Raw genomic sequence first — 57671 nt, 5'->3', positions numbered from 1 at the left:
GGTGAAGAAAAGCCGCTATTTATGGGTTGTTTTGGCGTAGGCGTGTCCCGGTTAGCCCAAGCTGCCGTAGAGCAATCTTACGATAAAGATGGGATTATTTGGCCAGTTGCGATCGCACCCTACCACGCGATCGTCACAATTCCTAACATTAAGGATGCTCAACAAATCGAAATCGCCCAAAAACTTTACACAGAACTCAATCAAGCGGGAATTGAAACCCTACTAGATGACCGCGACGAACGGGCAGGAGTCAAATTTAAAGATGCTGACTTGATTGGCATACCTTATAGAATTGTAACCGGACGCGCGATCGCTAACGGCAAAGTTGAAGTTGTAGAAAGAGCCACCCGTAAATCTCAAGAAATAGTCATTGATGAAGTGACAACTACACTTAAACAGTGGATTAAGGAAGCAATAGAGGGGAGAGGGAAGTAGGGAGTAGAAAATTTTCCATCCAACTTAACTTTTCACCTCATCTAGAAAGTCCCACAAAAAACCTAACTCTCTTTCCACAATGGTAAGGCGGAAAATTCAAAATCTCTCTCCTATAAGGAGAGAGATTTTGAGAGAGGTTTTTCAAATACTACTGTAAAAAATCAGATTCCCCACTCCCTAAAATTTACATAATTTGGTAGGTGACGGATTAGAAATAAAAATTCTAAAATTGAAAGAGGGACTTGCAAAATTAAAAGGCATCAAAGTCTCTTCCAGATTGTGAGAAACTCTTCAGTTACAAGTATCGTCGTTAACCAGGCTGCTCCTCACATAACTACCATATCAGCCCTCAGTTAGGAAGGTTTTGAACATGAAAGACCAACAAGGATCTAATCGTATTTCTTCAGGCGTAATTGCAGCCGTCTCAGCAGTGGTTGTAGCGGTGGGTGGCGGTGTAGCTTGGTTTACCACACAATCCAACAATCCTCCTACACCGTCAAACCCCTCTGGCCGCATTGAACAGCCAGCACAGCCATCAACTAGGCAGCCAGCTAATGAGCAAACCCCCAACGTTTATTGGTTAAGACCAAAAGACAAAAATGTTGCTTTGGTTCCCCAGCCTGTTAAAGTAGCCTCTGTACTACCCAACCAGGCTTTAGAAGCAGCTTTCCAAAGTTTGTTAGCAGGCCCAACAGAAGGAACAGATTCTACAACCATCCCCAAAGGAACCAAACTGTTGGGGCTGAAGGCGGAAAAAGATGAAGTTCACGTTAATTTATCTGAAGATTTTACCAGTGGTGGTGGTAGCACTTCAATGATGGGCCGCGTTGGACAAGTTGTTTACACTGCAACAACTTTAAATCCCAAAGCCAAAGTATACATTGACGTGAACGGCAAACCGTTGGATGTTTTAGGCGGTGAGGGTGTAGAGTTACAACAACCGCTAACTCGCGAACAATTTCAGAAAGATTATCCGCTTTAGTCATTAATCATTAGTCATTAGTCATTGGTCGTTGGTAATTAATTTTTCACAAAGGACAAATGACGAAGGACAAATGACAAAGGATAAATAACCTAACGTTTGCTATTTAATACGCGAAAATTACGGGCTTGCTGCTCCAACCTTGTGGCGAGGCGATCGCAAACCCGATTACACAATTCAAAAATCATTTGATCTTCCACCCGGTAATAGGCGCAAGTTCCTTCACTGCGGCGGCTAAGGATACCTGCTTGCCACATTACCTTCAGGTGTTTTGACACATTTGCCTGAGAAGTCTGTGTTGCCTCTACCAACTCTTGCACGCATTTTTCTTCATCCCGTAACAAGTGTAGCAGCCGTAGGCGCATTGGCTCACTTAACAGGCTGAAGTATTCAGCTACTTGTTGCACCACTTCTGGTGGTAAAGGCAACGTTTGTTTCATCAGGGTTGACCCGCAAGGACTGAAAGTTTTAACAATGACTCACATCATATATACATTAATACTTAATCAGGGTTAATTCGCATCAAAGGTTGACCATATTCTACAGCGTCGCCATTTTGGAGGAGAATTTCCATCACCTGTCCAGAGACTTCGGCTTCGATTTCATTCATCAGCTTCATGGCTTCAATGATACAGACTGTTTGACCCTTGCGGACGCGATCGCCCACTTCCACAAATGCCGCTTCCCCAGGCGCAGGAGCGCGATAAAAGGTTCCTACCATTGGGGAAGGCACTTCTACTAATCTCTGGTCAATGGTTGAGGGAGGATTTACTGATAACTGCATTTGTGTGCTAGTTCCAGTATTCTCAAATACACGAGATGTGGACACCTCCGTTACCTGACTTCCGCTCATCTGGTTTACCCCAGATGAACTTGATGTCAAGCCTGAACCTACCACACCGCCTAAAGTCCCTTGACCTAACGACAACATCTGATTGCTAACGCTCACAGCCTTACGGACTGTTAGCTCAAAGTCATCGCTTTTGAGTATGACTTCTGCAATATCTGTTTGTGCGATAGTTGCCAGAAGTTGGCGGATTTCATTAAAGTCCAATGGCACAGTTTTTATTACCTCGACCTATCCGTAAATTAGCATTTTAAGTGTGGCAGGGAATTAATCCCTATGTAGGGATTTAAATCGAGAGCAAACATCTCCGTAGAGATGAAAGTTATTCCCTGCTGATATATTTATCTTCCTGGGTATCAACTTTGATGCGTTCTCCTTGAGAAATAAACAAAGGAACCATCACAACTGCACCAGTTTCTAAAGTTGCTGGTTTTGAGCCACCTGTGGCAGTGTCACCTTTTAAACCCGGATCTGTTTGGACAATTTCCAGAACCACAGACTTAGGCAATTCTACTCCCAGTACCTGTTCGCCCCACTTAATAACTTCAGCTTCCATACCTTCCTTCAGGTACTTGACGCGATCGCCAATTTGCTCGCGAGTCAATCTGCCTTCTTCGTAGGTTTCCATATCCATAAAGACAAACTCATCGCCTTCTTTATAGGTATGCTGCATCGTGCTTTTTTCTAGAGTGGCTTGCGGCACTGTTTCCCCTGCGCGGAACGTTTTTTCCATAACGCTCCCACTCTGGACATTTTTTAGCTTAGTTCGTACAAAAGCAGAACCTTTACCTGGCTTGACGTGTAGGAATTCAAGCACTCGCCATACAGACCCATCCAATACAATTGAAACACCGGGTCGAAAGTCGTTACTGGAGATCATGAAACTTTCAAATTTTGGAAGACAATCGGCATTTATTGTACCCTTCTAGGGTCGTCATTGGGCATTTGTCATTAGTTTAGTGTCATTGTCATTAGTCATTTTTCCTCTGCCCTAGACCTCTGCTCCACTCATCACCTAACGTGGGAAGATTATTTATGGGTTACGTCCAGTCAACAATTCACTGCTGCATTTGAGTTATCCCATGCTTAACTTATTAAAATCCTGGCTGAAGAACAGCCTAATGGCAATACTGCTGGTAACAATATTTTTAGGCATAACTACAGCTGGGTGGACTCCCTCCAGTAGCGCCGCACTGCCAGCCGGCAATGCAATTACCGACGGAAAGGCTTTGTTGCGGTATGCACTCCCGATAGATAACAAACCTGTGCGGCAACTACAAGGCAGTTTAGAGGACATCTCTGCCCAACTGCGGGCGAATCGACGTTGGGGTGCTATTTCCAAAGACATTAGCCAAGCATCCCGCATTCTCGATAAACCTTCCCAAATCTTAACAAGCGTTCCCGCAGAACGCCAACCCCAAGCCGAAGCTTGGATTACCGAGTTGAAATCCGGGGTGGGTAAATTACAAGAATTGGCGAACAGCAAAGATAAAGAACAAATACTGCAAGAGAGAGGTAAACTGCTAAATCTCGTTACTCAGCTAGAAGAGTCGATGGTGAAACAATTTCCCTTTGAAGTGCCTGCTGAGTACAGTAATCTGCCACAACTTAAAGGTCGTGCCACTGTAGAAATTAAAACCAACAAAGGCGATTTGACCCTTGTCGTAGATGGTTACAGCGCTCCTGTGACTGCTGGGAATTTTGTAGATTTGGTACAGAGGGGTTTTTATAATGGTTTAGAATTTACCCGTTCTGAAGAGTCTTACTTTCTCCAAACTGGAGATCCTGCTGGGAAAGATGTGGGCTTCATTGACCCAAAAACTGGCAAATATCGCGCTATTCCCTTAGAAGTCTTAGTTAAAGGTGATAAAGCACCTACTTATGGCATTACTCTAGAAGAAGCTGGTCGTTACGTTGATATGCCAGTTCTACCTTTTTCTGCCTTTGGTGCAGTAGTCATGGCTCGTCCTGAAAGTGAAGTAAATGGTGGTTCATCACAATTTTTCTTCTTTTTGTTTGAACCAGAACTAACCCCCGCCGGACGCAATCTATTGGATGGTCGTTATGCCGTTTTTGGCTATCTCACCGAAGGTAAAGAAGTTTTGGATAAACTGAAGGCTGGTGACAAAATTGAATCAGCAACTGTGGTTCAAGGAATAGAAAATCTGGTTCAGCCGCAAGCTGCATAAAAAGACACAGGGGGCAGGAGAAGAATAATTCTTGTACAGACGCGATTAATCGCGTCTCTCCTGATTCAGATTTCCGGCGGTGAATATCCGATCAACTGCGATTCCTAATTCGGGAAAAGTCCGTGATAGAATTTGCTGGTTGGCTGTAAAAACTGTTTCTTCGTAAAATCCATCTTCCAGTAGTAACACTGAAATTTTTGCTTGTAGTGGGTCTACAATCCAATATTCAGGAACTTCTAAGGCCGCATATTCAGATCGCTTATGGCGATAATCCCGTTTCACCGATTCTGGACTGACTACCTCGATAATTAGTAACGGGGGTGACTCAAATACTGCTGAGGCATTTAACAATTCTCTGGCTTGCTCAAGTGTCACCACACACAGATCAGTCAACCTAGATTTATTTCTACCCGTTCTCACCCCACTTTCCCGAAAACACAGCCAAGTAGAGTTACAACCTTTGATTTCTGCTTTCAGTGCAGTATCCAAAAAATCGACAATCAGAAAATGTTCAATACTTGGTGGGTTCATTAGCTCTAGCTTGCCATCCACCAGTTCATAATGAAAATCGCTACCATCATCATAGGTTAAGTACTCCTCAAATGTGATGCTGGTTACTGGTGTTGTTACCATTCCAACTGACTCCTAGACAATACCCTTATCTTAAACAGTAAAGTAAATCATCAGTTTTCTTCGTAATTTTGCAACACGGAAAACCGATTGTGAACAGTGATTTATCTTCTCAACAAGTAAAAGACATTGGCGAACAAGGTCTTTTAGAAAGATTACAGCGCTTCTGCCCACCAGAAATTATCGGCGATGATGCAGCAGTACTTGAGACTGCACCAGGGCAATCTTTAGTGGTAACTACAGATGTACTAGTTGATGGCGTGCATTTTAGCAACATCACCACTTCCCCAGAAGATGCTGGTTGGCGAGCTGCTGCTGCAAATTTATCAGATTTAGCAGCAATGGGTGCTTCTCCATTAGGAATCACTGTCGGGTTAGGACTACCTGGTGAACTTAGGGTGAGTTGGATAGAACGTTTGTACCAGGGAATGACAGAATGCCTGCAAAAATACAATACCCAAATTGTTGGTGGTGATGTGGTGCGATCGCCTGTTACTACTCTGGCAATCACCGCTTTTGGTCAAGTTAACCCTAGTCAAATTATTCGCCGTTCTGCTGCTGTCGTGGGGGATGCGATCGTCGTTACAGGCGTTCATGGAGCCTCCCACGCTGGCTTAGAACTGCTCTTGCATCCCGAATTAGGACAAAACCTCAACAACAAAGAAAAGACGGCTCTAATCCGCGCACACCAACGCCCACAGCCACGATTAGATGTCTTACCAATCCTCTGGAAAATTTTAGCATCCCAATGCCCCATGCCCATTGCTGGTATGGATAGCAGCGATGGTTTGGCAGATGCGATGATCCAAATTTGCCGCGCCAGTGGCGTTGGCGCTGTCTTAGAACGCGGACGAATTTCCTTGCCAACAACTTTTGATCGTTGGCTGGCACCAAACCAAGCACTAAAATATGCTCTATATGGTGGCGAAGACTTTGAATTAGTGCTGTGTTTACCACAAGAACTAGCATCAGCCTTAGTGCAACATCTTGGAGAAGGTGCTGCGATCGCAGGCAGGATTACAGCCGGATCGACAGTAATATTGCACGACGAGCAAAAAAAATTCCCTGACCAAGTTCTGAATCTTAGCCAGGGATTTCAACATTTTAGTCAATAGTGGTTTGTGGTTTGTCCTTTGTCCTTTGTCATTTGTCCTTTTTCTAATGACCAATGACTAATGACTAATGACCAATTAATTATTGCCACTTCTCAGCTACCAACTCTGCCAAATCCAAGACTCGTTGGCTATAACCCCACTCGTTGTCATACCACGCCATAACTTTTACTAAGTCATTGCCCATAACCAAAGTCAAGCTAGCATCAACAATCGAAGAAGCATCACTACCTTGATAATCGGAAGATACCAGTTCTAGTTGGCTGTAGTCCAAAATGCCTTTAAGTGGGCCTTCGGCAGCATCTTTGAGAGCTTGGTTAACTTCTTCAGTAATAGTACGCTTCTCAACCTGAACTACGAAATCTACCATTGAGACGTTCGGGGTTGGTACGCGTAAGGCAACGCCATTTAGTTTGCCTTTGAGGTCTGGGATAACCAGCGCCACTGCTTTTGCTGCACCAGTAGAAGTGGGTACAATGTTTATCGCTGCTGCCCTCGCCCGTCGCAAATCCCGGTGAGAAGCGTCTAGCAAGCGCTGATCGCCTGTATAGCTGTGGGTGGTGGTCATCGTACCTTTGATGATGCCAAACTTATCGTTCAACACCTTGGCGATTGGTGCCAAGCAGTTGGTAGTACAGCTAGCGTTACTGATAATGTTGTGTTTGTTGTGGTCATAGTCATGATGATTCACACCAACCACAAAAGTACCATCCTCGTTTTTACCAGGAGCGGTAATCAGAACTTTCTTGGCTCCAGCATTTACGTGCTTGAGCGCTCCTTCTTTGCTAGTAAATACCCCGGTTGCTTCGATAATTAGGTCAATTCCCCAATCTTTCCAGGGCAAGTTTTCGGGATTGCGATCGGACACGCACTTAATTGTCTTACCGTTAACGATGATAGAGTTATCATCGGCACTAATCTCAGCACCCTTGATCTTCCCTAGCATGGAGTCATATTTCAGCAAGTGAGCATTGGTTCTAGGGTCTGAAGTGTCATTAATAGCGACAAGATCGATCCGACTATTCTCTCTACCCACCCAGCAACGCGCAAAGTTACGTCCAATCCGCCCGAAACCGTTGATTGCAACTCTAATCACAGTGTCTTGCCCTCTGTATTTATGCTTATATGTTGATATCGTTGACCCCAATCATATCGCAAAGGGGGGGGGCACTTTTAACCATAAAGTGTTAGATCAATAAAAAAACACATAATTTATTCAGATTTGTAAGAGTAGAGATTGTTGTTAGTGATATATGATCTGACCAATTCCGGGACTAAATAACGAATTGACTGGCCTTCGCGGCAAAATTTGCGAATTAGACTTGACGAAACTCCTACTAAAGGTATATTCAAGAGTTGCCAGTGAATGAGCAAAGACTGCTCCTTGAGTTGTTGCTCCACTTGCTTGCAGATTAATTTGGTTTGAGTTATAGTCTCACCACCTAGCTGTCGGGGTGCGATTAACCAATCACACATTTGTGCTAATTCGTGTCCTCGGTACCAACTGGGTAAGGTTTGGAAAGTATCCAAGCCCACAATCCAGTACCAGTGAGTATTTGGGTAACAAGCAGATAAGTCAATCAGGGTGTTAATGGCATAAGAAGTCCCAGAGCGATTAGTCTCCACTAGTGAGACAGTAAACGCTGGGTTATCTTTTATAGCTAATTGCAGCATTTGCACGCGATGCTCAAACAAAGCTGCTTCTTTGTGAGGAGGATTTAGGGATGGCACCCAAATTACTTTTTCAAGGGATACTTGATGCAAAGCTGTCTCGGCTACGAGCAGGTGTCCCCAATGAATTGGATCGAATGTGCCACCAAAAATTGCTAGTTCCTGCATCCAGATAAGCCTGGTTTATATGCAATTGAAAAATAGTTTCATTACCAATGTACTATTGTACTCAATTCACGCCTAAACTTGATGCAATTTCAAATTAGTTTCACTAAACAATGTATTATGTAGCCAATTCCAGTAAGGTAGCCAAAAATATGTATTTGACATTACAAGAATTTCTTTCCCGATGCAGCCAAAATTTTCAGAATAATCTTAACAACAGTTCAGAAATAGCAAAAACCTCCAACCAAGGTAAAATCATTCTCAACCAGGAAAGCCAGAGCAGAAACATCTTTTGGGCATCAAACATGAACATGATACAGGAGTAGTTACGGTAAAAATCAAATTCCTGTTATGATACGCGTGTCATTTGTGATTATGGTGTGGTGTGGTGTAAAAGGAGTAATAAATGACTAATTCTGTAGATTTTAGTGGTAGACCATTTCATTTCATTGGCATCGGTGGCATAGGTATGTCTGCTCTGGCATACGTTCTTGCAAAGCGTCAATTTCCAGTATCAGGTTCGGATCTTCGTCCTAACCACATTACGCACAAGTTGGAATCTATCGGTGCTCATATTTTTGGTAAACAAGAGGCAAGCAATCTCGAATTCTTTCAACCTCAGGTATTAGCTAATCCAGTAGTATTAAATTCACCAGAACAATTACCTACTGATACTAAGTCAAAATTGCCTCAAGTCATTTGTTCAACAGCAATTAACACTAATAATTTAGAATACAAAGCAGCGCTGGAATTAGGTTGTCCAGTTTTACATCGTTCAGATGTACTAGCAGCTTTAATTGCCGATTACTACAGTATTGCAGTAGCAGGGACACACGGCAAAACTACAACCAGTAGTATGATTGGCTATATGCTTCTGGAAGCAGGCCTAGACCCAACGATTTTAGTCGGTGGCGAAGTCAATGCTTGGGAAGGTAATGCTCGATTGGGACAAAGCCAATATTTAGTAGCCGAAGCAGACGAATCAGATGGTTCTTTAGTAAAACACGCTCCTGAAATTGGCATCATCACCAATATTGAACTCGATCATCCTGACCACTACGATACATTAGAAGAAGTCATTGACACCTTCCAGACATTTGCTAAGGGTTGTAAAACTTTAATAGGTAGCATTGACTGTGCGACAGTGCGCGATCGCTTGCAACCCACAATTACCTACAGCTTACACTCAGATACCGACGCTGATTACACCGTCACCAATATTGATTATCGTGCTGATGGTACCACGGCTTTGGTTTGGGAAAAAGGCAAAGCTTTGGGCGTGTTGACATTGCGGTTGCTCAGTCGGCACAATCTCAGCAATGCCTTAGCCGCAGTAGCTGTTGGTCGTGCTTTGGGCTTAGAATTTGGAGCAATTGCCAAAGGTATCGCCACCTTTGAAGGAGCAAGACGACGCTTTGAGTTCCGAGGCGAAGTCAATGGCATTACCTTCATTGATGACTATGCTCATCATCCTAGCGAGATTCGCGTTACTCTCGCCGCAGCACGTTTACAGGCAAGACCAGGGCAAAGAGTGGTTGCCATCTTCCAACCCCATCGCTATAGTCGTACACTGACCTTTTTAAATGAATTTGCCGAGTCATTTACTCATGCTGATTTAGTTGTGTTGACTGATATTTACAGTGCAGGCGAACCTAATTTAGGGCAAATTAGTGGTGAACGTCTAACGGCGGAAATTGCTAAACAGCATTCGCAGGTAGTTTATCAACCAACTTTAGCCACAGTGTATGAGTACTTGCTAGAAACACTACGCCCAGGAGACTTGGCACTGTTTTTAGGGGCTGGAAATTTGAACCAGGTGATTCCTGAAATAATTACGACACTTTGTGAGCCGGCTCAAGCCACATCCTAAGTGGAGACTTTGTGAAGTTTTATTTCCAAGCAAAGCACCCCTCTAGCAACGGTTTCATCTGTGAATTCTATTACCGTATCTTTGCGGTAAATTAATGTAAAAATTTTACCAAAACAAAGTAAAGATGACCATTTCCCAGGCAGCTGGAAACGTCTGCACAGTTTCTGCTTTGAATACAAAGAAACAGCAAACAGCTAATTCGGTGGAGAGCGAAGTAATTTACTTACCCAGTACTGATTGTGCAATCAAGCCCCAGGCTTCTTTGTCAGCGTTTACTTCTTATAGAGTTGGGGGAGCAGCTGATTTATATGTTGCCCCCCGAAACTTAGAAGCACTGCAAGCAAGTCTTAAATACGCAAAAGAACGTAATTTAAAGGTGACAACACTGGGAGCAGGTTCTAACTTGCTAGTGAGCGATGGTGGTATATCAGGCTTAGTCATTGCTACTCGTCATCTCCGCTTCAACCACTTTGACCCCCAAACCGGTCAATTAACCGTTGCTGCTGGAGAATCAATTCCCAGCTTGGCATGGGCGGCAGCAGAATTAGGGTGGCAAGGATTGGAGTGGGCTGTTGGTATCCCCGGAACAGCCGGAGGTGCAGTGGTGATGAATGCAGGGGCACATAATAGCTGTATCGCAGATATGTTAGTTAGTGCCCAGGTACTTTCACCTGATGGGACGCTAGAAACTCTTACCCCCGATCAGTTAGGTTATAGCTACCGGACTTCATTATTGCAAGGTGGCGATCGCATAGTCACCCAAGCAACCTTACAACTCGCGCCAGGTGCAGACCCAGCAAAAGTTGTGGCAATTACCAAAGAACACAAAAAGCATCGGTTAAGCACTCAACCATACAACTTCCCCAGTTGTGGCAGTGTGTTTCGCAATCCTAAACCTTACAGTGCTGGCTGGTTAATTGAACAAACTGGTCTGAAAGGCTACCAAATTGGTGGAGCACAAGTAGCACTACTCCATGCTAATTTTATCGTTAATCGTGGTGGAGCAAAAGCTAGTGATATCTTCTGTCTCATTCGCCACATCCAACATCAAGTACAAGAACGTTGGTCTATTAATCTAGAGCCAGAAGTCAAAATGCTTGGAGAGTTTCAAGGTGCTTGTGGATAAAGAATGGGGAATGGGGAATGGGGAATTGGGAGATGAGGTTGAAGAATTAATAACCAATGTCCTATACTTTACTCCCTACTCCCAACCTATAACGCATTAATTATTGGTAAAAAAAGAGTCAAATTACTTACCGCATCTATAATTGAATTTGATTTGTTATTCAACGCACACGCGTACAAATAATTATGACAGGAAAAGGACAAGGATTCGGCTTTGGCTTAGGAAAAATGAAAGAATTAGCCGAAGCTTTTAAGAAAGCACAGCAAGTTCAAGAAGGCGCAAAGCGACTCCAAGAAGAATTGGAGCAAATGGAGATTCAAGGAGAATCTGGCGGTGGTCTGGTGAAGGTAATTGTCAGTGGGAACCAAGAACCCAAGCGAGTGGAAATTTCTCCAGATGCTTTAGCAGAAGGTGCAGAAGTACTTTCCGATCTCGTAACAGTGGCAATGAAAGAAGCCTACAACAAGTCCACAGCAACAATGCGGGAACGCATGGAAGAATTAACCAGTGGGTTGGAGTTACCTGGATTTTAGTCATTGGTCATTAGTCATTAGTCATTGGTCATTAGTCAAAAGACAAAGGACAAAGGACAAATGACTATTGACTATTGACAAAGTATATCTATGCCTTATAAGTTGCTGTTTGTCTGCTTAGGTAACATCTGCCGATCGCCATCGGCAGAAAATATCATGAATCATCTAATTGAGCAGGCTGGCTTGAGCGAACATATCCTCTGTGACTCTGCTGGTACATCTAGCTATCACGTTGGTAGCCCCCCTGACAAACGCATGAGTGCTGCGGCTGCTACTAAGTTGGGAATTAAACTGCGTGGTCGAGCACGCCAGTTTGAAAAGTCAGACTTTCAAGACTTTGATTTGATTTTGGCTATGGATCGAGAAAATTATGAGAACATCATCACTCTCGATCGAACTAAGCAATATCAGCATAAAGTGCGTTTGATGTGCGAGTTTTGCTCTCGACACACTCTAAAGGAAGTTCCAGATCCCTATTATGGTGGTCAAGAGGGATTTAATCAGGTTATTGATTTACTGATCGATGCTTGTGAAGGTCTGCTGACAAAAGTTAAAAGTGAAGAGTTATGAGTTAGGAGTGAGGAGTAATTCCTCACTCCTCACTTTTAACTCCTAACTTTTATTCCACTAAACCATGCTTCATCGCATAACGGACTAATTCCGCGCGGTTGCTGGTTGAGGTTTTTCTCAATAAACTGCTAACGTACTTTTCCACAGTTCGAGGACTCAGGTGTAGCTGATGACCCATTTCGGCATTAGAAAGACCATGAGTCAATAACTCTAAGACTTCCTGTTCTCTGTGAGTTAGGGCTGAGTGCAGATGGGATTTCTGAATTTGAGTGGACAGAGAATTATGGGCATCCCTCGCTTTTGTCAAGCCGGAGATGCCCAAACTGTCCTTATGAGAAAAACGATACTCTGATTGGATAATTTGCGATCGCTCCAAAAGATTGCGGATTGCTGCTGCTAACTCTTCCAGTTCAAAAGGCTTGGGTAAATATAAATCGCACCCTGACTGGTAGCCCAGAATTCTTTCTTGGGTCTTAATGCGTGCCGTTAATAAAATTACAGGCAATAAACGAAACACTGGTTGTTGACGCACTCGGCGCACCAGTTCATAGCCATTCATCCGTGGCATAACAATATCCGTGACAATCAAATCAGGATGATACTCATCCACCATAAACAAAGCCTCTTGACCGTCATTAGCCACGATCACTGAGTAGCCAGACAGTTCAAGATAGTCGCTAACAGACAGACGAGTGCCCAAATCATCATCCACTACAAGGATCGTCAAGGGCATGGATAATACACCCCTAGCATTTTTTTACTCAGAAATTTGCTTTTACGTACTCCGTTAATGAACACAGGCAATAATAGTGTTCTTATGTTTCATACTATGACAGGATTACCAGCTAATGACTGCTCTCAGGGTTTATTTATAAAGGAAATCTTAAATCATTAGGAAGGTTAACGAAGTGTAACCACCTTAGACTCCCTGTGCTTAGGAGGTATAGAGAGCTTTGTAATTTGTAACAACTCATCAATCAAGGAGAGTAAATGTTCATTAGCGTCATACCAATTATTTGTCAGGATTTATGCAAAAAGGGAGTGAAGGCAATTCATCTAAACGCAAAGAAGCAAGTTAAGCGGAGGCTTTCGTACAAGCGGCTTCCCACAGGGTATTGCCTCTACTTGATGTGTAAGTCCTATTTGTGAAACTGCACAAAATCAGGCTTGGTGAGACAAGTTGCTTAAGCAACTTGTTCTATGGAACCTCAGAGGTAATCGGTATCAGCTAACTTAAAGTTGCCAGAAAACCTTAATTGTGAACTTAGAAAAGCTAAATTAGTGATATACAGTTCACCATTTATAGCGGTTCTAAGATACACCGTATAATTCACAAGCCAATCCAAATAATTTTTTAGGTACATTTAAAGCACACAAAATTATCAATGAGCGACAAGAACGAAGGTTACAAAGTCATTTGCGACAACCGTCAAGCCCGTTATTTGTATGAAATTCTAGAAACTTACGAAGCTGGAATTGAGTTGACAGGAACAGAGGTGAAGTCGATTCGTGCGGGGAAAGTCAATCTCCAAGATGGCTATGCTTTGCTTCGCAATGGTGAAGCATGGTTGATCAATGTGCATATCTCGCCTTACAACGCTAGTGGACAATATTTTAATCATGAACCACGGCGTACACGCAAGCTTCTATTGCATCGTCAAGAACTCCGTAAGTTAATTGGCAAAGTCGAACAGCAGGGTTTAACTTTAATCCCTTTGAAAATGTATCTCAAACGAGGCTGGCTAAAAGTCAGTATAGCTCTTGGCAAAGGTAAAAAGCTCCACGATAAACGAGAAGACCTGAAACGACGCCAAGACCAGCGTGACATTCAACGGGCAATGAAAAGTTATTGAGGATTCAGTGTTGCTAAACTACCACAGCAAGAGTGAGAAACGTATTGCTGTGAAAGCTATGTTGTATGTCTACAGCGTGAGTTATGAAAATGTTTAGTTTATAGCCGCAGATTGATTTTGTTAAGGTTGAGAACCGATACAGTGGTGAGTGACTTCGGATAGCATCAGGAACTTTTACAACTTATGAAAAGTAATTTCATTACCGCTGTTGGCGCTGGCGTTCTCACCTTGAGTATGGGAATTTTACCTTTAACTCTATCTGCACAAGCTCAGACAACTAATGACACTGGAGCCACTACTACTGCTCCAACAACCACCACTGACGATCGCAATGATTTTGATTGGGGTTGGCTAGGATTGCTTGGTTTATTCGGCCTAGGCGGGTTGGCTGGTAAAAAGAACGATCGCGAACCTGTAGCTTATCGCGACCCTAATGCCCCAAGTGCTACTACCTACAGAGATTAGAAAATTCAAAAGTTGTCAGTTGTCCGGTAAAAAAACAACTGACAACTTATTTATGTTAATTTACTGCTGGTTCTGAGTCAGTTGAATTTGTATGGTTTTGAGCTAAAGGCGTCCAGTAGCTGGCAATTAAGGCAACGATCAGCCACCAGAGGGTATTGACTTCAGGACGATACCAGACAGTATCTACGGTACCGTGAGCTAGCATACCCAACAAAATAGCGATCGCTCCGATTAACCAAAATCCCTCTACACTTCTAATTTGTCGCAATCGTCGCACTTGCAAAAGTGCCGTATTAAATGTGACAATTAGTAGCCAGAGAAAGCAGGCTAAACCAACAAAGCCAGTTTCTACAGTCACTTCAAACAATATCGAATAGGCGCTCAAAGCAGTGTAACGAGGGCGTTGGTAGAGGGGATAAACTTTATTAAAAGAGTTGTGACCAGGCCCAATGCCGAAAATCGGGCGATCGCGAATCATTTCAAATACAGCATCCCACACATTTCGGCGAAAATTGTTACTGCTATCCTTACGGTCGGCAAAAATACTAAACACTCGCAGCCGCACTGGCTCTACAAATATCACTGCTAGCACCAATACGCCGATCAAACCTCCTAAAACAATCGGTATTGACCAAGTACGCCAAAAACGAGGCATTTCCACGCTTTTCCAATAAACTAGCAATGCCATCGCAGCTAACACTGCCACCACTAGTCCAATCCAACCGCCACGACTAAAAGTCAGAATCAGGCAGGAACTATTGACAATTAGCATCGTTAATGCAAGAGCTTTTTTAGGCCAGCTTTGCCATGCAAAAATTGCCACCAAGCTAAAAATTACTGCTGGTAAGAGATATCCAGCCAATAAGTTGGGATTGCCTAAATAACTGTAGACTCTTGTAGTCTTAGACATAGGAGATTCTGGATCAACCCAAGTTGCCAGTGCTGTGGCTCCAAAAAACCATTGCCGTAACCCATATACACTAACAATTAACGATACGTGCAGATAAAGGATGATAATCCAAGAACGGAGGCGAGGCGACCTTAATACCCTGGCACAAAGGGTAAATAGTAGCAAATACAAGGTCAAAGTTCCCAAGTCGTTAAGTGCCGCCTTTTTCACTGGTGATAATGCTGTTGCGACTGCGGCAACTCCCCAGTAGAGCAATACCAGCAAGTGAATGGGAGTGACTGATGAGACATTTGTTGATGTTACTTCATCAGATAAAGTCAACAACAGCCAAAATCCGACACAAGCCACCAGCAAAAAACCCACCAACGTGCTCGAAGCAAAAGGTGCTAAAGCATATATTAAGCTGAGTAAAGCCGCTGCGATCGCATCTCCCCATTGAAGCAAGACGCTAGTTTGCCGCCAAGAACTTAGCAGTCCCACCAGAGAGCGGTGTACATAACTGGTAGCAAGATATTCTTTGAGCGGTAAAGTTGATAGAGTAAATCGTTGCCAGACTAAATTCATAAAAAACATTGCGATCGATTAGCCTGCCGACGCAGAACTTGGAATCGATCATAATGCCTATAGCTATAAAAAGGTAATAACAGAGATTGCACATCGCGTGATGGCGCTCTTATTCCTAGCCATCAGCCAATAGGAAGTTAAGAATATTTCTTCATATACTTAGTACAGCTTGACGTAAAATGGTGGCGAATTGAGGGTTGAAATCTAAAGGCATAGGTAAGCGCAGAAGCACACAGAAAATTAATGAAATCTAGATAGAAAATACGTCTTTCCCAATCTCCAATCCCCAATCCCCACGATTAGACATCGCTAATTGCTTGTGAGGAAGTCGCTAGTTGCAATGGTAAAGAAAGCACATAACGATATCCTGATTCTGGTGAACCTTGAATCAAAATATGTCCGCCATGTAATTCTGCCAGTTGACAGCTTAGTAATAGACCTAAGCTTTCACGAGAAAGACTTCCATGTGATTTAGCTAAATTTATACCTGAACTAGTAGCAAAGAAATTTGAGTGAGAATCACTCAAGTTTTTGGAATTTTCCACTGCTACTGATGAAGTATCTAGTTGTTCTTGTGTTTCTGTATGAATATTGTAAGTTGCGACCTCACCTGTAAGCTCCAGCAGCGACAAAGAATTGAGACGGAAATAAGGATCGACCTCTGTTATGCCATCTCCTAACCAGGGATGGGAAACCCAAATAGTAATGTTGAGCGTATCTTCTTTGTAAGAAACATGAATGCGAACAATGCTACCTGTAGCTGAAAGTTGAATCACACTGAAAACCAGATGATAAAGCATTTGCCGCACCTTGTCTTTATCTAAAGGCCAAATGCGATTGCGTCCCGGTTCTATAGACAGGCGAATATCTTGCTCGCGGCGATTAGCTACTTCTTCTAGAGTATTGATAGCTTGTTGGCATAGCATTTCAATATCCACGGGAGCTAAATTTAGCACAGTTGAGTTTTCATCCATAGCTCCTAGTTCGGTAATTTCGTTTACTAGGGAAAGTAAATACCGACCACTGTGTTGGATAATTTCTAAATATTCTCTCTGCTTAGTCGTCAAAGGCCCATAAATCTCACGTCCTAAAACACTAGCCATACCGAGTACAGATGTTAAAGGCGTGCGTAACTCCTGAGTTAGCTGACTCAAAAGTTCTAGCTTCAGTTGCTTAGTAGAAACAGAGTCGCTATCTTGAGTGGATGCAGTAATTTTAATCTCAGTGTTACGTTCCTCATTCAGTGAAAATATTGGAACGTTCTTGGCAGCGTTTGATTCGAGTTTGCCTTGCAGGAGTCTATTACGTTCAAATTCACTCATGCTCCAACGAGCAATGATTTGTAAAAACTCAATATCTCGCGTTGTAAAATTGCGCGGGACTAAATCCATCACTGCTAATGCACCTAAACAATGTCCCTCAGCATCAATTAATGGCGCTCCTAAATAAGCACGAATACCATAATCTTGCACTAACTTGCTGCCAGCAAGTACTGGATCGGTAAGTTTATGCGTATCATTAATTACAAATACTTGAAAGCTGTCTACTACCTGAGTGCAAAATGATTCCCGGCGTAGTAGTTGGCGGCTTTGTGCCAAATGATTCATTAGTCCTAGTCTAGATAAGCCGATCGCCGATTTGAACCAATGGCGTTCTTGATCCACAAATCCCAATATCGAAATTGGTGCTTCCAAAAAGTGGGCAGCAGTCTGTGTGGCTTCTTCAAAAACCGGAATCGTTTCTGGTTGCCGCAAACCTAAATCGGACAAAGCTTTGAGGCGTTGCTGTTCTCTTGATTCATGAGAATCCCAACCATCCTTTAGGGCAAATAATTTGTTTTCAGGCTCTATCATTGCCACTGCTACCTTAATAATTTCTCTATCGTGTTAATTGATCCAAGTCCTATTTCTAGGTTATCAATTGCTATTTTTAAGCATTCCCTAATTTTGCCTCTGACAAACAAATTTAGGGCAAAATTTTTTTCTCCCTTGCATTAAGCCAAGATGTAGTGTCTGCTAGTTACTAGTTACTGGTGCTGAATGTTCTTTATTTAGCACTGATGTAGTCTTTATTGCTTAAGATTTTGCAATCAAGCTGCGTTAGATTTGAATTCAGCCAGGGTAAGCTAATGCTAAGGATACAATACAAAGGGGCTATCATTCTTTATGTATATAAGGGAAAATTTTGGCTGGAACATTCAAAGTAAATTTACTTAATAAAATAGATGTTGGTGTAATTAAATATAGACATTTTACTGATAACAACTAGCACCCAGAGATGATAATCCTAGTGCAGGATGACCTAAATAGGCCAACCATATCTCTACGGATTAGCAAACTACCAAATTATTGAAAAGCCCAGTTTATGAACTTTTTGAATTTTGAGAGAAGTTGAAGTGGCAGCTTCAGAGAAGTCTGATGGCAACTTCGGGCGTTCAAATTAAGAGGGCGTGATTTTGAAAACCATAACCGACTAAATAATTGATCTAAGCCTTTATCCAATAGATTAAATCTATGACATTTTCATGCCGAAAATTGTACAAGATTTTCTATTTTTTCCATGTGAGGAAACATTTTTAGAGGACGACTGGTAATGAATAAAATGACTATTAGAGTTCCTTTTGTAGACCTGAAGTTACAACATGAACCAATTCAAACACAATTGCAAGATGCAATCCAATCTGTATTGGAACGGGGAGATTTTATTTTAGGGCAAGCACTATCAGATTTTGAAGCAGCATTTGCGGCAGTATCTGGTACGGCTTACGGAGTTGGTGTAGCATCAGGAACAGATGCGATCGCTCTGGGATTACAAGCGTGTAATATTGGTGCTGGTGATGAGGTGATTTTACCCGCAAATACTTTTATCGCCACCTTAATTGGGGTAATACGTGCTGGCGCCAAGCCAATTTTGGTAGATTGCGATCGCCAAACTGCTTTAATTGATTTAAGAGAAGCAGCAAAGGTAATTACGCCTCAGACTAAAGCAATTATCCCTGTGCATCTCTATGGTCAGATGGTATCACCACGCGATCTAGTGAACTTTGCCGATACCTACAAACTCCTAATTTTTGAAGATGCCGCCCAAGCACATCTGGCCCAAAGAGACGGATATTACGCTGGTTCAGTAGGAATAGCAGCAGCTTTTAGTTTCTATCCCAGCAAAAATTTGGGAGCATTTGGGGATGGGGGAATGCTGCTGACACGAGATGCAGATGTAGCCCAGAAGATGGTGCGCTTGCGAAATTATGGTGCATCGCAAAAGTATTTTCATACTGAACCAGGTACGAATAGCCGTTTGGATACTTTGCAAGCAGCAATTTTGCACAAAAAACTCCCATATTTGCCGCAATGGAATCGCGATCGCCTGACTATTGCCCAGCAGTATGATAATGAACTAGCACCCTTGGCAACTGCTGGAATTATTCCTATAGAAAATCAAAGCGATACAGGACACGTTTATCATCTTTATGTGATTAAAGTTGATGATTCTTGCCCAATAGAACGCCAGCAACTCCAGGAAAAACTCACGGCGGCGGGAATTCAAACTGGTATTCACTATCCAATTCCTTGTCATCTCCAGCCAGCATTCACCAACTTAGGCTATCAACCGGGAGATTTTCCCCAAGCAGAGAAGTTGTCAAAGCAAATATTATCATTACCGATGTATCCTGGTTTGAGTAGTAGCCAAGTTAAAGAAGTTGTAGCAGCGATCGCCAATGCAGTCTCAACAAGTTATCAGGCAGATAATCTATCTCCTGCCGACCTTGGTAGCGTGGTAGCCTGAAGTTAATTCATACTTAATTTGTCCTTTGTCCTTTGTCATTTATCCTTTGCAAATAACCAATGACCAATGACCAATGACCAATGACCAATGACCAATGACTAATACTGAAAATCATGGCACTCCAGCAACAGGTTAAAAATATAAACGCATCAGGCTTGTTAAATCTAGCTATTTTAGGCGTTTTGCTGCTGCTTTATGCTCCGATATTGCTACACTGGTTGGATGGTTGGCTGCACAAAAATATCAGTACAGAACACGAATATTTCAGCCACGGAATTATTGGTCTACCATTTGCGGCTTATCTGGGCTGGATGAACCGGAAAAAGTGGAAACGTTTGCCAGATACCATCAATCCTTTAGGCGCTGTTTTATTGTTATTAGGGGCAATTTTTTATCTTAGCGGTGTTACAGAGTGGGTTAACCTTTCCTTGCCCGTGATATTAATCGGATTATGCTTGTGGTTTAAGGGAATAGCAGGTTTGCGATTACAAGGATTCCCTCTCCTACTAGTATTTTTAGCAACCCCAACAGCATTACCCTATCTCATTGCTCCCTATACCATGCCTCTCCAAAGCTTCATCGCTGGCACAGCAGGCTTCATACTGAATCAATTTGGGATGGAAGTAACCGTAGATGAGATCAATCTTTACGTGGGAGGACGGATTGTAGAAGTTGCTCCCTATTGTGCAGGGCTGAAAATGTTGTTTACGACTCTCTACGTTGGCTTGATGCTGCTTTATTGGACAGATGCTTTGTCTTCACGGCGGACAACTATATCGTTTTTATCTCTTGCTGCGATCGTTAGTATTATTGCCAATATCATTCGTAATACTTTACTGACTTTCTTTCACGGCACGGGTCAAGAAGCGTCTTTTAAATGGCTGCATGAGGGTTGGGGTGGCGATGTTTACTCTGCTTGTATGCTGGTGTCACTAGTGCCCTTACTGAATTGGATTAATAACTATTTTTCAGCATCTCTAGAAACTGAGCAAGAAGCAGAAAGTTAGAACCATTGGGCATTGGGCAGAGGGGCAGAGGAGAAAATTTTCTGCAACTTCTGCCCTGTTTTTTATTCTTCACTCTCCATTCCCTTAATTTTTCATCAATTATACGTAAGTCCTAAATATTACTGAACTCACAATGTGATTTTATAAAGTAAGATTTTGCCTAAGTATTGCAAATTTTACTGATGATTTCCTTCTCTAAATTTTTCAAGGAAAACCAATTGACTCAGGTAGCAGCACTTTTGTTATTGCTACTGCTGCTAGCAACGGCGGGGATTCCCGGATACCTGACAGGACACTGGCAATGGAAACAACCGCCCTCTGTTCCTACCCTCCACGAATTAAAACAGATCCGCAAGACTGGGTTAACCCTTCCTGGTTGGCAAACCATTGAACAAGCAGAACAGCAAATTGGCGAACATAATTGGTCTTTGCAGGTAATTAAAAAAGAAGGTTCCGAATCCCAAGCAATCCTGCTTTTGTTGCCGCAAAATGGGCCTATGGATCAACCAGAGGTAGAGTGGACAGACGTTAACGGCTGGGGACGATCGCGCTGGGGAAAGTGGGATGTAGCTCAATCTCGTTCTGCGGAATTTACTGTGAAACCATCTGCAAAGTTGGCTTCTAATGTCGAAACTAAAGTAGAAGCTAGGTTTTTTCGCGCCTCCACACCACAGCAAACCTTCGCTGTTTTGCAATGGTATGCGATGCCAGACGGCGGAAATCCATCACCTTTTCACTGGTTCTTGGCAGATCAACTGGCACAGTGGCGCAAGCAACGCACTCCTTGGGTTGGCGTGAGCATTCTGATTCCAATGGAACCTTTGGGGCAGGTAGAAACATCTTGGTCTTTAGCCCAGTCTATTGGCGAAACGGTACAAGCTGCATTAATGGCAGGCCCTTTGTAGAGTCTGTTATTGATGCTCTTGTGCAGAGATTTCTCAAGAGTATCTCTGTAAATTGTGTTCAGGCTGAAACTCACCTAAAATGATGTTAACAACATGAAGTTAGAAATTAAATTTAGCAAAATTAGTCTCTTTCTCTTGGTAAATACTTCTAGATAAAAGAGACATTGAAGGCATTTTTAGAGTAAAATAACCACTCGGCGCGACTAATTTCTATATCAATATTTTCTACACCGATGTTCATAGATGCCAGTTATTATATGCGTGGATTCAGCGCCCTATGTTTTGTCAGTCTTCAAGTAGGAGTTTTCTTAACAACACCTATCCAACTTGTTGTTGCCCAGCCTTTTCCATCGCAAGGACAATCACCAAGGCAATTCCCCTCGCCTGTGCCAGTTAATGAAGTTGCACCTAGTGGTGTAAATGAAGAAATTTCCCCGCAACTCAGCCGCTACCTCTTGGGGCCAGGAGATGCAATTGGTGTTGTGCTTCAGCGTCCGCCTGGTCCATACCGTTTAGGCATAGGGGATGGAATTAGCGTTTCGGTTCAGCGCTTTCCAGATTTAAGCTTTCAAGCTTTAATCAACCCAGAAGGTAATATTGCGGTGCCGTTATTGGGAACGGTTTCTTTACAAGGTTTAACTTTGGAAGAAGCTCAAGAAAAAATTCGCTTAGGTTTAAATCGTTATGTAGTCGATCCAATAATAGTTTTAGCCTTAGCAACGCAGCGTCCAGACCTTAGTTTTCAAGCTGTAATTAGTGCAGAAGGCAACATCATCGTGCCGCAAGTGGGAACGGTATCATTAAAAGGTTTAACCTTGGAAGAAGCTCAAGAAAAAATTCGCTTGGGCTTGAGTCGCTTTTTCCCAGATCCTATCGTGGTAGTATCCTTGGCAGGAACGCGACCAGTTCAAGTTACGATTAGCGGGGAAATATTTCGACCAGGAATTTATCCAATTAATTCACCAACACCCCGCGTTGCTGATGCTTTGCTAACATCTGGTGGTTCAACTTTGAATGCAGACCTGCGACAGGTGCAAGTACGCCGAAAGTTAATCGATGGTTCTGTGATTTCACAAACGATTGATTTATATGCAGCACTGCAAAATGGCGGTTCAATCCCAAATTTACGCTTACAAGACGGAGATGCGATACTCGTGCCCCGTCGTGAAGTCGGCAATGAGGATGGTTATGACCGCAATTTAGTAGCACGTTCGTCCTTGGCCACACCACAGATTAGAGTCCGAGTTTTAAACTACGCTGCGGGTGGTCTTTCCATTCAAGCACTGCCTAACGGCAGTACATTTGTAGATGCTTTGGGAGGTGTAAATCTAGACACTGCTAATCTGAGAGATATCGCTCTGGTTCGCTTTGATTCGGAACGAGGCAAAGCTGTTACTCAAAAACTTGATGCTAAAAAAGCTCTAGGCGGTGATGCGTCGCAAAATGTAGCACTTCAAGATAATGATGTTATTGTTGTTGGTCGGAACCTCATTGGTAGAATTACTAATTTCTTGACCACCATTACCCAACCTTTCTTCAATGTTCAATCCTTTCTCCGGTTTTTTGACAATATCGGTGGTGGATCTAATTAGTAACATTAAAAGCAGGATACAACCTAAAAAGAGTTTGGAGTGTAGGAAGCCACATCTCTAACTGATCTTTGAATTCATTAATGAAAAAATCTTAAAGGTATCAACCGATATATACAGTAGGAAGTTGATAGCATCCTTGTATCAAAGCCACTATCTTTAGTTTGGTGCTTCCTAAATTTTGAATTTTGAATATTTAAATTTTGAATTGGAGCGAAGCGACCATGACCCCACCAATTGTTAAACGCTATCTTATTGCTTTTGATAAATATAAGTGGATTGGACTAGCTAGTTTTGGTTTAGTTGTCGCCGGATCAACTGTGGTAGCTATGCAACCAGAGCCACCTACTAGCTATATAGCATCTGGGGCACTTACTTATAGTGGACCACCAGTTTCTTTCTCTGCAACTGGTAATGAAATCCAACAGCAAGGGAAGGAACTAAATGAGGAAGTTTTACTATCAAACCAGATAATTGCAAGTGTGGCGGAGAAAGTCGGTGTCAAACCGAAACAACTCGGTGCAAGTCTTGCTCTTGCTTTACCTAAAAAAAATGCTAAGAGTGGAGAATTAGAATCTTCTACCTTTGAACTTAAATATGTAGATAGTGATGCCAAACGAGGCATACAGGTATTGACAGAATTGATGCAAGCAATGATCAAGTTGAGTAGTGACATCAATACTGGGCGATTACAAGCAATTATTCAAAAGATTAACGATCGCACACCACAAGCTAAACGGGAATTGCAAATTGCTGAAAAGAAGTTGGAACAGTACGATCGCGTCGAGCGAACAGCAATATTAGCAGCAGAGAATGGCAGCTTGTTAAGCGCCATTACTGCCAGCCAAAATCTCCAACGGCAAATTCAATTAACTATTTCTGGGGTTGATGGTCAAGCTCGCAGTTTACAAAATAAGTTAGGCTTAACAGTCGGACAAGCTTATGTTTCTTCTGCTTTGAGTGCCGATCCAATTATTGGTAACTTACGAGCGCAAATTTATCAAAGTGAATCGCAAATCGCTGTACTCAGAAAAGATTTGCGGCCGGAACATCCAACGATGGTGCAGTTAATGCGTCAGAAACAAGCTGCTGAGGAATTACTACAACAACGTGCTGCTGAAGTTTTAGGTGGTGATGGGACTGCGGCTCCGCTTCAGGGTAGCGTTGCAGGTATTCGCACTCAAAGCAGCTTAGATCCAACACGCCAGCAATTGGCAAACCAAATGGTGTCTTTACAAACCCAACGGGAGACACTGCAACAACAACTAGCTCAAGAAATCCAACTAGAAGCGCGACTCCGGCGAGAGTATGCTCTAATACCCAATAAGCAATTAGAGCGATCGCGTTTAGAACAGGAGGTTGGACTCAAAAAAGCCATCTATGACCAAATGCAGGTGAAGCTAACCGATGCAAAAACCGCAGAGGCAGAAACGACTAGCAGCCTCAGCGTTGCCAGACGCCCCGCAGTCACTGTCGATCCCAAACCTCCGAAGAGTGTGCCTATTACCCTTGCCGTGGGTGGTTTCTTAGGTGTATTGATTGGTGGCGGAGTGATATTTTTGTTGGGAGCGCTGGAAGGGACTTTCAAAACCAGAGAGGATATTCGCGAGAGCCTCAAGCAACGAGAAGTGGCACTGTTGGGAGAATTGCCTTTAATGCCAGTTGATGATTTGGAGCCAGATGCTGTACCGGTAGTATTTTCCCAAGATTCTCCTTATTTAGAATTTTATGAGAAATTCCGTAGTAATATGCGCCGCATTGGTGGTAAAAACTTAAAGGTAGTATTGATTACTAGCACCAGTAGCCTAGAGGGTAAAACGGCAAGTGCTTATAATTTGGGTGTTGCTTCCGCCCGTGCTGGTAAAAGAACCTTAATTATCGAAACAGATTTGCGATCGCCTTCCCGTTGTACATCGTTAAAAGTAATTCCTGACCCTGAAGCCACTATTGAACCCCTACGTTATTACGCTAATTTGAGTGAATGTATTCGTTTAGTTCCTGATGTTGAAAATTTATACATTCTCCCCAGCCCTGGTCCAGTAAGGCAATCCGCTGCTATTCTTGAATCCAGCGAAATGCGGCGGCTGATAGAAGATGTCCGCGAACGTTTTGATTTAGTTATTTTAGATACTAGTCCCCTCAGCATATCCAACGACCCTTTGTTAATTCAACCCTACAGTGATGGAATCGTACTAGTGGCGCGACCAAACTATACGCAAGAGAATATGCTAGGTGAAGCTATCGATCAATTAGTTGAATCTGAACTAGGGTTATTGGGAGCAATTATCAATGGTGCTGATATCATCGTTTCTGTACCTGAAGAAGTTCCAAAATCATCAGCATTTACATCTGAAGTAGAACAGTCAGAAGAAGTTTCAGCGAGTGCCAACAAAAACTAATAGTTTCAAATGTGTAAATTTTAACGCACACTATCGCATTTGCGTTGGCGTCTCTGAAAGAGAATCGTCTCGCAAAGAAGGTTAGCGCAGAGAATTGAAAGGTAGCAATTTTTGTGCTAAGAGTTTCAGGAAATGCTGTATTCAGTCTCGTCGAAACAAGCCAAATAAGGGAGCAAGAATTACCCCAAATACAAAACCACCGATGTGCGCCCAATATGCAACTCCACCAGTTTCCACGCTCATGTTAGCGGCTGTTTGCAGGGTAGCAAGACCAGAAATTACATTTTGCACAATGAAAAGTCCAATTATTACTAGTGCTGGCACTCTGATTGTGGTGATGAAAAACCCCAAAAATATTAAAGTCATGACTTGAGCCTGGGGAAAGCGGATAATGTACGCACCCAAAATCCCAGAAATTGCACCACTTGCCCCTAAGGAAGGAATCTCAGAATTCATCCCAATAAACCATTGGCACAAGGCAGCTAAAGCACCACACGCCAAATAAAAAATCAGATATTTGGCATGACCTAAACGATCTTCAATATTGTTGCCAAAAACCCAGAGAAACACCATATTTGAGATTAAGTGCCACCAACCACCATGTAAGAATTGCGACGTAAATAACGTTATCCACTCTCCATTCAAATTGGTGGTTAACTCTTGAGGTACTACCGCATACTCACTTAAAAACTGACTCAATTGTGCATGTGACAGGCTCACCTCGTGAATAAAAACTAAAACATTCATGCCAATTAACCCATAGGTGAAATACGGGGTAATTCGCGTCGGATTTTCATCGTAGAGGGGAAACACAGGTGTTTTTCCTAAATTATTGACTAACTGCAATATAGCTTGTAAGGCTAGCAGTTGCGAAGGTTAAACAATTTCACCTATTAAATCAATCAGCATACTTGAGGGTAAAAACGATACTATAAAAAATTACTTATACCAAGATTCTTCCTGGGATTTATCACTAAATAAACCCAACAGTGGGCCGAGAATTGCCCCAAAGATAAACCCACCTGCATGGGCCCAGTAGGCAATACCACCGCTTTCCATACCGATGTTGGTACGTGCTTCCAGGCTGGTAAGTCCGTAGAAGGCTTGTTCGAGAAACCAGAATCCTAAAAAGAAATATGCGGGGACACGGAAAGTTGGGAAGAAAAACCCTAAAGGTACAACGCCAAGAACTTCGGCGTTGGGAAAGCGGAGAATGTATGCACCCATAACACCTGCGATCGCACCACTTGCACCCAAAGAAGGAATGCTAGAATCTTGAGCGAAGAACCACTGTGTCAAGGATGCCAAAACACCACAAGATAAATAAAACAGTAAATATTTGGCATGACCTAATTTATCTTCAACATTATTACCAAAAATCCAGAGAAACAACATGTTGCCGGCTAAGTGCAAGAAACCGCCGTGCAAAAATTGCGAAGTAATCAAAGTTGCCCACTCAGGTACTGGTTGATGTACAGAGATACCCGCAAAACTTAAAGTCAGTTCTCGTGGAACTACAGCCGCAAGGTGTAAAAATCCATTTAATGCTTGTGGGGGAAGATTTGCTTCATAAAGAAAAGCGAGGACATTGACAGCAATCAGCCCATAAGTTACATAAGGCGTGATTTTTGTCGGATTATTATCTCTAATGGGAACCACGAGCGTTTTTTCCTGATTTTAAGACAGCAATTCTACAATACGGAATTTTATAAGTAGTTTCTTCTACCTCGTGGATGGATCTCAGTTTAATATTTGAGATTTATTGTAGGACTTACCTTGAAGCAGTAAACATCATGCCATAATTTTCCAGTTAGAGAAGAAAGGAGCTTGACTATAGTGATGATTTTGTTCATCTAAGATGTTCCATAAGATGATATTTGCTAGTTAATTCTCATATAGGCTTGGTTACTCATGTTTTTTTCAAATTCTCTGGAAAATCAACTCCAGCGCTGGAACGAAACCATTCGCAATCAGCCGAAAAATCCCAATGCTTACATTCGCCGAGGCATGGTTAACTTTCAACTGGCCAAGATTGATGAATCTATTCAAGATTTCGACACAGCAGAGCAATTGGATGTCCGTATCAAACCTTACCTCTGGCAACGGGGATTATCGTACTATTATGCAGAAAGATTTGCTGAGGGCGCTGAACAGTTTGAAATAGATTTGACTGTGAATGCTCAAGATGTAGAAGAAACAGTGTGGCGATATCTCTGCATAGCTCGTTCGTTAGGTGTTGAAGAAGCGTGTAATTCTTTACTAACTGTGAAAAATGACCCTCGACGTATTATGCAGCGCGTATATGATTTGTATGCGGGTAAATGTACACCAGACAATGTTTTAACTGTTGGTAAATCAGAAGGGATAAGGGGAAATTTTTACAGTCATCTTTACTTGGGACTATATTACGAAGCTCAAAATAATCTTGATTTAGCTCAGGAGTATATAGTGAAAGCTGCTGATAATTACAAAATTGATGATTACATGTGGTATTTAGCGCAGGTACATAAGAAGTTACGAGGATGACCTAAGATTTTTCTTAGATAAACTACCAGTTGTCTGCAATTGCTGGAGCTATTAATTGCTTCTAACACTTCCAAAATTTTCATTGTTTTATCACTGCTATAACTAACAATTAATTGTTATATTGCTGCTGTTTTCTAACTCTTTTTATAACTCCTGAACGTAGTTTGAAATAGATTTAAAACTCGCTCAACTTCAAGATTAAAAGCTGGAAAAACTTCACCTACCCATTTCAAAGTCTTACTTTTCTTTTCCAATAATCTTTCAGCAGAGTCTGATGAAATGTTGAATATAAAATACCTATCTGTTTTGCTTGATAAATCTGAAACTAAACCAATAAAAGACCGAGCCTCACCCAATAATGAGGATGATAGAGCGTAAAACTTACATTCGATGGACAGAAGTATCTCGGATGAACGGGGAGCAATCCAGTATCCTGGGCTACTTCATTGTCTAGCTTCCTCTCTCGATAAGACAGCAACATCACACTCCTGCAAAAGATATTACCTATTCTCTTGTCTCTCCAAAAGACTAAGATTTATGAGGCAACCTTATCAATCATCTATTCAATTTTCAGTTGCTTCAGTTTCAAACTGTACTTGTCTATACAAATGGGCGATCGCAATTTCTACATCCACCGATTCCAGCCGTAATATATCGCCCAAATTATACTCCGACAGCACCCATTTCCCCTGTTCGTTGCGCCGAAAGACTTCTACAACAGGTTGAGCTACTTGTACTAAGACATATTCTTGCAAGGTTGGAGATTGACGATATTTGGCAAACTTTTTCCCTCTATCGGCTGCTTCTGTTGAAGGTGATAGCACTTCGATAATTAAGCAGGGAAATTGTACCAATTGTGGATCGGTATCTCGCTCATCGCAAGTTACCACCACATCTGGATAAAAATACTTTTGCCCCGGTTCTACCTGAACCTTCACATCTACAATGTATACTTCGCAGGTGCGTAGGCGTAGCCCGTCGTAGACATCGGTTAAGGCATCATCTAGAAGCTTCGAGAAATTCAGAGAAATCCGATTATGGTTGCGTGTAGCACCACTCATCATCACAATTTCGCCATCCCAATACTCGTAGCGTTCCTCTTGGGTAGGTTCCCAAACTAGATATTCTTCTGCACTCATCAAAATGTTGTCGGGTAAAGCAACCATCGGCGCGATCTCTTAATGATTCACTTGATTTAGGATAGCGAAAAATGGGCGTTTTTTTTAGTATGACTATTCCCACTTCCTCTGAACATAATAAGCATCGAATTTTTATTTCTGCTAATAATAATTAATGGCGATCGCCTCCTAGATTTTTCGCAACAATTCCCGAATAGCGATCGCACAATCAGGGAAAGCTAAAGGTGAAATTGTCACGTCCTCTGCAAGTATGCTCTCACTGTGATAGCCGTCTGGACTGGGGAGACGATACATATACAACTTGCGTCCATTGACATCTAGAATCCAGTACTCAATAATGCCTGATTTAGCATAAGCAATCGCTTTTACTTCTCGATCGTATTTGAGACTGGAATCAGCTATTTCAATCAGTAAAAACACTTCGGAAGCATTGGGATGGCGATCCTCATAATCTAATGGATTCAGCTTCACCACTGAAATATCTGGTTCTGCTTCCGAGTAATCGTCAAGTTGCACTGGTGACTGGATTCTTAATAAAACTTTGTCACCCAAACGTTGACGTAATAACCTTTCTGTGCGGGTAATTGCTGATTCATGAGCAGTACCTTTTACTGACATTCTGATAATTTGTCCCGCGATCAATTCTAAGCGTTCTTCAGGATGAAAAATCCCCGTTTCCGCCATTTTGTGATATTCTCGAACACTAATTAGGCGAATATTGGTGAGCATAAGATTCACGTTAACGTCCTAGCATTTTATCTCGCAGATGTTTAATGCGATCGCGCAATTTTGCCGCCTCTTCAAATTCCATTTTCTTCGCCGCTTCTTTCATCTGCGCTTCTAACAAAGTAATCAACCCTGGAATCTGTTCTAATGGCAGTTCATCTATATGTTCATCTACAACTTTCAAGTCAGTTGCATTTAACCGCCGAGATACATCTAAAAATGCCAAAATTGCATTACTTGATTTTTTGACAATTGGTTGTGGTGTAATCCCATGCAGTCGATTATGTGCTGTTTGAATACCACGCCGTCTATCTGTTTCATCAATAGCTTTAATCATGCTACCTGTCATATTATCGGCATACAAAATCGCCTGTCCTTGGATGTGACGCGCGGCTCTACCAATAGTTTGAATTAAGGAACGCTCGGTTCGCAAGAAACCTTCTTTATCTGCATCCATAATTGCTACTAAAGAAACTTCAGGTAAATCCAAACCTTCCCGCAGCAAATTCACACCAACCAAAACATCAAATGCACCATCGCGCAAGTTCTGCAAAATTTCAATGCGCTCAATAGAAGTAATCTCGGAATGTAAATACCTTACCCTTATCCCGTGGTCTTGCAAATATTCTGTTAAATCCTCCGCCATCCGTTTAGTTAATGTGGTAATTAACACTCGTTCATGGCGATCGGCTCTATCTTTAATTTCTCCTAACAAATCATCAATTTGCCCTTCTGTGGGACGCACGGAAATTTCTGGATCGACCACCCCAGTTGGTCGAATCACTTGCTCAACTACACGATCTTCAGAAACTTCTATTTCCCAATTTCCGGGAGTTGCTGAAACAAAAATACACTGATTTACTTTTTGCCAGAATTCTTCTGCTTTCAAAGGACGGTTATCAGCAGCGCTAGGAAGTCGAAATCCATGTTCAATTAAAACTTTTTTTCTCGCTTGATCGCCGTTATACATACCACGAATTTGTGGCACTGTAACGTGAGATTCATCGATAATTAATAGCCAATCTTTCGGAAAATAATCAATTAAACATTCTGGTGGATCTCCAGCTTGTCTTCCTGCTAAGTGACGAGAATAGTTCTCAACGCCGTTGCAATAACCGACTTCGCGCAGCATTTCTAGGTCATAGCGTGTACGTTGATCTATACGTTGCGCTTCTAATAGTTTCCCAGCTTGTTCTAAGTCTAATTTTTGCTCTTTTAACTCGGCTGCAATATCATGACAAGCTACTTCTAATCGTTCTTCTGGAGTGACAAAGTGGCGTGCTGGGTAGACATTTACGGCTTCCAAACTTTTGAGAATTTCCCCTGTTACCGGGTCAATGTAGCGAATCGCGTCAATTTCATCACCAAAGAATTCGACACGAATAATTCGGTCTTCATAAGCTGGGCCAATTTCTAAGACATCACCTCGGACGCGAAATTTTCCCCGACCCATTTCGATGTCGTTGCGGCTATATTGAACGTTGGCCAAATCCCGTAAAATTTGGCGTTGATTTACTTCCATACCTATCTGGAGGGGAATAGCAGCTTTTAGATATTCTGCTGGCATTCCTAAACCGTAGATGCAGCTGATGGAAGCAACGACAATGACATCACGGCGTTCAAAAAGCGATCGCGTCGCTGAATGCCGCAACATATCTATTTCATCATTAATTGCCGCCGTTTTTTCAATATAAGTATCAGTGACGGGAATATACGCTTCTGGCTGATAATAATCGTAGTAGCTGACAAAATACTCCACTGCGTTGTTGGGGAAGAAATCCCGCAACTCGTTACAAAGCTGTGCAGCCAGGGTTTTGTTATGCGCCAGTACTAAAGTCGGCTTGCCAATTTTTTCTATAACTGCTGCTACCGAAAATGTTTTGCCAGTTCCAGTGGCTCCTAGTAAAGTTTGGTAACGATTGCCTGATTGGATACTAGCAGTTAGCTGTGCGATCGCTTGTGGTTGATCGCCTGTGGGACTAAAGGGAGCTTGAAGACAAAATTCTGTCATACAGTTTTGCTGTAAATACCCTATCTCATGGTGACGATTCCGCTCTGTATCTATTGTAGCTGGCTTATTAAAGCAAACAAATAGTAATAATTATTTACAAAAATTATTGCTTTAAATTTACTTATGTATTAGTTTTAAAGATTCTTATATCTATATGAGGTTTTTTAAGGTTAAACTCTAAGGTATATGGGAAAAAATTTCATCTTTCCTTAATTATTGTAAAATTCAGTTAACAAACTAGAGGTGTTCGTTTATGACTATTAGCAACGCTGGCAAAGCAACCAGTTCTCGGCAGAAGTATGCCAAGTCTACAGAAGAAGTTGAAAATCAACAAGACCAGAGCTTGAATGCAGATAAAGTCGAGGAAGTTAATGAATTGCCAGTAGGAGCTTCTGGAACGCTCGCCATTTCTGGAATTCGTCCCATAGGCGCTAGCGACTTAGAAGTTGCTGAACACCTTTCAATTTCTGGGGTGCGTCCCGTTAGCACCAGTACCTTGGAAGTAGTTGAAACCTATAACGCAATGGGTATTCGCCCAATAGGTGCTAATACATTCCAAGTTGTTGAAAGTATTAATCTCTCTGGGATTCGTCCAATTTCCTCAAGTTCATTGGCAATTTCTGACAGTTATTCCACTTTTGGGAATCGTCCCATAGCACCAAATGAGATTGACAATTCTGAAAGCCTGATGGGTTTTCTAGATTAAACAAAAAATATCCCCATAACTTTCATTAACCCAGTTTCTATACGAAACTGGTTTTTTATTTAAAAAGCAAAAATTACCATCTGTGACATTTGTTCTATGTCTTTTAGCATAGGTAACTAAACTATTCTCACTTTATTTTATATTCAACTAACAGCCAGAACGCTTACTACAACTAACTTTCTTAATTACGAATTACCAATTACGAATTACAAATTATTGAATCTGCCTTGTGGTGGAAGGCTTTAGCAAAAAATTTAAGTTACTGTGTAAAGGTAATAACAAAGAGTTTCAAAGTTAGTTTATCGCTTTGAAATTAATTTTTAATTGAATCAGGAGTATCAAAATGAGCATAGAAGATCGCGCAAAGGCTGCTGCTAAAAATGTTGAAGGTAAAGCCCAAGAAGCATTAGGAAACGTCACTGGAGATCCAGAAGATAAAGCCAAAGGTAAAGCAAAGCAAGCCGAAAGCGAAGTACGTCACGGAATTGAAGACGTAAAAGATAATGTAAAAAAGAACATTGACTAGTAATTCATGATTTTTTTTGCAGAAACTCTAGGGATATAAATGGGGTGGATTCCATTTTTGCAAGAAAAAATTACGAAATGCTAAATATTCAATGCTATGCACCTTTATTCTATTCTTAGCAAGCGTTGAAAGATAAAGGAATAGCTTGATTGACAGAAATTTTATAGAGACGTAATTAATTACGTCTCTATATTTATGCTTAATTTATTCTTATAATTATTAGAAAGCAATAATGGCAATATCTACGACAAGCGTAGCTAGGGCAACTTTGCCAAATCTAAAAATTATTTCAAATCTCAAAAATTGTAGTAATATACCACAGGCATTAACTATCTTTAGCTACATCTGATTGTTAGCGCTTTTAAATTCACAATCGATGAGAATATACCGTGAACCTAACTCTTTATTTCCTCCGTCACGGACAGACAGAATGCAGCCGCAATAATTCCTTTTGCGGTTCTATAAATTCAGAACTTACTCCAGAAGGGTTGGAGATGGCAAAGGCTTTTGCTGACGCATATAGTTCTATGGATTGGACAGCAATATTTTGTAGTCCAATGCAGCGAACTGTATTGACAGCAAAACCTTTGTATGAAGCAATAGGGATAGAACCACAACTTAGGGATGGTTTGAAGGAAATCAACTATGGCTTGTGGGAAGGAAAAACTCCAGAAGTAATTAGCCGTGAATATCACGATGATTATATTCGCTGGTCAGCAGATCCTGCTTGGAATGCGCCTAATGGTGGAGAAATGGCGGTTACAATTGCTTATCGTGCCTTGCAGGTAATTGAAGAAATCAAGCAAAATTACACTAGTGGTAATGTGTTAGTGGTTTCACACAAGGCAACTATCAGAATTATTCTGTGTAGTTTACTAGGGGTTGATGTGGGACGCTTCCGTTTTCGTTTGGGATGCCCTGTTGCTTCGGTCAGTATTGTAGAATTTACGTCACATGGCCCGCTATTAAAGGTTTTGGCAGACCATAGTCATTTGGATGAACGGTTGCGAAATTTACCAGGAACGTGAGGAGTCACTGACATTGCATTACTCTCACTAGGGGATCATTTTAGGGATTGAAAGCTACAGGCATTGATTTCATACCTCGCAAGGATGGATTTTGATGCCATTCAATTCGATCAGTATCCAAGTGGAGATTACTAAGGCGGCGCACAATGGTATTAATGGCAATTTGTGCTTCAAGTCTGCCAAGAGATGCACCGAGGCAAAAGTGGGTTCCTTTTCCAAATGCCAAGTGTGGGTTTTCAGGGCGTGTAATGTCTAATTTATCGGGGTCTAAAAATTGCTCATGGTCACGGTTGGCAGCACCAATTACCAGAAATAGGCGTTGCCCTTGGCTAATTTGTTTGCCATCAATTTCGAGATCGGTAACTGCTATGCGGGCCTGACGTTGTACTGGGCTGTCATAGCGCAAAAACTCTTCTACAGTAGTTGTAACTAGCGAGGGGTCATCCTTTAACTTTTGCATTTGACTAGGATTTTTGAGTAAAGCAAGTAAGCCGTTAGCAATCAGGTTGGTGGTAGTTTCATGACCCGCAAAAGTTAAGAAAACGCAATTGGATAAAATTTCGTCGTCATTGAGAGAATTTCCCTTTTCTTGTGCAAAGATGAGGCTACTCATGAGATCATCTTGGGGATTATGACGACGTTCTTCAAGGATGTGGCGGAAGTATTCGGTCATTTCGATAATACTTTGTTGAGCGCTAGTCAAAATTTCTGGCTTCATGCGGAACATACCAAAAAATTTTGCCAAATCGTTAGACCATTTCTTTAACTGTTCCCAGTCTTCGGACTTTGCGCCCAGCATTTGGGCGATGACGATCGCGGGCATTGGGTAAGCTAAATCATGAATAATATTCATGTTACCCCGCTCATAGACACCATCAATTAGTTCGTCTACTAGCGTCTGAATTCGCTCTGCCATGCTGCTAATGATACTAGGAGTGAATGCCTTGTTAAACAACGCACGCAGACGCGTGTGTTCTGGGGGGTCGCAAAATAGAATCCATTTTGATAGAGTTTCCAGAAGGGGAAGTATATTCTGTTGCTCTGATTCTGGTATTTTACTAATAGGCGGACGCTTGGCCGAAATCCGTTTGTCTTGCATAGCTGCGGCAACATCTTTATAGCGCACTAGATACCAGCCCCCAAAAAAATCACTCCAGTAAACAGGATCTTCTAATAAAATACGGCGGTAAGTAGGATAGGGATTGGCCAGTACTTCTGCGGCAGATAGATTGTATCGGTCTTGTTCTAGATTACTGAGTGACGACATGAGTTAGAAGCGATTAAGGACATAACTCAATAATTCTATATCTGGTAGCATCCTAGAGCAAAAGCAACATTCAGGTTGCTTCGTCTGTACTGCGACATACTAGCTCAAATAATTGCAACTGCTTCCCTTACGAAAATACTTGGTATGATTTGGGTTTATGTGGCTTTTGATTTATTACAGATACAGTCATAATTTACTCAAATAAATTTTTATGCAGCCAGTTATTGAAAGCATTGTATTACGTCAAATGGCTTCGGGCGATCGCCTCTACTTACAACTATACAAATTCATCGGCGCTCAACCTGGTAAAAAGGTTTACATTCAATCTAATCTGCATGGTGCAGAAATTGCTGGTAATGCCGTTATTCACCAGCTAATTGAGTTTTTATTAACAATAAATGATTCAGATTTAACTGGAGAAATTTGGCTAGTTCCCGTTTGTAATCCAATGGGGACGAATGAACGCGCTCATCATTTTTCCCCTGGTCGATATTGCGTTTACGAAGCCAAAGACTGGAATCGCATATTTTGGGACTATGAGAAAGAAGCTGATGATTTAGTAGCTTTTACTAAATCTCAACTTCATATCGATCTAGAGGTCGTTCGACAAAATTATCTAACTATAATTCAGCAAAAATTCGCAAAAATTTTAGAAAAGATTAATTCTTCTGGTGGTGTTCCTTACACTGAGCTTTTTGGTTACAAACTACAAAAATTGAGTTTAGATGCAGACTACTTAATTGATTTACATAGTTCTACCAATCAAGCATTAGACTACGTTTATTACTTTCAAAATCGAGAAGACAGTGCCAAATACTTTCTACTCGATTTTGGAATCTTGCTTAATAAATATGATGGTGATGCTTTTGATGAAGCTTTTATCAAACCTTGGTTAGCACTAGAAAATTGTTTTAAAGAGCTTGGTAGAGAAATCAAGTTTGATGTGGAAGCTTGGACATTGGAATTAGGCTCAGGAATGCAAATAAACCCTGATTCAGTCGCTAAAGGGGTACGGGGTATAAAAAACTATTTAGCACAAAAAAGTTTACTGCAAATTCCTGATTTATCAGGTGACACAAAAACCCATGAAATGACTTTTGCATCTAGCAGTAACCGGAAAAAATATTATGCGATCGCAGGTGGTATGATTCAATCCAGAATAGAATTAGGCACTTCAGTAAAAGCTGGAGACAAACTCTATCAAATTCTCAGTTTTAATAAAGAAGGTAAGTTACCGAGTGTAACTGATGTCTGCGCTCAACATGATGGATTAGTTTATGATCTCGCAACTAATCAAGCCGTGAATGAAGGCGAATTTGTGTTGGGAATTGTTAGTTAGTCATTGGTCATTGATCATTGGTTATTTGAAGTGAGGAGTTTTTTAACTCTTAACTCCCCACTCCTAACTTCTAACTCCTAACTCCTAACTAACTTCAGTCTCCCAAATAAATACTCATACCACGAGCAGTTTTAACTAAAGTACCATTGGGATCGACGGCGCTATATTGAGCGATCGCTTCTGTAATTGGTACACTTAATACTTGGCGATTTTGCCATGTCACCATGCGATCGTATTTATCTTCGGCAATTAGATTAACTGCTGCTACGCCAAAGGCGGTTGCAACTAATCTATCTAGTGGTGAAGCAGTTCCACCTCGTTGAATGTGTCCTAAAACGGTAACTCGCGTTTCTACACCGATGTGCTGAATAATTTCATCGGCTAAGTATTCGCCAATTCCACCGTATCGAGATTGACCTAAGCGATTGGTAATCGTCACATTTTCGCCATCTTGAGTGCGAACTGCTTCGGAAACAATAATCAAACAATAGTTTTTGCCTTTCTCTTGGCGTTCTTTGATTTTGTGGCAAATATGCTCAACTGTATAAGGTATTTCGGGAATTAAAATTACATTTGCTCCTCCTGCAATTCCCGCAGCTATTGCTATGTGTCCGGCATCACGACCCATTACTTCCAAAATCATGACTCGGCTATGACTTGCAGCGGTAAAATGTAACCGATCTAGTGCTTCCGTAGCAATATTTACTGCTGTATCAAAACCGATGGCGTGTTCGGTAACGCCAATATCGTTATCAATGGTTTTGGGAATACCTACTAAATTAATACCGCCTTGTTGAGCGAGGCGACGCAAAATTGCCAAGCTACCATCGCCACCAACGCCAATCAAAGCGTCTAAACCTAATTCATGATAACCTGCAATAATTTCTTCGGAGCGATCGCATAAACTTCCATCCGCCATCGGAAAGGCAAAAGGGTCGCCTTTATTGGTCGTCCCCAACATTGTGCCACCCGCAGTTAACAACGAGTCAACTTGGTCAACTTCCAGCTTGGTGAATTGTGGCGGACGCGCCATTAATCCTAGAGTCGCTTGACGGATTCCCAAAACCTCCCAGCCGTAAGTATTTACAGCACAATTTACTACAGCCCTAATCACAGCATTTAAGCCAGAACAATCACCTCCACTTGTCAGAATTCCTATGCGTTTGGGTTGTCCCACATCTTTTATTGACATTTTGATCCAAATGTATATATTAAGTAGTCGATGAAACTTAAGCCAAAGTTAGCAGCAGATTAAACCTAAGCAAAAGTCCTCCCTGTTAATGCCAAAGTAATTTTATGTTTCTTTTGGATCTAAAAACAAAACAAAGTCTAAAAATTCAGCAACCCTTGAGCCAAAAGTCATAATTTATGTGGGTTTAGTATGATTGCCGATGAAATGAGGTAAACTTGGAGTTTAATTTTTTTAATATTCTGACTACTGAATTCTGACTCCTGAATACTACAACTAAGGTTATCTCAGCTGTAAAATATAAGTGTAGAGCCGGTAGTAGATTAAACCTCGGCAAAAGCAATCCCTAAAAATGCCAGGGTAATTTTATGCCTATTTTGTGTCTAAGAACAAACCAAGTTATCCCAGCTATAAAATATGAGGGTGGAGCCAAAGGTGACTAGTATTGAAAATTACAACTTCTCTTATTCAGGAGAAGTAGCAATTCCCCAGGCTCCTCCTGAGTTTAAATCAGGTTTTATCGGCATTGTTGGTCGTCCAAATGTCGGTAAATCTACTTTAATGAATCAGTTAGTAGGACAAAAAATTGCCATTACATCACCAGTAGCACAAACTACACGTAACCGTTTGCGCGGTGTACTAACTACACCAGAAGCGCAGTTAATATTTGTAGATACGCCAGGAATTCATAAGCCCCATCATCAATTGGGCGAAGTATTGGTGCAAAATGCCAAAATTGCCATTGAATCGGTAGATGTTGTGTTATTTGTGGTAGATGGATCTGTGGCTTGTGGATCGGGCGATCGCTACATTGCTGAATTGCTCAGTCGCAGTAAAACACCAGTGATTTTGGGCGCGAACAAAACCGACCAACAACCTGCTGAATCGCAGTTTCTAGATGATAGCTACGCTCAGATGGCCCAGTCTCATGAATGGAAAATTGTGAAATTTTCTGCCAAGACTAGTACAGGATTACCGCAACTTCAAGAATTATTAATTGAACATTTAGAAATTGGGCCATTATATTATCCTCCAGACTTGGTAACTGACCAGCCAGAACGCTTTATTATGGGTGAATTAATCCGAGAACAAATTTTATTATTGACTCGTGAAGAAGTACCCCATTCAGTAGCGATCGCCATTGACCTAGTAGAAGAAACTCCCAGCATTACCCGTGTACTTGCTACCATCAATGTCGAGCGTGATTCCCAAAAAGGCATACTCATCGGCAAAGGTGGAGCAATGCTCAAAGCAATTGGTAGTGAAGCTCGCGAACAAATCCAAAAATTAATCGCTGGCAAAGTTTATCTCGAATTGTTTGTGAAAGTCCAGCCAAAATGGCGACAGTCGCGGATTAGTTTAGCAGAGTTAGGCTATCGCGTGGAAGAATAATAATTGGTCATTTGTCATTAGTCATTAGTCATTGGTAAGCAAAAGACAAAGGACAAATGACAAAGGACAAATTACAAATGACTCTTAACTAATAAAAATGTCTTTAGATACTCACTATCCGTTAAATTTACCCGTCAATGCTCCGCCTTTGCGCGTGTTAATTGTCGAAGACGATCCGATGATGCAACTGGGCTTAGAGCAATCGTTGATGGCTCATCCTCAGTTGGAGATTGTTGGACAAGCAGAAGATGGTTATTTGGGAGTTCAAGCTGCACTGCAACTGAAACCTGATTTGGTGGTTATGGATATTGGGTTGCCGCGATTGGATGGTATTGCCGCAACACAGCAAATTAAGGCGGCGTTGCCAGCAACTCATGTGGTGATGCTGACATCTCATCAAACGGAGACAGAAATTATTGCGGCACTGTCTAGCGGTGCAGATGCGTATTGTATCAAAGGTGCAAGTGTGGAAAGATTGTTAAGTGCGATCGCAGCCGCAGTTGATGGTGCAGCCTATCTCGATCCCCAAATTGCGCGGCGAGTAATTGATAATCTCAAACCGCCTTCACCCACCACTAACACCGCCAACTTATCTGGGCGGGAGTTAGAAGTGTTAAAGCTGATGGTAGACGGGTTGAGTAATCCCGAAATTGCCGAAAAACTCTATCTCAGTCCCAATACCATCAAAACTCATGTTCGAGGAATTATGAATAAATTAGCAGTGGACGATCGCGTGCAAGCAGCAGTTGTGGCACTGCGTTCTGGGTTGGTTTGAGATTAGAAGCAATCCAAATCTTTACTACTGAATATCTGGATCGGCGTGCATAGCGATTCCTACTCTGTATGTAACTTTCAAAATACTAAATGCGAACCTTTGGGTATATTTCTAACTATCCAAATAGTTGTAAAACTTTTAAAGTTAGCTAATTTTTTGTTCCATGCGCTCATTACTATTTCAAAACTTGAAGCTGACTATTTCTACAGCTTTAGGATTTACGATTATGGGCTATATTCTAAGTCTACCTCTGAGTTTACTCGTCAACTCAGAAGCAGCAAGATGGCAACTCAATCTACAACCTAGAGTAAGTATTGAAAACCGAAAGCTTGATGAGCTTGGAAGTTTTCAAGCTAGGGTAGCACTTGGAGGGACAGCGCTCGGAATCTTAGTAGCTCAAACAACTTTTATCGTGTATATATTTGGACTTAGCAATCGTAGCACTAAGCAGTAATATCTTTGACGAGATATATGTAAACACAGCCTTTAGATCGCCTGATACAGTTGTATATTATGGCGATCGCCACACCTTTAGCTTTCAAGTTGGCACACATTTATAACCTAATTTACAATTAGAGGCGTACATATATATATATGTACGCCTCAAGAGCCAATTTATTTGTTGACGATTTTCTGGAAAAATAGTCTACCTCAATGCATTTTAGTTAAAAGAGTTTGAGAATTGATTAGGGTCTATATTAGCAGGAAATAACAAAATCTCCTTGCCTTCTAAACTTGCCTTTTGGTGAAGCAAAATTGCCTTTTCCAAAGAACAATATTTAATTGGAACCCATCTGTCGCTATAAAAGTAGACAGTTACTCGGCTCATTGCATACTCTTTCAACGGCAGTGGAAGAGACCAGGACGAGTCCACAGTTAGAACCTTACCTGTTGAGTCCATGCTTTGAACCTCAGTTATTAAGTATATTTACTTTCACTGATTGGAATGATTTAAAGGAACTATCATAAGTAATAACAATCTGTCTTAAAACTACATCTTTAGATAAAAGTTAAAATAATTAAAACCGATCTCACGCCTTTAGCACTAAATGCGATCGCTACTTCTGGTATCTCATCAGCAGTCGTTACTCAGATCGCCATTATAAGAATAAGTAGGGATTTGATAGAAGAGTGCGATCGCATAACCTAGTTTTTTACAGCTATTTTCAGCAAAATAGCTGTAAGCTTTACGCATCTAACTCTTAATGAATGTCCACTCTAGTACCTTAATCGGCGCTTCTTGTAGTGCTTGAGTTAATTCGGTGCTGGTCTGAAATTTCACCTGGGAGAGGTCGCAGGCTTCGACATTGACCGTGAATTTATTGTCTTGGAAGGGCCAGGGTTTAACAACAACCAAGTTATCACTGCGCTGCATGATGTCATAGCGCTCGCCTTCAGGGCCCTTGCTAATTTCTAAAAACCGCTCATCGTCAGGTAGTTCTTGCTGACAGAGAATAAGCGAAAGGCGATCGCACCATTGCATAAATGCATAGGCTGCATCAACTTCCTCCTTTTTAATGCTCAATTCTTTGCGCCAACGTTGCTGATTTTGAAGTTGCTCGTCTAAAAGTTTGTCTAATTTTGAAGACTTACCCCGGCTTGACTCATTTAAACGGCTGATGTGCATAGAAATTAATAGAGCTACCCATCGTCCACGATAAAGGGCATTCTTTGCCAAATTAGCCAATTTATCAACACCTGCATCTAAATCGGCATTTGTGGAGAGCATGAAGTCCTTTGGCGCACCCGCTTCAGTTAGAATATCTTCTTCCCACTCTTTTTCTAGATCGTCGTGATGAGAAATTGCAGCTATTGTTTCATATAACCTTACTGGCGCATCTTTACGTCGCCATTGTCCCGCTAGTTCAGCTGCTAATAAAGCATGGGCACGATGATAAATGACTTCCCAACCATTTGGCGTAGCGTTGACAATCACAAGTGAATCTCCTGATTCTGAGTTTTGATTTTGAGTTGAATTAATTTCTGAAGTCAGAAATATCGCGGTAGAAATTGAAGTAGGGGCGCAAGTTCTTGTGCCCCGACGACAGGTGCGGTTCAAATACATGAAAACTGCTGTAAATAAAAATCCCGACTTTTTAGAAAAGTCGGGATTTTTTTTGATCGCTAAATGTAGCTCAACAGCCCAACGTTTTTCAAAGAAGGTAGGTATTTGCCTACCAGATTATTGGGAGTTGTTCAGAATCTGCCAAAAACCTCTTTGCTCAAAACCAACCTATATTATGACTGCAAGCTATGCAATTAAGAGTGGCTTTCTAGCGGATTAGCAACGTATTTGAATGTTGGCTCAGAATTCCAAGGGCCACGCTCATCCTTACCATCTCCGTTTGTAGATAGGTTGTAGTAGAGAGCAACAGTTTCATCTGGCTTAATATTGCCAAAGAATGGATCTGTCAACTTACCTAGCGAATCTAGAGCTTTCATAAACATCTGAGTATGAGAAATTTCTCGTGTTAACAGATGGACTAAAGTCTCTTGGGTTCCTTTGTCGGTTGCCAACTTAATCAACTCTTCATAAGTCTGACGAGCGCCAGCTTCGGCTGCAACGTTAGCTCTTAAATCACGTACTACATCTCCACCCTCATTCAAGTAATTTGCAGTCCAGGCATTACCTTGGCTATCTAGAAAATGAGGCCCAATTCCTCGAACTGCAAAAAGAGTACTCTTGTAAGCCTCTGTTTGATCTACATTTTTAGTATGAGCCTCAATGAGTTTACCAACCATTTCTAGATGGCTGAATTCCTCAATCGCAATGTCTTGGAGCATATCTTTAATGCCAGCATTTTCGACATGGAATGATTGAACCCAATATTGAAGCGCTGCACTAAGTTCTCCAGTAGCTCCGCCAAACTGCTCTAAAAGCAACTGAGCAAAACGTGGGTTTGGTTCGCTAACGTTAACTGCATGAATAGGCTCTTTTTTGTGAAAAAACATAGATTTACACTTCCCAAAATTTGGTATTACGGAACGAATCAACTTATCTTTCAGTTTTTTTCCAGATAGAGCTAATTTGATGTTTTATAGCTTCTTAAACTGGTGAACTAGAAGACTGAATAAAATACAGTACTTATCTCAGGGTTGATAACTACCAATCAGCGGTTATACATTGCTGCTTCTTCTGATTAATCCCCACAGATAAATAGCAACAATTGCACCAAGCACAGCCACTAAAATTCCAGGAAGAGTTAAACCAGCGCCAGCCGCAGTAATTTGCAGAGTTCCTGTTCTTAACAAGGTAAACAAAGTTCCACCGACGAAAGCACCAATGATACCCAAAATCATTGTGGAGAGAATTCCGCCGCCTTGAGAACCAGGATAAATAGCTTTAGCGTAGGCGTAAGCCCGCCGTAGGCATCGCACCTGCCAAAAGTCCTAAAACTATCCAAGCAATAATACTCATAACCGCCTCAACAATCTCACTCACTTAATATCTAAGTTATCAACTCTAATTCCAAATTCTTTCTACCAGATGGGGTAAATGCTAAATCCAAAAGTTATACAAAATAATTTATATCCAGATTGTATAGATTGAATGATAATTGGCATATTTTAAATCTTAATACCAAACAAAAGTTTTGGTATATTAAGTTATAATTCATTAAAATATATAGTCACAGACATAATTTTTGTCTGCAAAACTAAATGTTAATTCATTAGTCAATATATTCTATTTTATCTCTACCCTAAGGCATAAAGTTTGTATCTAACTTTTTGGGGATGTATTAAAAATATTTTATATAGTCTTAATAATATCCCCTCCACTTTTATTTTTAAATTAGATTGAGGGGATAATATGTGGTAAAGATTTGCAGAAGCGATATCAAATAGCGCGGGAGAACTTTGTCTCTCGCGTTCTTGTATGAGTATCAAATATGACGGCAATATTTCTTACTAGTAATCTACCGATGTCGGTAATCTGAATCTGATTTTTTGATAAACTGACTAGACCATCAGCTTCTAGTGGTTTTAACGCCTCTAGTTCCTCAGAAAAATATTCGTCAAAGCTGATATGATATTTGTTTTCAATATCTTGCTTATGAAGCTGAAAATGAGACATAATACCCATAATCACATCCCGTCGAATAATATCATTCTGAGTGAGTTTGATACCTTTACTAACAGGTAAACTACCTGCTGCCAGTGTCTGATAATAATCCTTCAACTCCTTGTGGTTTTGAGCATAAGCATCTTCTAACATACTGATGGATGTGGCACCAAAACCAAATAATTCTGTCTCGGAGTGGGTAGTATAGCCCTGAAAATTGCGTTTGAGAGTACCATTACGTTGAGCGATCGCTAGTTCATCATTAGTTTTAGCAAAATGATCCATCCCAATAAATAGATATTGGTTATTCGTCAATTCTTCAATAGTCATTTTCAGAATCTCTAACTTTTCCTCGGCTGGGGGTAGCGCCTCTTGAGGAATATTTTTTTGCGTCGGTTTGAGCCACGGCACATAAGCAAAGTTAAAGACAACAATTCGGTCAGGATCTAACTCAATCGTCTTTTTCAGCGTCTCTTGAAATGTCTCACGTGTTTGATAAGGTAAACCATAAATTAGGTCTACATTCACACTTTCAAACTTAGCTTCTTTGATCCAACTCATGACATCAAAGAGCATTTCTTCAGGCTGGACACGATTGACAGCTACTTGAACTTGACGATTAAAATCCTGGATGCCAAAACTAATGCGGTTAAATCCAATCTTTCTCAGAAAGAAAATGTAGTTTTTATCGATATAGCGGGGATTAATCTCAATTGAGATTTCTGCTTGGGGATCGATGTTAAAATAACGATTGATATTTTTCCATAAAAATTCTATTTGGTGACGCTCCAAATAATTAGGAGTACCACCTCCCCAGTGGATTTGCAGCACTTTTCTATCTGAATCGATTAAAGCTGCGGTGTTTTTAATATCTTGAACCAAAGACTCTACGTAAGGTTTAGCAATATTCTTGTTGTTGGAAATTACTGTATTACAGCCGCAGAAATAGCAAGCGCTTTGGCAAAAAGGGATATGGAAATACAAAGAAAGAGGGGTTTTGCGTTGATTCGAGGCATCGATCGCGGACTTAAAATCAGTTTCAGTGAATGTTTCGCTTAACTCTGTAGCGGGCGGGTAACTGGTATATCTAGGTGCGCGAGTGTCGTACTTTTGAATCAGATCCAGATCAAACTTGACACCAGGTAATAGAAAAACCATTGAGTTGCTTTCCAATGAATGAAGGGAGTAGGTAGAGACGCGATTAATCGCGTCTGTGGGGGGTGGGAAATGACAAATGACCAATACTTCTCTACGAGAGGCTGCGCTCAGTACAAGTGATAAATGACAAATGACAAATGACAAAATTAATTAGCCGCAGCTACTTCAGTGCTACCTGAATTCTGAGAACGAGTGAGGCTATTAAAGAGAACTTGACCGAGTGCTTTAATTAAACTTCCCTCTAACTCTTGAGCCATCTTTAAATTGAACCCAAAAGCATTATTAGCTTCTGCAACAATCCGTTCTGCTGTTATATCATCAACGGGCAATGCATTTAATGCCTGACGATACTTATCCTTAAATGCCTTTTTGTCAGGAATTTGCTCAAAGTTATAAAAGGATGTGCCTTCATAGCCAGAAAGCTTTAGGGCTGACTGAGCAACTTTTTGTAGCATTTGACCCCCAGAAAGATCGCCCATGTAGCGAGTGTAGGCATGACCTAGCAATAAGGCTGGTTCACTAGCAGAAATTTCCCGAATGCGCTCAATGTAGCTCTGGGCAGCAGGTGAGGCTGTAACTTGCTCTCTCCAATTATCCCCATAATAGAACACCATGTCTTTTTCGAGTGAGGATTGGCGATTAAGTTCAGGAAAGTAAACTGCACTAATCACAGGATGCTCTACATGGCTCTCTAATGCCGCTTCTAGTTCGCTGTAGACGTAATACAAGTTGCTTAAGAATTTAGCGAAGCAGTCTTTATCTACAACTCCTTGCAAAAAACATTTCATGAATGCCACATTTTCCGCTGATGTGTGGGCTTGTTGAGTTCCAGAGCGGAGTTGGATGGCTAGATTGCTACTCATTGTTGCTTCCTTCATATTCAAGCGCAAGGTTTCTTGGCAGTCACCGACTCACGATGCCTACCACGACCAGCTAAAAAATTGTTATTCTAGGTTTAGAAAGGATCTGCATCACTACTATCTGGCAAATACAACTGCCGATGCAAATCCCAGCTATTTTTATTTCTCCTAAGATTATTTAACTATTCATTCATATATAGCTATTAAGATATTCATATTTATTTATGTTTTTCTGATGCTCATGTTCAGGCACATCCTAGTTGACTAGTAACAAAAATGGTTGTGAGATAGGCATTTAAACTCTTCTGAAACGATGGATGATAAGCGTTTAACTCGTGACTTATGGTCATGAGTGTGCAGCTTGCAGAAATAAAACTTGATATAACTGGTAACTACCGCTCTTCTATGACTCTGGAAAGAGAATAATCCAAGCGATTAGAAATCGCCGCTACACAAACAAAGTCCGCCTGCGCAGACTAACGCCAAAATAGTGTTTCAAATTTAATCTCACGAGAGTAATAAAAGAGCGCTACATACATCTGCTCGCCATCACATTAATCGTATCTCAGTGTTGGTTAACTGTAATTAAATAGTATTTGATACTAGTTGATTGCGTATTTTAGTGCTATTGAAGGAAAAATTTAACTTAATCTTATCCTTGTTTTGATTTGTTCTTAGTTGTACTAAAACTTTTCATACAATATATTCTATTTAATTAGGATTAAATCTTCTATAAAAATCCAATTTAATTTTTGAAAAGCTTGCTGTAGCTTTCAGCGATATAAATCAGAGCTTCAGTATACTTAAGAAGATTAATACCGGATTCTTAAGAGTTCTATGTGATATTCTCAAAACAGATTTAAGGATTCAGCTGACCGTTTGGTATAATCCTCACTAAATCAGGATAAACTCTATGTATATATTCCAGATCAGTGCATACACTCAAACGGGCGAATCCATTGGTCTGGTGGGTTCTACTCCAGAGTTGGGATTGTGGGATATTAGTAAATGTGTTCATCTGCGCACAAGTAGCGATCGCTATCCTTTATGGTGGACAAATATTGACATTCAAGAGTCAGGCGATGGACAGAGAGTTGAATACAAGTATGTGCGTCTGGATGCAAACGGCAACGCAACATGGGAGAGCTTACTAGATACAAACCGCTGGATTCAAATTGACTCTAACGATGATGCCAGCAAAATTATTGTGGATGATGGCGCATTCAGTTATTTACAACCTTACCCTTTTGGATACATTGAGAAGCCTGCTGTTAAAAGACCCCTTGATGAAGAGTCTGAAGGTTTAAAAATCGTAGTCATTGGTAGTTCCGTCGCATTAGGTCATAAAGCTTGGTTTTTGAAAGGTTGGGTCTGGCTGTTGGCACAGGCTTTACAGCAAAAATATGGTCATAAACTCGTGAATGTATCGGAGGTGGGAGCGAATGTCAGCAGAACGATCGCTAGATTCCCCTGGTTTGTCACCCCAGAAAAACCGGATATCGTCATCATTGCCCTATCTCTGGGTAACGAAGGGTTAGCCTACTGTCCCCTTCACGAACGGCGGGCGGTACAACGGCGGTTTGAAAGTGGCTTGCAGCAGCTTGTGAAAATGACGCGCGACATCGGAGCAATCCCGATTTTAGGCGGAGTCTATCCCAACGGTGATTATTCCCTGGAACATTACTCGCTGATCCGAGACACACACAAACGAATGCTCAGTTGGGGCGTGACTGTATTGGATTGGTTGGCAGCTGTAGATGATGGACAAGGACGATGGAAAGCGGGGACATCCTTCGATCCGGCTCACCCGAATACAGTTGGTCATAGCCTTATGTATCAGCAGATCGACCACCATTTATTCGATATCAACAAAGACGCATTAGCAAAAGAAAAACAACGCTTCCGGCAACCGAATGAATTCCCCATCTACTTTGATAATGGGGGCTTTCATGTCTCTGTGTGTATGGAAGAGAAGCGTTTACGGATCGTTAATTCATCGGAATACAGCTACACGATCGCTCCCTATTGGCAAGAACTACAAACCGCACTGCAAAGTAAGGCTGGATTGATACCGGGTATTTACATTGCGAAGTCTGTCAAGCCGGGGACGCTCCCTTTCTTGGCTGTAGAGGATGGCGCGATCGCAACTACAATAAACATCCCCCCAAATACCGATTTAGAATATAGCGCCGCCTTCAATCTTTTTTCGCCGAACAACGTTTTATTCTATGACGGGCATTTGGGGATTTTGCAAGCGGATGAACGCCACCTCTGGATAATCAACGAATCAGACAGCGAGTACAACATCCAGCCGATGTGGACGGAAGTTTGTAACGCACTTAAAGCCATGCCATCGGGTGTTTATGAAGATCCGCTTTATCCCGATGTCCCCTTTCGCACGATGATGATTGGTAAAGATGGGTTAGAAAGCCGGGTGAAAGCACCACCTAAGTCTGCGGTGTTGTTCCAATATAAATGTGAGTTATCGGATATCAGCCGTGTAGCGATTCTTCCCCTTGGCGATCGCTGTGCCATCCGTATGATATTGTATAAAATGGAATATGATGGCCCCGCCTTTCCCTTCGATCTAACGCGCACCACTAATATTGCAGATGTTGCGGATGCGATCGAACACGGTTTTGATGATATGTGGAATCCTGCCTTTCTACACTACAGCCCCGATGAAGAGAGAATTTACCATAGTAAGTGGTCGGGTTTATCCTTTGCCCATGAAGTCGAGGAGACAGACGACCCAGCGAACGATATGTTTCCCGTCCATGAACGGATGCGCGTTCGCTACACAGCACGCTCTGAAAGGTTTTGGTATGCACTGCGGCATTGCGACAAAGTGCTTTTTGTTCGCACAGGAATTAGCGATCGCGGTGGTGTAATTGATCTGGTCAAGAAGCTAGAAAAACAATGCCAGGGGAAGCCATTTCATTTGTTGCTTCTTTCTCCTGAAAGCAGTGATGAGTTTTTAGACCTTCCCAATGTGCTGCATTACAATGTCGAGTTTAATCCCGATCGCATGTATGACGATTTGGGGCACTGGATGTACTGCACAGAGGTGATGCGAGGAATTCTGGAATCCCTTGGGGTATCTAGCAAAAACCTTTTTTGGTGTCCGCCCAAAATACCGAAGGGGTGAGAAACTGGGTAGAGGCGATGCCTGCGGCGGGCTACGCCAACGCATTTGCTATTTTGGCGAACTCATTTGTTATTTCGGCAAACTCATTTGTTATTTCGGCGTTCGCATTTGCTATTTCGGCGTTCGCATTTGCTATTTCGGCGTTCGCATTTGTTATTTCGGCGTTCGCATTTGCTATTTCGGCGAACTCATTTGCTATTTCAGCCAATACGGTTCAGTTAAGGCTAAAACTCTGTTATCCAAGTCTATTTTTTAACGAACCGCCAAGGCGCAGAGGACGCAGAGAGAAGAAAGAGAAGGAAAAAATTGCTTAACTGAACTGTATTGGGTTATAACGATGAAGTTTAATTGCTGCCATTCCTCAATAGCCTAATGGATGGCGGAAATCACCAACCACTTTATCAAGTTCTTGAGCGATCGCTAGCAATTCCATCTCGCGCCATCGCTTGCCAATAATTTGTATTCCAATCGGTAAGCCATTATGAGTTTGCCCTATAGGAATCACCACCGCAGGATGACCACTGAGATTAAATGGCATAGTGTAAGCACCGTTTGCCACCGCATAAGGATAGGATTTGCCCTCAATATCAATGGCGCTCCAAGCCGGACAATGGGTAAATGCAGGGGTTGCTGTTACAGGAGTGAGCCATACATCCCACGCTTCTAAAGCTTCATCCATTTGGGAAATGAAGCGATCGCGCTCGGTGAGTGTCTCGAAATATCCTTTTAAGCTGGGATTCAAAATTTCTGGCAGAAAGCTGCTGAAATTCCCCAATTTTCGGAGTTTTTTATCGCCTTGAGTTGCCGTGCGAAAGAGTAACTCTAAGCTGCGTAGCACATTATAGCGATCCTTGGGTTGGGCGTAGTTGTTAATATATGCTTCCATTCGCCCGCAGAGGTTCCACACTGTCGATAAATTAAAGTCTTTGGGAAGCCAGCGTTCAACATAAGTACCTGCTTGAGCGAGTTTTTGCACGACTGTTTGTATTGCGCCTCGAATTTCCGCAGCAACGGGAACCTCCACCCATTCATCAATCCAAGCAATTTTAAGATCCTGCAAAGACTTGCCTGATGGAGTATCAAGGGGAATTGGTGGCACATCTGGGCGACGCAAATCCGCACCAGCGATGAGTGAGAAACAAAGGCGAATATCTTCGAGCGATCGCGCAAAACAGCCAATAGTCAACATTTGTCGCAAGCATAGCGGCATTCCCGGTACTTCAGGGATACTTCCGGCGGTGGAAATACGGCGATCTGTTGGCTTTAAACCATACACGCCGCAGAAAGTTGCAGGCTGGCGCACAGAACCAGCAAGATCGTTACCTATATCTAATGGTGAAAGTCCGGCTGCAACAGCAGCAGCACTACCTCCAGAACTGCCACCTGCTGTATAGTCAAGATTCCAGGGATTATTTACCCGTGGAAACAGAGAATTTGTACTTTGATAATCACCAGCCAGTTCTGCCATGTTCGTTTTTCCGAAGATAACGGCTCCTGCTGCTCGCAACCTTGCGACAACGGTGGCATCCTGTTGAGGAATGTAGTCCTTGAGAGGAATGTAACCTGCTGTGGTACGTAGTCCTACTGTTTCAAAGATATCTTTGATTGCGATCGGGACACCGTGCAGAGCGCCCCAGTGTTCTCCTCTAGCTATAGCTTCATCTGCAAGCTTTGCTCTGGTACGAGCATTGTCTTCGTCTAAGGTGCAAATTGCATTCAGCTTTGAGTTGTGTTTAGAAATCTGCGCCAAGTAAGCATCGAATACTTCGACAGCAGAGACTTGGCGATCGCGAATCATCTGAGCAAGTTGATGAGCGGGTAGAAAAACTAAGTCACTCATAGGTCGATTTAACCTCATTGTTCAGATTCTAAGGCTTGATAAAAATATAGGAAAGAAAAAAGTAAGAACGCTGGGTGTAAACACCCGTAAAACTGCCTAAACACAGGCTTTAGGCGAACTAATGCTGTTCAGCTTCCTTCCGAGAGAATAGTTTTTATAATCTTTCCCTTCAGAGAGAGCAAAAAAATTTTTTGTACAGTTATTCAGATTTATAAGCCTAACAAGCATCTAGCTCAACGTAGTCTTTGACCACGCATGACTACCCCCTTACTATCTGTATCATAGATGTCACCGATGGTTCAACTCCGTAATTCGATACTTTCAGGATTTTGATAGGGATAAGATGATAACTAAACAACAGAGATATTTCATTCGGCAATGAGCTTGGGTTTAAAACGCTATCAATGTCTAGCTTTTGCTCGTAGAGTTTAACAGGTTTTTGAGAAGGATTAACATAAGCATATAAAGAAATTTTGTGGAGTCCACACTCATACATAAAATCTAAAGTATCAGGATGAAAAACGTAGTACTTAACAACACTTTCACCAGGCTTGAGAGATATAATTTCAGGTATTTCTACCTGATTATAATTAAATGGTTGACCAACAAGGATGCTTTGTTTCCAAGCATAAAACCTTTCAATTTTATGAGTTGAAAGATTTGTAAGTTCAATGTAAAAAGCATCAATAACTCCAGTTCTACTACCAATGTTTATAATCGCAATCGGAAAATTGATAAGTAAGGTGTGATTTGGTAAACGCCCAAAAGTTATCCATCTTAGTGGAGGACTAACGAACTTTGCACCACGCCAAATATTCCAATAAGCAGTAAAAAGTGAAATTAAAAGGGACGTAGCCGCTATAAAGTCTTTGGCTTCTATCTTTGGCAAAACGATATTCGGTAGAGATAGATAAAACATGACGTTAGTTATAAATTTCATCTAACTACAAACCGTATTGAATGAATTCCTGACACTACTATCAACTTTAAAGCATTACTTTGCCTTTAATGTGATGGCTTGGATACTAAATACCTACCGACAAGATTACATTCCGGAACAATCTTAGCTACTGGCGGTTCACTTAATTTTAAAGACTTATACCATTTCTTTGTGAGGCTGCGCCAAACCCTTTTAACTTCTTTCTTTACTTTGTGTCCTTTGCGTCCTTTGCGGTTCGTTTTCCTTTCTTGTACTTAAACATGGTTTAGCGCATCTTCATACAGAATTGGTATTACAAGCTTTAAAACTCCACGTCTAATTGGGTGTTAGCGATCGCTATTATTTAAATAGCTCAACCACTGTCGGTTTAGTCACTTTCCCCATCGCGTTGCGCGGTAATTCTTCAACTATCAAAATTTGGGTTGGCACTTTATAAACAGCCAATCGTTCTTTTGCCCAACTCCTGAAAGCTTGTAATGTAAAAGGTTGTGAGCTTTGCAATACTAACGCGGCACACACCCGTTCACCCCACTCTAAATCAGCAACCCCAACCACTGCACATTCCTGAATATCTGGATGCGATCGCAATACTTCTTCAATTTCTAAAGCTGAAACTTTATACCCTCCGGTTTTGATAATATCCACACTCATTCGTCCCAGAATTCGGTAGTTGTCATTCTCAATTACGGCGGTGTCTCCAGTACGGAACCAGCCATCTTGGAAGGCTTTGGCGGTTGCTTCGGGGTTTCGCCAATATTCTAAAAACACTCCAGGGCCTTTAACTTGGATCTCTCCTGGTGTTCCGGCTGGAACTAACTCTCCGTTCTCATCTACTAATCTCACTTCAACTTGAGGCAGAGGCTTCCCCACATATCCAGATAATCGTTCACCGTGTAAAGGGTTTGATAACGCCATGCCAATTTCAGTCATGCCATAGCGCTCAAGCAGAAAATGGCCGCTGATAGTTTGCCACTTTTCTAAAACTTGAACTGGTAATGCTGCCGAACCAGAAACCATCAGGCGCATCTTAGTACAGCCTTCTGACATGATTTTTTGGCGTTCCTTAGAGGCAGTTTCCCAAGCCGCAATTAGCTTTACATAAATTGTTGGTACTGCCATAAATAAAGTTAAGTCACCGTCACAAATTCGCTTCCAAACGGTTTCGGCATCAAACTTGCTCAAGATATGGCACTCTGCCCCAGCCCATAAAGCACAAGTCAGTACGTTAATAATTCCATGAATATGATGTAGTGGCAGGATATGTAAAATGCAATCTTTAGATGTCCATTCCCAAGCGGTGTTTAAGCTAGTTACTTGCGCTTGAATATTTTGGTGAGTTGTAACTACACCCTTGGGTTTACCTGTTGTACCGCTAGTGTAGAGAATTAAGGCGCGTCTCGTGATATCTATCTCTGGAAGGCGACTAATATTATGTGGGAGCGTTTCTGAGGTGAGGATAAATCGTAAATTGTGTTCTTGGGCGAGCGATGCCTGCGGCGGTAAACTACGCAGTATATCCTCAAAATTAGGATGAGCAATAATAATCGATGCTCCAGAATTGGTAATTACATACTCCAATTCTGGGCGTGGATGGGAAACACACAGAGGTACAGCTATGCCACCAGCCCGCCAAATTCCCCATTGAGTGGCTACATACTCAAACCCAGGCGGAATGAGAAAGGCAACTCGCTGCTCTTGTAAATCTTCTGTGTTTTGAAGAAGACTTGTTGCTATTTGACTGGAAGTGTGTAGCAAATCCCGATAGGTAAACGCTCCGTCTGTTGTCACAATTGCTATTTTTTCGTTATGTTCTTCAGCACGAATAATTAATGGTAAATTCACGTTTGTTTGCCGATTTAGGGTTGATTCAGTCTACTTACAGAAAATATATATAATAGTAATCCTATTTGATTTGCTTTCCACTGACAGGCTCAGATCCCCGACTTCTTGAAGAAGTCGGGGATCTTTTTATTCGTAACTTTATAGATATTACAACCAACGTTGTTTTTTAGCATAAACAATACTGCCAATTACAATTAATGCCATCATACAGATTACTACAGGGTAAGCCCAAGGTTGTTCTAATTCCGGCATATATTTGAAGTTCATACCATAGAAACCAGACATAAAAGTGATTGGTAAAAATATTGTCGAGAGGATAGTCAAGCGATTAATTCGTTCGCCTGTTTTACTAGCAATATTATCGCGTTGAATTTCCATCAATTCTGACATCCAAGCTCTTATAGCTTGATATTCTTGCCAGAGTTTATCAACGTGATGAACCAATTCTTGATTGAATAGTTCTTTTACTGGCTGTCCGATCCATTGGAAATCTTCATTATCCATAATCGCCATAAGTAACTTGATGCTTTGAAAATTACGGCGTCCAGAACGAGTAGATTGCCTCATTGTGGCAATTTTTTGGTACGTTGATTCATCACCAGAATTGTCTAAAACTTCATCTTCTAAATCATCAAGTTTTCTCGAAATATAGGTAAATACAGTTTCGTAATTATTCAAAATATCTTTAAATATGAGATAAAAAAGATAGTCAATTCCCAATTTTTGAATATCAAGAGTTCGTTTTTGGAGATTATTAGCTAAAATACTTAAAATTTTGAGTTCAGTGATTTCAAAAGTTATGATAAAATTATTTCCAACCACAATGTTGCCACGCACAACCTCAAACTCATTATTTTTTATTTGAGAACTTAGGATTTCATAGCTATCAAATAAACAATCTTCTACGTCTTCATCAATTCCTACAGGGGAATGGTTGAAAATCATGTTAACACGAGATGGATTGAGTCCAAAGTGCTTGATAATTCTGGCTGTTCCAGTGCGATCGCGGAAGTGAATACAACGCAACCAAATATTGTGAGAACCATCAATTCTTTTCAGTACTGTATCGACATCTCTATGGGTAAATATTTCCAGGTTATCTGGATAAAAAGTCAGGAGAATTAGCATATAGCAATCCTAATTGAGTCGTAATAAAATACTGTGACTCATGGTAATTAATCAGGACTTGAGTCCTTATTTTCTAAGCACTAAAGTGCTTACTACGAACCATCAAAACTAGTTTGATAAAGTACTAGTCGTAAATTTGTAAAGTAAAACACATTTAAATAGCACAATCACTCTCTAAGAGTTTTGACTGTTGATAGCCAACACTATATTGAGTGGTAACTCAATTTTTTTCTATTTTCCCAGATTTAGGGCGTGTAGTTGGCGCTGGCGCTGAATTATTTTGCAGAATTGCAATTTCCCGCCGTGCATCTTGATAACTATCTTGTTCCCCTTGCTGTTGGAATAGTTTTGCAGCTTTTTTGAAGTCTGCGATCGCACCCAGTTTATTTTTCTGCTTGGTGCGAATCACGCCCCGGTTATAATAGGCTAAGGCGTTGTTAGCATTAATTGCGATCGCTCGTGAATAATCCTGATTTGCAGCTTTTTTATTTCCCAGTTCGAGATAGGCGTTACCACGGTTGTTGTAAGCTGCTACATTATTAGTATCTAGTTTTAGTGCTGCGGTGTAATCTTCAATAGCGCCTTTATAATCTCCAAAAGAAAAGCGGTGAATACCTCTGTGAATATAAGCTGCAATAAATTTAGGATCGATCTGTAAAATAGTATTGTAATCTTCAGTAGCTTCTACTTGATTTCCCAAATCGCTGTAAAGATCGCCACGATTCAGATAAGCTTCTATGTATTTGGGATTGATGTTGATTGCATCTGTATAATCTTTAATTGCTTCATCTTTTTGTTTATTAATAGATTGAGTTAAACCTCTTTGATAATAAGCTTTGGCATCACTAGGATTAATCTTAATTACTTTATCAAAATCTTGGATTGCTTCAAGTCTTTGTTTGAGACGACGGCGAAAGATACCTCGTTGCAAGTAAGCTTCGGTATATTGAGGTTTAAGAGCGATCGCTTTGCTAAAATCTTCAATTGCACCTTTATTATCCTTCGATTGAACGCGAGCTAATCCTCGTCCATAGTAAGCATAAGCGTCTTTAGAATTTAACTTAATTGCTTGAGTATAATCTGCGATCGCTTCTTTGTATTTGCCTAATGCCGAAAAAGCAAATCCTCGGTCAAAATAGGCATTAGCATCTTGAGGATTAAGTACAATAGCTTGACTAGAATCTGCTTGTGCTTGCTCGTAGTCTCCTAATCGATAATAAGCATCACCACGCCGATTATAAGCCAAAGCGTTTTGCGGATCTAATTTAATAGCTTGATTGAAATCTTCAACTGCTCCTTCATAGTTTCCTGACTCATATTTATTTACTCCCTCTTGGTATAATGTCTTTTGAGCATCACTCACAAGTTTTGGCGATCTCAATTGCCATGCTGCAACACTAAGGGTAATACATCCAGCTATCCCTGCTAGAACTAGTAATAATTTTTTCTGATGCTGTTTTTGTCGCTCGTCATCAACATTTATTAACTTTTTCAGGTCGTCTAAGACTTCCGTTGCATACTGGTAGCGCTTACGATAATCAAAACGCACCATTTTATTAATAATTTTTGCTAATTTTCTGTTAACTTTGAGATTTTTATCGCGCCAAACTATTTCACCCGTCAGCTTATTTTTCTGACTTCGCAAATTAGATATTTCCTTTGTAGGTAAACCTTTCAGGGCTGCGATCGCAACGATACCTAAAGCATATATATCACTATTGTATTTGAGGTTGCCGTTAATTTGCTCTATAGGCATATACTCCGAATTGCCAACAGTATTATCGATCGCTTCATTAAAAGTACCCAAATTAACCAAAACTAACTTTTTATCTGATTCCCGGCGAATAATATTTGCTGGTGTAATATTCCGATGAATTATGCCATAGCTATGTACAACGACCAAAGTTTCTAATATCTCTGACAAAAGACTAATTACTTGGTCTTCCTTGAGAAGTTGTCCCTGGATAATTTCGTCAGTTAAAGAATTACCAGGTATGAATTCTTGGACTAGATAAAATTCTTCATTTTCTTCAAAAGAACCAATGAGCTTTTGAATTTTATCATGTTCTTGTCCTAGCTTTTCTAAAGTTGCTGCCTTATTCGTAAATAAGCGGCGTAGGATTGTTAAAGCTTGAGGATTGCTATTAGGAAGAGATAACTGCTTTACTACAAATTCTTCACCATTAAGATTAACATCTTCAACTAGATAGGTTTTCTCTTTTTCCCCATCATTGAGAACTTTTAGTATTTGATAATGTCCATTTAGTAAATGACTATTCATCTATATAAAATTATAGTCTGATAAATTGTTCGATTATAGCTTACGTGTTATTACTAGTGATTTTAAAATATAAATATTTATTTATTAACGGGACTTAGACAAAAATTAAGCCCAAATAAAGCCCAAACTAGCTTTATGAGCAGCAAATACGTCACGGTTGAAGGTCAACCAGTCAAAAA

At 41.3% G+C, this 57671-nt stretch carries 50 protein-coding genes and 1 pseudogene (1 of these 51 running past the window's edge); 25 read left to right on the top strand and 26 right to left on the bottom strand.

Going from position 1 to position 57671, the window contains the following annotated elements:
- Positions 1–435: the 3' end of a proline--tRNA ligase gene (locus tag V7K53_RS03070; protein ID WP_335196178.1), read on the top strand. 1383 nt of this gene lie to the left of the window's left edge; 435 of the gene's 1818 nt are visible here — the last part of the coding sequence; the start codon falls outside the window, past its left edge; its stop codon occupies positions 433–435.
- A gap of 370 nt (positions 436–805) precedes the next feature.
- Complete coding sequence (locus tag V7K53_RS03065; protein ID WP_335196177.1) at positions 806–1417, top strand: GerMN domain-containing protein; 612 nt, start codon at positions 806–808, stop codon at positions 1415–1417.
- Between the two features lie 92 nt (positions 1418–1509).
- Here V7K53_RS03065 and V7K53_RS03060 read toward each other — a convergent pair whose 3' ends face one another.
- The 3 genes from V7K53_RS03060 to efp all read right to left on the bottom strand — a co-directional run bounded on the left by V7K53_RS03060 (position 1510) and on the right by efp (position 3144).
- Positions 1510–1857 (bottom strand): ArsR/SmtB family transcription factor, encoded by a 348-nt coding sequence (locus V7K53_RS03060; RefSeq protein WP_094349905.1) that lies wholly within the window; start codon positions 1855–1857, stop codon positions 1510–1512.
- Positions 1858–1919: 62 nt separating this feature from the next.
- Positions 1920–2477: an acetyl-CoA carboxylase biotin carboxyl carrier protein gene (gene accB, locus V7K53_RS03055; RefSeq protein WP_335191802.1), complete on the bottom strand. Its 558-nt coding sequence runs from the start codon at positions 2475–2477 to the stop codon at positions 1920–1922.
- A gap of 109 nt (positions 2478–2586) precedes the next feature.
- On the bottom strand, positions 2587–3144 hold the full coding sequence (gene efp, locus V7K53_RS03050) for an elongation factor P (protein WP_194042039.1): 558 nt from the start codon (positions 3142–3144) through the stop codon (positions 2587–2589).
- Positions 3145–3346: 202 nt separating this feature from the next.
- Here efp and V7K53_RS03045 point away from each other — a divergent pair, with 202 nt between their 5' ends.
- Complete coding sequence (locus tag V7K53_RS03045; protein ID WP_335196176.1) at positions 3347–4453, top strand: peptidylprolyl isomerase; 1107 nt, start codon at positions 3347–3349, stop codon at positions 4451–4453.
- A 45-nt stretch (positions 4454–4498) separates the two neighbouring features.
- Here V7K53_RS03045 and V7K53_RS03040 read toward each other — a convergent pair whose 3' ends face one another.
- Positions 4499–5086, bottom strand: a complete 588-nt coding sequence (locus V7K53_RS03040; RefSeq protein ID WP_335196175.1) for a Uma2 family endonuclease — start codon at positions 5084–5086, stop codon at positions 4499–4501.
- Positions 5087–5175: 89 nt separating this feature from the next.
- On the opposite strand from V7K53_RS03040, the gene thiL reads away from it, so the two are divergent.
- Positions 5176–6198, top strand: a complete 1023-nt coding sequence (gene thiL / locus V7K53_RS03035) for a thiamine-phosphate kinase (protein ID WP_335196174.1) — start codon at positions 5176–5178, stop codon at positions 6196–6198.
- Between the two features lie 79 nt (positions 6199–6277).
- Here thiL and V7K53_RS03030 read toward each other — a convergent pair whose 3' ends face one another.
- Both V7K53_RS03030 and nadD read right to left on the bottom strand, forming a co-directional pair.
- A complete protein-coding gene (locus V7K53_RS03030) occupies positions 6278–7291 on the bottom strand; it encodes a type I glyceraldehyde-3-phosphate dehydrogenase (protein ID WP_335196173.1) in 1014 nt (337 codons plus the stop codon).
- 116 nt (positions 7292–7407) lie between these two features.
- Positions 7408–8034 carry a nicotinate (nicotinamide) nucleotide adenylyltransferase gene (gene nadD, locus V7K53_RS03025; protein ID WP_335196172.1) on the bottom strand — a complete coding sequence of 209 codons (627 nt, stop codon included), beginning with the start codon at positions 8032–8034 and terminating at the stop codon, positions 7408–7410.
- Positions 8035–8437: 403 nt separating this feature from the next.
- Between nadD and murC the strand changes: the two genes are divergently transcribed.
- The 4 genes from murC (at position 8438) to V7K53_RS03005 (ending at position 12130) form a co-directional block, all read left to right on the top strand.
- On the top strand, positions 8438–9901 hold the full coding sequence (gene murC, locus V7K53_RS03020; protein WP_335196171.1) for a UDP-N-acetylmuramate--L-alanine ligase: 1464 nt from the start codon (positions 8438–8440) through the stop codon (positions 9899–9901).
- 124 nt (positions 9902–10025) lie between these two features.
- Positions 10026–11027: a UDP-N-acetylmuramate dehydrogenase gene (gene murB / locus V7K53_RS03015; protein ID WP_335196170.1), complete on the top strand. Its 1002-nt coding sequence runs from the start codon at positions 10026–10028 to the stop codon at positions 11025–11027.
- 185 nt (positions 11028–11212) lie between these two features.
- Positions 11213–11560 (top strand): YbaB/EbfC family nucleoid-associated protein, encoded by a 348-nt coding sequence (locus V7K53_RS03010; RefSeq protein ID WP_099100025.1) that lies wholly within the window; start codon positions 11213–11215, stop codon positions 11558–11560.
- A gap of 90 nt (positions 11561–11650) precedes the next feature.
- A complete protein-coding gene (locus V7K53_RS03005; RefSeq protein WP_335196169.1) occupies positions 11651–12130 on the top strand; it encodes a low molecular weight protein-tyrosine-phosphatase in 480 nt (159 codons plus the stop codon).
- A 49-nt stretch (positions 12131–12179) separates the two neighbouring features.
- Here V7K53_RS03005 and V7K53_RS03000 read toward each other — a convergent pair whose 3' ends face one another.
- Entirely contained in the window at positions 12180–12863 is a 684-nt protein-coding gene (locus V7K53_RS03000) for a response regulator transcription factor (RefSeq protein ID WP_335196168.1), read from the bottom strand.
- Positions 12864–13515: 652 nt separating this feature from the next.
- Here V7K53_RS03000 and smpB point away from each other — a divergent pair.
- Positions 13516–13983, top strand: coding sequence for an SsrA-binding protein SmpB (smpB, locus tag V7K53_RS02995; protein WP_094349892.1), 468 nt, complete (start codon positions 13516–13518; stop codon positions 13981–13983).
- A 183-nt stretch (positions 13984–14166) separates the two neighbouring features.
- On the top strand, positions 14167–14448 hold the full coding sequence (locus tag V7K53_RS02990) for a WGxxGxxG family protein (RefSeq protein WP_194040235.1): 282 nt from the start codon (positions 14167–14169) through the stop codon (positions 14446–14448).
- Between the two features lie 55 nt (positions 14449–14503).
- Here V7K53_RS02990 and V7K53_RS02985 read toward each other — a convergent pair whose 3' ends face one another.
- Both V7K53_RS02985 and V7K53_RS02980 read right to left on the bottom strand, forming a co-directional pair.
- A complete protein-coding gene (locus V7K53_RS02985; RefSeq protein WP_335196187.1) occupies positions 14504–15922 on the bottom strand; it encodes an IctB family putative bicarbonate transporter in 1419 nt (472 codons plus the stop codon).
- A gap of 299 nt (positions 15923–16221) precedes the next feature.
- Positions 16222–17775, bottom strand: a complete 1554-nt coding sequence (locus V7K53_RS02980; protein WP_335196167.1) for a GAF domain-containing sensor histidine kinase — start codon at positions 17773–17775, stop codon at positions 16222–16224.
- A gap of 739 nt (positions 17776–18514) precedes the next feature.
- On the opposite strand from V7K53_RS02980, the gene V7K53_RS02975 reads away from it, so the two are divergent.
- The 5 genes from V7K53_RS02975 (at position 18515) to V7K53_RS02955 (ending at position 25608) form a co-directional block, all read left to right on the top strand.
- Complete coding sequence (locus tag V7K53_RS02975) at positions 18515–19708, top strand: DegT/DnrJ/EryC1/StrS family aminotransferase (protein WP_335196166.1); 1194 nt, start codon at positions 18515–18517, stop codon at positions 19706–19708.
- Between the two features lie 113 nt (positions 19709–19821).
- Positions 19822–20715 (top strand): cyanoexosortase B, encoded by an 894-nt coding sequence (crtB, locus tag V7K53_RS02970; protein ID WP_335196165.1) that lies wholly within the window; start codon positions 19822–19824, stop codon positions 20713–20715.
- Positions 20716–20897: 182 nt separating this feature from the next.
- Positions 20898–21620, top strand: a complete 723-nt coding sequence (locus V7K53_RS02965) for a cyanoexosortase B system-associated protein (RefSeq protein ID WP_335196164.1) — start codon at positions 20898–20900, stop codon at positions 21618–21620.
- Positions 21621–21853: 233 nt separating this feature from the next.
- Positions 21854–23212 (top strand): polysaccharide biosynthesis/export family protein, encoded by a 1359-nt coding sequence (locus V7K53_RS02960; protein ID WP_335196163.1) that lies wholly within the window; start codon positions 21854–21856, stop codon positions 23210–23212.
- Between the two features lie 221 nt (positions 23213–23433).
- Positions 23434–25608, top strand: a complete 2175-nt coding sequence (locus V7K53_RS02955; protein ID WP_335196162.1) for a GumC family protein — start codon at positions 23434–23436, stop codon at positions 25606–25608.
- A 141-nt stretch (positions 25609–25749) separates the two neighbouring features.
- Here V7K53_RS02955 and V7K53_RS02950 read toward each other — a convergent pair whose 3' ends face one another.
- Together V7K53_RS02950 and V7K53_RS02945 are read right to left on the bottom strand one after the other, a co-directional pair.
- Positions 25750–26421 carry a rhomboid family intramembrane serine protease gene (locus V7K53_RS02950; protein ID WP_335196161.1) on the bottom strand — a complete coding sequence of 224 codons (672 nt, stop codon included), beginning with the start codon at positions 26419–26421 and terminating at the stop codon, positions 25750–25752.
- A 126-nt stretch (positions 26422–26547) separates the two neighbouring features.
- Positions 26548–27267, bottom strand: coding sequence for a rhomboid family intramembrane serine protease (locus tag V7K53_RS02945; RefSeq protein WP_292734774.1), 720 nt, complete (start codon positions 27265–27267; stop codon positions 26548–26550).
- Positions 27268–27519: 252 nt separating this feature from the next.
- Here V7K53_RS02945 and V7K53_RS02940 point away from each other — a divergent pair, with 252 nt between their 5' ends.
- Entirely contained in the window at positions 27520–28134 is a 615-nt protein-coding gene (locus V7K53_RS02940) for a tetratricopeptide repeat protein (RefSeq protein ID WP_335196160.1), read from the top strand.
- A 563-nt stretch (positions 28135–28697) separates the two neighbouring features.
- On the opposite strand, the gene V7K53_RS02935 is transcribed toward V7K53_RS02940, so the two are convergent.
- The 3 genes from V7K53_RS02935 to uvrB form a co-directional block, all read right to left on the bottom strand.
- Positions 28698–29300 carry a Uma2 family endonuclease gene (locus tag V7K53_RS02935; RefSeq protein WP_335196159.1) on the bottom strand — a complete coding sequence of 201 codons (603 nt, stop codon included), beginning with the start codon at positions 29298–29300 and terminating at the stop codon, positions 28698–28700.
- Positions 29301–29441: 141 nt separating this feature from the next.
- Complete coding sequence (locus V7K53_RS02930) at positions 29442–30002, bottom strand: Uma2 family endonuclease (protein ID WP_335196158.1); 561 nt, start codon at positions 30000–30002, stop codon at positions 29442–29444.
- A 10-nt stretch (positions 30003–30012) separates the two neighbouring features.
- Positions 30013–32010, bottom strand: coding sequence for an excinuclease ABC subunit UvrB (uvrB, locus tag V7K53_RS02925; RefSeq protein WP_335196157.1), 1998 nt, complete (start codon positions 32008–32010; stop codon positions 30013–30015).
- Between the two features lie 253 nt (positions 32011–32263).
- On the opposite strand from uvrB, the gene V7K53_RS02920 reads away from it, so the two are divergent.
- The 3 genes from V7K53_RS02920 to V7K53_RS02910 all read left to right on the top strand — a co-directional run bounded on the left by V7K53_RS02920 (position 32264) and on the right by V7K53_RS02910 (position 34270).
- Complete coding sequence (locus V7K53_RS02920) at positions 32264–32716, top strand: hypothetical protein (protein ID WP_335196156.1); 453 nt, start codon at positions 32264–32266, stop codon at positions 32714–32716.
- A gap of 343 nt (positions 32717–33059) precedes the next feature.
- Positions 33060–33242 carry a CsbD family protein gene (locus V7K53_RS02915; RefSeq protein WP_099103871.1) on the top strand — a complete coding sequence of 61 codons (183 nt, stop codon included), beginning with the start codon at positions 33060–33062 and terminating at the stop codon, positions 33240–33242.
- Between the two features lie 389 nt (positions 33243–33631).
- On the top strand, positions 33632–34270 hold the full coding sequence (locus V7K53_RS02910) for a histidine phosphatase family protein (protein WP_335196155.1): 639 nt from the start codon (positions 33632–33634) through the stop codon (positions 34268–34270).
- Positions 34271–34310: 40 nt separating this feature from the next.
- Here V7K53_RS02910 and V7K53_RS02905 read toward each other — a convergent pair whose 3' ends face one another.
- Complete coding sequence (locus V7K53_RS02905; protein ID WP_335196154.1) at positions 34311–35537, bottom strand: cytochrome P450; 1227 nt, start codon at positions 35535–35537, stop codon at positions 34311–34313.
- 211 nt (positions 35538–35748) lie between these two features.
- Here V7K53_RS02905 and V7K53_RS02900 point away from each other — a divergent pair, with 211 nt between their 5' ends.
- Entirely contained in the window at positions 35749–36876 is a 1128-nt protein-coding gene (locus tag V7K53_RS02900) for a succinylglutamate desuccinylase/aspartoacylase family protein (RefSeq protein ID WP_335196153.1), read from the top strand.
- A gap of 94 nt (positions 36877–36970) precedes the next feature.
- Here the strand turns inward: V7K53_RS02900 and V7K53_RS02895 are convergent, their stop codons facing one another.
- Positions 36971–38053, bottom strand: a complete 1083-nt coding sequence (locus V7K53_RS02895) for an ATP-dependent 6-phosphofructokinase (RefSeq protein ID WP_335196186.1) — start codon at positions 38051–38053, stop codon at positions 36971–36973.
- 429 nt (positions 38054–38482) lie between these two features.
- Between V7K53_RS02895 and era the strand changes: the two genes are divergently transcribed.
- The 3 genes from era to V7K53_RS02880 all read left to right on the top strand — a co-directional run bounded on the left by era (position 38483) and on the right by V7K53_RS02880 (position 40686).
- A complete protein-coding gene (gene era / locus V7K53_RS02890) occupies positions 38483–39457 on the top strand; it encodes a GTPase Era (protein ID WP_335009870.1) in 975 nt (324 codons plus the stop codon).
- Between the two features lie 97 nt (positions 39458–39554).
- On the top strand, positions 39555–40232 hold the full coding sequence (locus tag V7K53_RS02885; protein ID WP_334872710.1) for a response regulator transcription factor: 678 nt from the start codon (positions 39555–39557) through the stop codon (positions 40230–40232).
- Between the two features lie 163 nt (positions 40233–40395).
- Positions 40396–40686: a hypothetical protein gene (locus V7K53_RS02880; RefSeq protein ID WP_335196152.1), complete on the top strand. Its 291-nt coding sequence runs from the start codon at positions 40396–40398 to the stop codon at positions 40684–40686.
- Positions 40687–41427: 741 nt separating this feature from the next.
- Here the strand turns inward: V7K53_RS02880 and V7K53_RS02875 are convergent.
- The 5 genes and pseudogenes from V7K53_RS02875 to V7K53_RS02855 form a co-directional block, all read right to left on the bottom strand.
- A complete protein-coding gene (locus V7K53_RS02875; RefSeq protein WP_335196185.1) occupies positions 41428–42168 on the bottom strand; it encodes a DUF3891 family protein in 741 nt (246 codons plus the stop codon).
- 323 nt (positions 42169–42491) lie between these two features.
- A complete protein-coding gene (locus V7K53_RS02870) occupies positions 42492–43184 on the bottom strand; it encodes a manganese catalase family protein (RefSeq protein WP_334704370.1) in 693 nt (230 codons plus the stop codon).
- 165 nt (positions 43185–43349) lie between these two features.
- Positions 43350–43650: pseudogene (locus V7K53_RS02865) on the bottom strand (GlsB/YeaQ/YmgE family stress response membrane protein).
- A gap of 420 nt (positions 43651–44070) precedes the next feature.
- The gene (gene hemN, locus V7K53_RS02860) at positions 44071–45453 is read right to left on the bottom strand and encodes an oxygen-independent coproporphyrinogen III oxidase (protein ID WP_335196151.1); all 1383 of its coding nucleotides are present in this window, start codon (positions 45451–45453) and stop codon (positions 44071–44073) included.
- Between the two features lie 146 nt (positions 45454–45599).
- Positions 45600–46316 (bottom strand): biliverdin-producing heme oxygenase, encoded by a 717-nt coding sequence (locus V7K53_RS02855; RefSeq protein WP_335196149.1) that lies wholly within the window; start codon positions 46314–46316, stop codon positions 45600–45602.
- Between the two features lie 910 nt (positions 46317–47226).
- Here V7K53_RS02855 and V7K53_RS02850 point away from each other — a divergent pair.
- On the top strand, positions 47227–49461 hold the full coding sequence (locus V7K53_RS02850) for a DUF1796 family putative cysteine peptidase (protein ID WP_335196148.1): 2235 nt from the start codon (positions 47227–47229) through the stop codon (positions 49459–49461).
- Positions 49431–49775: a hypothetical protein gene (locus tag V7K53_RS02845; protein WP_335196188.1), complete on the top strand. Its 345-nt coding sequence runs from the start codon at positions 49431–49433 to the stop codon at positions 49773–49775. The genes V7K53_RS02850 and V7K53_RS02845 overlap by 31 nt, the downstream gene beginning before the upstream one ends.
- 47 nt (positions 49776–49822) lie before the next feature.
- Here the strand turns inward: V7K53_RS02845 and V7K53_RS02840 are convergent, their stop codons facing one another.
- From V7K53_RS02840 to V7K53_RS02820, 5 genes are all read right to left on the bottom strand, one after another.
- Positions 49823–51301: an amidase gene (locus tag V7K53_RS02840; RefSeq protein ID WP_335191740.1), complete on the bottom strand. Its 1479-nt coding sequence runs from the start codon at positions 51299–51301 to the stop codon at positions 49823–49825.
- A 259-nt stretch (positions 51302–51560) separates the two neighbouring features.
- Entirely contained in the window at positions 51561–52241 is a 681-nt protein-coding gene (locus V7K53_RS02835) for a hypothetical protein (protein ID WP_335191737.1), read from the bottom strand.
- A 339-nt stretch (positions 52242–52580) separates the two neighbouring features.
- A complete protein-coding gene (locus tag V7K53_RS02830) occupies positions 52581–54083 on the bottom strand; it encodes an acyl-CoA synthetase (RefSeq protein ID WP_335196147.1) in 1503 nt (500 codons plus the stop codon).
- A 147-nt stretch (positions 54084–54230) separates the two neighbouring features.
- Positions 54231–55211 (bottom strand): magnesium transporter CorA family protein, encoded by a 981-nt coding sequence (locus V7K53_RS02825; RefSeq protein WP_335196146.1) that lies wholly within the window; start codon positions 55209–55211, stop codon positions 54231–54233.
- Positions 55212–55431: 220 nt separating this feature from the next.
- Complete coding sequence (locus V7K53_RS02820; protein WP_335196145.1) at positions 55432–57492, bottom strand: tetratricopeptide repeat protein; 2061 nt, start codon at positions 57490–57492, stop codon at positions 55432–55434.
- Positions 57493–57671: the final 179 nt, after the last annotated feature.

This window comes from Nostoc sp. (genome assembly GCF_036917355.1).
In the GTDB taxonomy this organism is placed as follows: domain Bacteria; phylum Cyanobacteriota; class Cyanobacteriia; order Cyanobacteriales; family Nostocaceae; genus Nostoc.
This window is presented reverse-complemented; position numbering and strand designations above follow the sequence as displayed.

What these genes read in the sequence shown, in the direction of transcription:
- V7K53_RS03065 (WP_335196177.1), top strand. Translation starts at nt 806, where the DNA reads ATGAAAGACCAACAAGGATCTAATCGTATTTCTTCAGGCGTAATTGCA.
- V7K53_RS03060 (WP_094349905.1), bottom strand. Translation starts at nt 1,857, where the DNA reads ATGAAACAAACGTTGCCTTTACCACCAGAAGTGGTGCAACAAGTAGCT.
- efp (WP_194042039.1), bottom strand. Translation starts at nt 3,144, where the DNA reads ATGATCTCCAGTAACGACTTTCGACCCGGTGTTTCAATTGTATTGGAT.
- V7K53_RS03045 (WP_335196176.1), top strand. Translation starts at nt 3,347, where the DNA reads ATGCTTAACTTATTAAAATCCTGGCTGAAGAACAGCCTAATGGCAATA.
- V7K53_RS03040 (WP_335196175.1), bottom strand. Translation starts at nt 5,086, where the DNA reads ATGGTAACAACACCAGTAACCAGCATCACATTTGAGGAGTACTTAACC.
- nadD (WP_335196172.1), bottom strand. Translation starts at nt 8,034, where the DNA reads ATGCAGGAACTAGCAATTTTTGGTGGCACATTCGATCCAATTCATTGG.
- murC (WP_335196171.1), top strand. Translation starts at nt 8,438, where the DNA reads ATGACTAATTCTGTAGATTTTAGTGGTAGACCATTTCATTTCATTGGC.
- murB (WP_335196170.1), top strand. Translation starts at nt 10,026, where the DNA reads ATGACCATTTCCCAGGCAGCTGGAAACGTCTGCACAGTTTCTGCTTTG.
- V7K53_RS03010 (WP_099100025.1), top strand. Translation starts at nt 11,213, where the DNA reads ATGACAGGAAAAGGACAAGGATTCGGCTTTGGCTTAGGAAAAATGAAA.
- V7K53_RS03005 (WP_335196169.1), top strand. Translation starts at nt 11,651, where the DNA reads ATGCCTTATAAGTTGCTGTTTGTCTGCTTAGGTAACATCTGCCGATCG.
- V7K53_RS03000 (WP_335196168.1), bottom strand. Translation starts at nt 12,863, where the DNA reads ATGCCCTTGACGATCCTTGTAGTGGATGATGATTTGGGCACTCGTCTG.
- smpB (WP_094349892.1), top strand. Translation starts at nt 13,516, where the DNA reads ATGAGCGACAAGAACGAAGGTTACAAAGTCATTTGCGACAACCGTCAA.
- V7K53_RS02990 (WP_194040235.1), top strand. Translation starts at nt 14,167, where the DNA reads ATGAAAAGTAATTTCATTACCGCTGTTGGCGCTGGCGTTCTCACCTTG.
- V7K53_RS02985 (WP_335196187.1), bottom strand. Translation starts at nt 15,922, where the DNA reads ATGAATTTAGTCTGGCAACGATTTACTCTATCAACTTTACCGCTCAAA.
- V7K53_RS02980 (WP_335196167.1), bottom strand. Translation starts at nt 17,775, where the DNA reads ATGATAGAGCCTGAAAACAAATTATTTGCCCTAAAGGATGGTTGGGAT.
- V7K53_RS02975 (WP_335196166.1), top strand. Translation starts at nt 18,515, where the DNA reads ATGAATAAAATGACTATTAGAGTTCCTTTTGTAGACCTGAAGTTACAA.
- crtB (WP_335196165.1), top strand. Translation starts at nt 19,822, where the DNA reads ATGGCACTCCAGCAACAGGTTAAAAATATAAACGCATCAGGCTTGTTA.
- V7K53_RS02965 (WP_335196164.1), top strand. Translation starts at nt 20,898, where the DNA reads ATGATTTCCTTCTCTAAATTTTTCAAGGAAAACCAATTGACTCAGGTA.
- V7K53_RS02960 (WP_335196163.1), top strand. Translation starts at nt 21,854, where the DNA reads ATGTTCATAGATGCCAGTTATTATATGCGTGGATTCAGCGCCCTATGT.
- V7K53_RS02955 (WP_335196162.1), top strand. Translation starts at nt 23,434, where the DNA reads ATGACCCCACCAATTGTTAAACGCTATCTTATTGCTTTTGATAAATAT.
- V7K53_RS02940 (WP_335196160.1), top strand. Translation starts at nt 27,520, where the DNA reads ATGTTTTTTTCAAATTCTCTGGAAAATCAACTCCAGCGCTGGAACGAA.
- V7K53_RS02935 (WP_335196159.1), bottom strand. Translation starts at nt 29,300, where the DNA reads ATGGTTGCTTTACCCGACAACATTTTGATGAGTGCAGAAGAATATCTA.
- V7K53_RS02930 (WP_335196158.1), bottom strand. Translation starts at nt 30,002, where the DNA reads ATGCTCACCAATATTCGCCTAATTAGTGTTCGAGAATATCACAAAATG.
- uvrB (WP_335196157.1), bottom strand. Translation starts at nt 32,010, where the DNA reads ATGACAGAATTTTGTCTTCAAGCTCCCTTTAGTCCCACAGGCGATCAA.
- V7K53_RS02920 (WP_335196156.1), top strand. Translation starts at nt 32,264, where the DNA reads ATGACTATTAGCAACGCTGGCAAAGCAACCAGTTCTCGGCAGAAGTAT.
- V7K53_RS02915 (WP_099103871.1), top strand. Translation starts at nt 33,060, where the DNA reads ATGAGCATAGAAGATCGCGCAAAGGCTGCTGCTAAAAATGTTGAAGGT.
- V7K53_RS02905 (WP_335196154.1), bottom strand. Translation starts at nt 35,537, where the DNA reads ATGTCGTCACTCAGTAATCTAGAACAAGACCGATACAATCTATCTGCC.
- V7K53_RS02900 (WP_335196153.1), top strand. Translation starts at nt 35,749, where the DNA reads ATGCAGCCAGTTATTGAAAGCATTGTATTACGTCAAATGGCTTCGGGC.
- era (WP_335009870.1), top strand. Translation starts at nt 38,483, where the DNA reads ATGAGGGTGGAGCCAAAGGTGACTAGTATTGAAAATTACAACTTCTCT.
- V7K53_RS02885 (WP_334872710.1), top strand. Translation starts at nt 39,555, where the DNA reads ATGTCTTTAGATACTCACTATCCGTTAAATTTACCCGTCAATGCTCCG.
- V7K53_RS02880 (WP_335196152.1), top strand. Translation starts at nt 40,396, where the DNA reads ATGCGCTCATTACTATTTCAAAACTTGAAGCTGACTATTTCTACAGCT.
- V7K53_RS02870 (WP_334704370.1), bottom strand. Translation starts at nt 43,184, where the DNA reads ATGTTTTTTCACAAAAAAGAGCCTATTCATGCAGTTAACGTTAGCGAA.
- hemN (WP_335196151.1), bottom strand. Translation starts at nt 45,453, where the DNA reads ATGGTTTTTCTATTACCTGGTGTCAAGTTTGATCTGGATCTGATTCAA.
- V7K53_RS02855 (WP_335196149.1), bottom strand. Translation starts at nt 46,316, where the DNA reads ATGAGTAGCAATCTAGCCATCCAACTCCGCTCTGGAACTCAACAAGCC.
- V7K53_RS02850 (WP_335196148.1), top strand. Translation starts at nt 47,227, where the DNA reads ATGTATATATTCCAGATCAGTGCATACACTCAAACGGGCGAATCCATT.
- V7K53_RS02840 (WP_335191740.1), bottom strand. Translation starts at nt 51,301, where the DNA reads ATGAGTGACTTAGTTTTTCTACCCGCTCATCAACTTGCTCAGATGATT.
- V7K53_RS02835 (WP_335191737.1), bottom strand. Translation starts at nt 52,241, where the DNA reads ATGAAATTTATAACTAACGTCATGTTTTATCTATCTCTACCGAATATC.
- V7K53_RS02825 (WP_335196146.1), bottom strand. Translation starts at nt 55,211, where the DNA reads ATGCTAATTCTCCTGACTTTTTATCCAGATAACCTGGAAATATTTACC.
- V7K53_RS02820 (WP_335196145.1), bottom strand. Translation starts at nt 57,492, where the DNA reads ATGAATAGTCATTTACTAAATGGACATTATCAAATACTAAAAGTTCTC.